The 54481-nt window shown below is 63.8% G+C and carries 57 protein-coding genes (2 of these 57 only partly in view); 26 read left to right on the forward strand and 31 right to left on the reverse strand.

Features of this window, described 5'->3' with window-relative positions:
- Positions 1 to 536, reverse strand: partial view of a dihydroorotase gene (pyrC, locus tag PCLY_RS23610; protein WP_061242931.1) — the 5' portion only. Its footprint begins 511 nt before the window's first position; 536 of the gene's 1047 nt are visible here — the first part of the coding sequence; it begins with the start codon at positions 534 to 536; its stop codon lies beyond the left edge, outside the window.
- A gap of 153 nt (positions 537 to 689) precedes the next feature.
- Here pyrC and PCLY_RS23615 point away from each other — a divergent pair, with 153 nt between their 5' ends.
- From PCLY_RS23615 to gloA, 3 genes are all read left to right on the forward strand, one after another.
- Positions 690 to 1637 carry a flagellar protein MotY gene (locus PCLY_RS23615; RefSeq protein ID WP_061242934.1) on the forward strand — a complete coding sequence of 316 codons (948 nt, stop codon included), beginning with the start codon at positions 690 to 692 and terminating at the stop codon, positions 1635 to 1637.
- A gap of 117 nt (positions 1638 to 1754) precedes the next feature.
- Positions 1755 to 2972, forward strand: coding sequence for an argininosuccinate synthase (locus PCLY_RS23620; protein ID WP_061242937.1), 1218 nt, complete (start codon positions 1755 to 1757; stop codon positions 2970 to 2972).
- 70 nt (positions 2973 to 3042) lie between these two features.
- Positions 3043 to 3435, forward strand: coding sequence for a lactoylglutathione lyase (gene gloA / locus PCLY_RS23625; protein ID WP_061242940.1), 393 nt, complete (start codon positions 3043 to 3045; stop codon positions 3433 to 3435).
- 55 nt (positions 3436 to 3490) lie between these two features.
- Here the strand turns inward: gloA and PCLY_RS23630 are convergent, their stop codons facing one another.
- From PCLY_RS23630 to metG, 10 genes are all read right to left on the reverse strand, one after another.
- The gene (locus PCLY_RS23630) at positions 3491 to 3670 is read right to left on the reverse strand and encodes a PA3496 family putative envelope integrity protein (protein ID WP_004423730.1); all 180 of its coding nucleotides are present in this window, start codon (positions 3668 to 3670) and stop codon (positions 3491 to 3493) included.
- A gap of 111 nt (positions 3671 to 3781) precedes the next feature.
- Positions 3782 to 4420, reverse strand: a complete 639-nt coding sequence (gene nth / locus PCLY_RS23635; RefSeq protein WP_061242943.1) for an endonuclease III — start codon at positions 4418 to 4420, stop codon at positions 3782 to 3784.
- The gene (locus PCLY_RS23640) at positions 4417 to 5124 is read right to left on the reverse strand and encodes an electron transport complex subunit E (protein WP_061242947.1); all 708 of its coding nucleotides are present in this window, start codon (positions 5122 to 5124) and stop codon (positions 4417 to 4419) included. Before PCLY_RS23640 ends, nth begins: the two co-directional genes overlap by 4 nt.
- Positions 5121 to 5756 carry an electron transport complex subunit RsxG gene (gene rsxG / locus PCLY_RS23645; protein WP_061242950.1) on the reverse strand — a complete coding sequence of 212 codons (636 nt, stop codon included), beginning with the start codon at positions 5754 to 5756 and terminating at the stop codon, positions 5121 to 5123. The genes PCLY_RS23640 and rsxG overlap by 4 nt, the downstream gene beginning before the upstream one ends.
- 2 nt (positions 5757 to 5758) lie before the next feature.
- Complete coding sequence (locus PCLY_RS23650; RefSeq protein WP_061242953.1) at positions 5759 to 6790, reverse strand: RnfABCDGE type electron transport complex subunit D; 1032 nt, start codon at positions 6788 to 6790, stop codon at positions 5759 to 5761.
- Positions 6791 to 6932: 142 nt separating this feature from the next.
- Complete coding sequence (rsxC, locus tag PCLY_RS23655; protein ID WP_231740212.1) at positions 6933 to 9413, reverse strand: electron transport complex subunit RsxC; 2481 nt, start codon at positions 9411 to 9413, stop codon at positions 6933 to 6935.
- A gap of 5 nt (positions 9414 to 9418) precedes the next feature.
- A complete protein-coding gene (rsxB, locus tag PCLY_RS23660; protein WP_061242956.1) occupies positions 9419 to 9994 on the reverse strand; it encodes an electron transport complex subunit RsxB in 576 nt (191 codons plus the stop codon).
- Positions 9991 to 10575: an electron transport complex subunit RsxA gene (rsxA, locus tag PCLY_RS23665; protein WP_061242958.1), complete on the reverse strand. Its 585-nt coding sequence runs from the start codon at positions 10573 to 10575 to the stop codon at positions 9991 to 9993. Before rsxA ends, rsxB begins: the two co-directional genes overlap by 4 nt.
- 124 nt (positions 10576 to 10699) lie before the next feature.
- Positions 10700 to 11467, reverse strand: coding sequence for a DUF4349 domain-containing protein (locus PCLY_RS23670; protein ID WP_061242961.1), 768 nt, complete (start codon positions 11465 to 11467; stop codon positions 10700 to 10702).
- Positions 11468 to 11488: 21 nt separating this feature from the next.
- Entirely contained in the window at positions 11489 to 13525 is a 2037-nt protein-coding gene (metG, locus tag PCLY_RS23675) for a methionine--tRNA ligase (protein ID WP_061242963.1), read from the reverse strand.
- Between the two features lie 161 nt (positions 13526 to 13686).
- Between metG and apbC the strand changes: the two genes are divergently transcribed.
- Positions 13687 to 14775, forward strand: a complete 1089-nt coding sequence (gene apbC / locus PCLY_RS23680) for an iron-sulfur cluster carrier protein ApbC (RefSeq protein WP_061242966.1) — start codon at positions 13687 to 13689, stop codon at positions 14773 to 14775.
- 410 nt (positions 14776 to 15185) lie between these two features.
- Here apbC and PCLY_RS23685 read toward each other — a convergent pair whose 3' ends face one another.
- The gene (locus PCLY_RS23685; protein ID WP_013714598.1) at positions 15186 to 15395 is read right to left on the reverse strand and encodes a cold-shock protein; all 210 of its coding nucleotides are present in this window, start codon (positions 15393 to 15395) and stop codon (positions 15186 to 15188) included.
- 300 nt (positions 15396 to 15695) lie between these two features.
- On the opposite strand from PCLY_RS23685, the gene dcd reads away from it, so the two are divergent.
- The gene (gene dcd / locus PCLY_RS23690; RefSeq protein ID WP_061242969.1) at positions 15696 to 16262 is read left to right on the forward strand and encodes a dCTP deaminase; all 567 of its coding nucleotides are present in this window, start codon (positions 15696 to 15698) and stop codon (positions 16260 to 16262) included.
- 55 nt (positions 16263 to 16317) lie between these two features.
- On the opposite strand, the gene nadE is transcribed toward dcd, so the two are convergent.
- From nadE to PCLY_RS23705, 3 genes are read right to left on the reverse strand one after another with little or no spacing between them, the layout of a single operon-like run.
- The gene (gene nadE, locus PCLY_RS23695; protein WP_061242971.1) at positions 16318 to 17145 is read right to left on the reverse strand and encodes an ammonia-dependent NAD(+) synthetase; all 828 of its coding nucleotides are present in this window, start codon (positions 17143 to 17145) and stop codon (positions 16318 to 16320) included.
- Positions 17146 to 17155: 10 nt separating this feature from the next.
- Positions 17156 to 18355: a nicotinate phosphoribosyltransferase gene (gene pncB / locus PCLY_RS23700; RefSeq protein WP_061242974.1), complete on the reverse strand. Its 1200-nt coding sequence runs from the start codon at positions 18353 to 18355 to the stop codon at positions 17156 to 17158.
- Positions 18352 to 18996: a nicotinamidase gene (locus PCLY_RS23705; protein ID WP_061242977.1), complete on the reverse strand. Its 645-nt coding sequence runs from the start codon at positions 18994 to 18996 to the stop codon at positions 18352 to 18354. Before PCLY_RS23705 ends, pncB begins: the two co-directional genes overlap by 4 nt.
- A gap of 141 nt (positions 18997 to 19137) precedes the next feature.
- On the opposite strand from PCLY_RS23705, the gene PCLY_RS23710 reads away from it, so the two are divergent.
- Positions 19138 to 19830: an NUDIX domain-containing protein gene (locus PCLY_RS23710; RefSeq protein ID WP_061242980.1), complete on the forward strand. Its 693-nt coding sequence runs from the start codon at positions 19138 to 19140 to the stop codon at positions 19828 to 19830.
- Positions 19831 to 20077: 247 nt separating this feature from the next.
- Here the strand turns inward: PCLY_RS23710 and PCLY_RS23715 are convergent, their stop codons facing one another.
- The 4 genes from PCLY_RS23715 to PCLY_RS23730 form a co-directional block, all read right to left on the reverse strand.
- The gene (locus tag PCLY_RS23715) at positions 20078 to 22591 is read right to left on the reverse strand and encodes a penicillin acylase family protein (RefSeq protein ID WP_061242983.1); all 2514 of its coding nucleotides are present in this window, start codon (positions 22589 to 22591) and stop codon (positions 20078 to 20080) included.
- 98 nt (positions 22592 to 22689) lie between these two features.
- Positions 22690 to 23154 (reverse strand): DUF2489 domain-containing protein, encoded by a 465-nt coding sequence (locus tag PCLY_RS23720; protein ID WP_061242986.1) that lies wholly within the window; start codon positions 23152 to 23154, stop codon positions 22690 to 22692.
- A gap of 7 nt (positions 23155 to 23161) precedes the next feature.
- On the reverse strand, positions 23162 to 23356 hold the full coding sequence (locus tag PCLY_RS23725) for an SEC-C metal-binding domain-containing protein (protein ID WP_037049080.1): 195 nt from the start codon (positions 23354 to 23356) through the stop codon (positions 23162 to 23164).
- 4 nt (positions 23357 to 23360) lie between these two features.
- The gene (locus tag PCLY_RS23730; RefSeq protein WP_197432236.1) at positions 23361 to 23858 is read right to left on the reverse strand and encodes an LEA/WHy family protein; all 498 of its coding nucleotides are present in this window, start codon (positions 23856 to 23858) and stop codon (positions 23361 to 23363) included.
- Between the two features lie 189 nt (positions 23859 to 24047).
- Between PCLY_RS23730 and PCLY_RS23735 the strand changes: the two genes are divergently transcribed.
- Positions 24048 to 24602 carry a hypothetical protein gene (locus tag PCLY_RS23735; RefSeq protein ID WP_061242992.1) on the forward strand — a complete coding sequence of 185 codons (555 nt, stop codon included), beginning with the start codon at positions 24048 to 24050 and terminating at the stop codon, positions 24600 to 24602.
- A 69-nt stretch (positions 24603 to 24671) separates the two neighbouring features.
- On the opposite strand, the gene PCLY_RS23740 is transcribed toward PCLY_RS23735, so the two are convergent.
- The 3 genes from PCLY_RS23740 to PCLY_RS23750 form a co-directional block, all read right to left on the reverse strand.
- Positions 24672 to 25787 carry a hypothetical protein gene (locus PCLY_RS23740; protein WP_061242995.1) on the reverse strand — a complete coding sequence of 372 codons (1116 nt, stop codon included), beginning with the start codon at positions 25785 to 25787 and terminating at the stop codon, positions 24672 to 24674.
- 66 nt (positions 25788 to 25853) lie between these two features.
- Positions 25854 to 26336: a YchJ family protein gene (locus tag PCLY_RS23745; RefSeq protein WP_061242998.1), complete on the reverse strand. Its 483-nt coding sequence runs from the start codon at positions 26334 to 26336 to the stop codon at positions 25854 to 25856.
- 4 nt (positions 26337 to 26340) lie between these two features.
- Positions 26341 to 26838, reverse strand: a complete 498-nt coding sequence (locus PCLY_RS23750; RefSeq protein ID WP_061243001.1) for a DUF6231 family protein — start codon at positions 26836 to 26838, stop codon at positions 26341 to 26343.
- A 163-nt stretch (positions 26839 to 27001) separates the two neighbouring features.
- Between PCLY_RS23750 and PCLY_RS25450 the strand changes: the two genes are divergently transcribed.
- The 4 genes from PCLY_RS25450 (at position 27002) to PCLY_RS23770 (ending at position 29712) form a co-directional block, all read left to right on the forward strand.
- Positions 27002 to 27628, forward strand: a complete 627-nt coding sequence (locus PCLY_RS25450) for an OmpA family protein (RefSeq protein ID WP_061243004.1) — start codon at positions 27002 to 27004, stop codon at positions 27626 to 27628.
- A gap of 141 nt (positions 27629 to 27769) precedes the next feature.
- The gene (locus PCLY_RS23760; protein ID WP_061243007.1) at positions 27770 to 28501 is read left to right on the forward strand and encodes a PA1041 family peptidoglycan-binding anchor lipoprotein; all 732 of its coding nucleotides are present in this window, start codon (positions 27770 to 27772) and stop codon (positions 28499 to 28501) included.
- Between the two features lie 151 nt (positions 28502 to 28652).
- On the forward strand, positions 28653 to 28958 hold the full coding sequence (locus PCLY_RS23765; protein WP_061243010.1) for a DUF1145 domain-containing protein: 306 nt from the start codon (positions 28653 to 28655) through the stop codon (positions 28956 to 28958).
- Entirely contained in the window at positions 28951 to 29712 is a 762-nt protein-coding gene (locus PCLY_RS23770; RefSeq protein ID WP_061243013.1) for a hypothetical protein, read from the forward strand. The genes PCLY_RS23765 and PCLY_RS23770 overlap by 8 nt, the downstream gene beginning before the upstream one ends.
- Before the next feature lie 49 nt (positions 29713 to 29761).
- On the opposite strand, the gene PCLY_RS23775 is transcribed toward PCLY_RS23770, so the two are convergent.
- Positions 29762 to 30226 (reverse strand): CopD family protein, encoded by a 465-nt coding sequence (locus tag PCLY_RS23775; RefSeq protein WP_061243018.1) that lies wholly within the window; start codon positions 30224 to 30226, stop codon positions 29762 to 29764.
- A gap of 139 nt (positions 30227 to 30365) precedes the next feature.
- Here PCLY_RS23775 and dinG point away from each other — a divergent pair, with 139 nt between their 5' ends.
- Positions 30366 to 32510 (forward strand): ATP-dependent DNA helicase DinG, encoded by a 2145-nt coding sequence (gene dinG, locus PCLY_RS23780; RefSeq protein ID WP_061243021.1) that lies wholly within the window; start codon positions 30366 to 30368, stop codon positions 32508 to 32510.
- A 3-nt stretch (positions 32511 to 32513) separates the two neighbouring features.
- On the opposite strand, the gene mnhG is transcribed toward dinG, so the two are convergent.
- The 6 genes from mnhG to mbhE are packed head-to-tail and all read right to left on the reverse strand — an operon-like array spanning position 32514 to position 38274.
- Positions 32514 to 32855, reverse strand: a complete 342-nt coding sequence (gene mnhG, locus PCLY_RS23785; protein ID WP_061243024.1) for a monovalent cation/H(+) antiporter subunit G — start codon at positions 32853 to 32855, stop codon at positions 32514 to 32516.
- Positions 32852 to 33163 carry a monovalent cation/H+ antiporter complex subunit F gene (locus PCLY_RS23790; protein WP_061243027.1) on the reverse strand — a complete coding sequence of 104 codons (312 nt, stop codon included), beginning with the start codon at positions 33161 to 33163 and terminating at the stop codon, positions 32852 to 32854. The genes mnhG and PCLY_RS23790 overlap by 4 nt, the downstream gene beginning before the upstream one ends.
- A complete protein-coding gene (locus tag PCLY_RS23795; protein WP_061243030.1) occupies positions 33160 to 33657 on the reverse strand; it encodes a Na+/H+ antiporter subunit E in 498 nt (165 codons plus the stop codon). The genes PCLY_RS23790 and PCLY_RS23795 overlap by 4 nt, the downstream gene beginning before the upstream one ends.
- Positions 33657 to 35153 (reverse strand): proton-conducting transporter transmembrane domain-containing protein, encoded by a 1497-nt coding sequence (locus PCLY_RS23800; protein ID WP_061243033.1) that lies wholly within the window; start codon positions 35151 to 35153, stop codon positions 33657 to 33659. Before PCLY_RS23800 ends, PCLY_RS23795 begins: the two co-directional genes overlap by 1 nt.
- Positions 35150 to 35554 (reverse strand): sodium:proton antiporter, encoded by a 405-nt coding sequence (locus tag PCLY_RS23805; protein WP_061243036.1) that lies wholly within the window; start codon positions 35552 to 35554, stop codon positions 35150 to 35152. Before PCLY_RS23805 ends, PCLY_RS23800 begins: the two co-directional genes overlap by 4 nt.
- The gene (mbhE, locus tag PCLY_RS23810; RefSeq protein ID WP_061243039.1) at positions 35554 to 38274 is read right to left on the reverse strand and encodes a hydrogen gas-evolving membrane-bound hydrogenase subunit E; all 2721 of its coding nucleotides are present in this window, start codon (positions 38272 to 38274) and stop codon (positions 35554 to 35556) included. The genes PCLY_RS23805 and mbhE overlap by 1 nt, the downstream gene beginning before the upstream one ends.
- A gap of 239 nt (positions 38275 to 38513) precedes the next feature.
- Here mbhE and PCLY_RS23815 point away from each other — a divergent pair, with 239 nt between their 5' ends.
- From PCLY_RS23815 to PCLY_RS23880, 14 genes are all read left to right on the forward strand, one after another.
- Positions 38514 to 39659 (forward strand): serine hydrolase domain-containing protein, encoded by a 1146-nt coding sequence (locus PCLY_RS23815; protein ID WP_061243042.1) that lies wholly within the window; start codon positions 38514 to 38516, stop codon positions 39657 to 39659.
- 82 nt (positions 39660 to 39741) lie between these two features.
- On the forward strand, positions 39742 to 40392 hold the full coding sequence (locus PCLY_RS23820; protein ID WP_061243045.1) for an OmpA family protein: 651 nt from the start codon (positions 39742 to 39744) through the stop codon (positions 40390 to 40392).
- Between the two features lie 96 nt (positions 40393 to 40488).
- Complete coding sequence (gene pdxH, locus PCLY_RS23825; RefSeq protein ID WP_061243048.1) at positions 40489 to 41136, forward strand: pyridoxamine 5'-phosphate oxidase; 648 nt, start codon at positions 40489 to 40491, stop codon at positions 41134 to 41136.
- A 77-nt stretch (positions 41137 to 41213) separates the two neighbouring features.
- Positions 41214 to 42341, forward strand: a complete 1128-nt coding sequence (locus PCLY_RS23830; protein ID WP_061243051.1) for a sugar diacid recognition domain-containing protein — start codon at positions 41214 to 41216, stop codon at positions 42339 to 42341.
- A gap of 186 nt (positions 42342 to 42527) precedes the next feature.
- A complete protein-coding gene (locus PCLY_RS23835; RefSeq protein ID WP_061243054.1) occupies positions 42528 to 43895 on the forward strand; it encodes a GntP family permease in 1368 nt (455 codons plus the stop codon).
- 55 nt (positions 43896 to 43950) lie between these two features.
- Positions 43951 to 45084 (forward strand): glycerate kinase, encoded by a 1134-nt coding sequence (locus tag PCLY_RS23840; protein ID WP_061243058.1) that lies wholly within the window; start codon positions 43951 to 43953, stop codon positions 45082 to 45084.
- Positions 45085 to 45197: 113 nt separating this feature from the next.
- Positions 45198 to 45659 carry an outer membrane lipoprotein gene (locus tag PCLY_RS23845; RefSeq protein ID WP_061243061.1) on the forward strand — a complete coding sequence of 154 codons (462 nt, stop codon included), beginning with the start codon at positions 45198 to 45200 and terminating at the stop codon, positions 45657 to 45659.
- 296 nt (positions 45660 to 45955) lie between these two features.
- On the forward strand, positions 45956 to 48748 hold the full coding sequence (locus PCLY_RS23850) for a monovalent cation/H+ antiporter subunit A (protein ID WP_061243064.1): 2793 nt from the start codon (positions 45956 to 45958) through the stop codon (positions 48746 to 48748).
- 1 nt (position 48749) lies between these two features.
- Complete coding sequence (locus PCLY_RS23855) at positions 48750 to 49079, forward strand: Na+/H+ antiporter subunit C (protein ID WP_061243067.1); 330 nt, start codon at positions 48750 to 48752, stop codon at positions 49077 to 49079.
- Positions 49076 to 50587, forward strand: coding sequence for a monovalent cation/H+ antiporter subunit D (locus PCLY_RS23860; protein WP_061243070.1), 1512 nt, complete (start codon positions 49076 to 49078; stop codon positions 50585 to 50587). The genes PCLY_RS23855 and PCLY_RS23860 overlap by 4 nt, the downstream gene beginning before the upstream one ends.
- On the forward strand, positions 50584 to 51081 hold the full coding sequence (locus tag PCLY_RS23865; RefSeq protein WP_061243073.1) for a Na+/H+ antiporter subunit E: 498 nt from the start codon (positions 50584 to 50586) through the stop codon (positions 51079 to 51081). Before PCLY_RS23860 ends, PCLY_RS23865 begins: the two co-directional genes overlap by 4 nt.
- The gene (locus tag PCLY_RS23870) at positions 51066 to 51335 is read left to right on the forward strand and encodes a K+/H+ antiporter subunit F (RefSeq protein WP_061243076.1); all 270 of its coding nucleotides are present in this window, start codon (positions 51066 to 51068) and stop codon (positions 51333 to 51335) included. Before PCLY_RS23865 ends, PCLY_RS23870 begins: the two co-directional genes overlap by 16 nt.
- A 12-nt stretch (positions 51336 to 51347) precedes the next feature.
- Positions 51348 to 51686, forward strand: a complete 339-nt coding sequence (locus tag PCLY_RS23875; protein ID WP_061243297.1) for a Na+/H+ antiporter subunit G — start codon at positions 51348 to 51350, stop codon at positions 51684 to 51686.
- A 109-nt stretch (positions 51687 to 51795) separates the two neighbouring features.
- The gene (locus PCLY_RS23880; RefSeq protein WP_061243079.1) at positions 51796 to 52305 is read left to right on the forward strand and encodes a GNAT family N-acetyltransferase; all 510 of its coding nucleotides are present in this window, start codon (positions 51796 to 51798) and stop codon (positions 52303 to 52305) included.
- Positions 52306 to 52402: 97 nt separating this feature from the next.
- Here the strand turns inward: PCLY_RS23880 and PCLY_RS23885 are convergent, their stop codons facing one another.
- Positions 52403 to 54016, reverse strand: a complete 1614-nt coding sequence (locus tag PCLY_RS23885) for an NAD(P)/FAD-dependent oxidoreductase (RefSeq protein ID WP_061243082.1) — start codon at positions 54014 to 54016, stop codon at positions 52403 to 52405.
- Between the two features lie 95 nt (positions 54017 to 54111).
- Positions 54112 to 54481: the final stretch of an MFS transporter gene (locus PCLY_RS23890; RefSeq protein ID WP_061243085.1), read on the reverse strand. 830 nt of this gene lie beyond the right edge of the window; 370 of the gene's 1200 nt are visible here — the last part of the coding sequence; its start codon lies off the right edge, out of view; the stop codon is at positions 54112 to 54114.

Here is a 54481-nt window from a genome sequence, read left to right on the forward strand (position 1 = left end):
CGGGTGGTGATGTGCTCGAACACCACCTTGAGCGTCGGGAAGCGTTCGACCACGCGGGTCAGGTGTTCGTCGATGAAGGCCTTCTCGCGATCGAACACGTCGATCTCGGCGCGGGTCACTTCACCGTGTACCAGCAGCAGCATGCCGACTTCAGCCATGGCTTCGAGGGCCGGGAAGATCTTGTCGATGCTGGTCACGCCCGAGTCGGAGTTGGTGGTGGCGCCGGCCGGGTAGAGCTTGGCGGCATGCACGAAGCCGCTAGCCTTGGCCGCCCGCACGTCCTCGGGGCTGGTGTTGTCGGTGAGGTAGAGCACCATCAGCGGTTCGAAGCGGCTGCCGGCCGGGCGCGCCGCGAGGATGCGCTGGCGATAGGCGTCGGCTTCGGCGGCATTGCGCACCGGCGGAACCAGGTTGGGCATGATGATGGCGCGGCCGAAAGTGCGCGCGGCATCGCCGACTGTGTGTGGCAGCACTGCGCCGTCGCGCAGGTGAATGTGCCAGTCATCGGGACGCAGAAGAGTCAGGCGGTCGGACATGGAGGCTTCCAGGCGGGTAAAACGTGGCCGCATGGTAACTGAAAAGCGCCTGTTCGCGCTCGCGCCGACGCGACAATCGAACGCAGGGGGTCAAGTTTCCGCGCGCCTGACCGATACCCCTTGGGAATGCCGTGAACCGCCGTGGAGTCGACCGTGCGTGTGCCCAATTTGCTTCTGATCAGCCTGCTGGCTGGCATGCCGCTGTGTATGCCAGCACATGCCATCAGCTTCCAGACGCGGCTGGAAAAGGTGGAGTGGACCGTCGAGGGTGATCGGTTCGAATGCCGCCTGAGTCAGACGATCAGCAATTTCGGCAGTGGCGAGTTCGTGCGCCGGGCCGGGGAGCAGGTCACCTTTCGCCTCAAGGCACGTGAGCGCTGGATGGGCGCCGGTTCGGCTACCTTGCTGGCAGCGGCGGCGCCCTGGCAGCCTGGTCGCGGCGACATCAACCTGGGTGTGGTCAGTGTCGGCAATGGCGAGGTGCCGTTCAACAGCTCCCAGGAGCAGGGCGCGCGCCTGCTTACCGGCTTGCTCGAAGGGCGCAGCCCGCTGGTGCGCCACCGCACCCTCAACGGCAGCGAGAATCTGGAGGTGCGGCTGCTGCCGGTGAAGTTTCACAAAGCCTATGACGACTACCAGGCCTGTACCGCGAAGCTGTTGCCAGTCAATTTCGACCAGATTCGCCAGGCGCAGATCGGCTTTCCCGGTGGCGGCATCGACCTCGATCCGATGGCCAAGGCCAAGCTCGATATCATCCTCGACTTCGTCAAGGCCGACCCGAGCATCAACAGTTTCCAGATCGACGGCCATGCCGACAACACCGGCAATCGCCTGACCAATCGCGACCTGTCACGCCGCCGTGCCCTGGCCGTGCAGGAGTATCTGGTGGCCGGTGGCATACCGGTGGAGCAGATCACCATGCGCTTTCATGGCGAGCGTTACCCGCTGGTGCCGAACAACAGCGAAGCCAATCGCGCCAAGAACCGCCGCGCGACCTTGCGCCTCGATCGGGTGCCCGCAGCGCAAGCCCCGTCTCAGAGCGCGCCGCAGACCGCTCCCTCGAGTACACCGGTCGACCCGGCGGGAAGTGCGCCCTCCTGAGCAAAAAAAGCGGGTTGTCGCCGTCGCTTCGTCGTCACAAGCTGTCGCGCCCCTGTAAATTGAGGCGCGAGGCCAGTAGAATCACGGGTTTTACCGTACAACCCGTGGAGTGATGGCATGGCGGACGTCAAAAAGGTAGTTCTGGCCTATTCCGGTGGCCTGGACACCTCGGTGATCCTCAAGTGGCTGCAAGATACCTATAACTGTGAAGTGGTGACCTTCACCGCCGACCTCGGTCAGGGTGAGGAGGTCGAGCCGGCCCGCGCCAAGGCTCAGGCCATGGGCGTCAAGGAAATCTACATCGACGATCTGCGCGAAGAGTTCGTGCGTGATTTCGTCTACCCGATGTTCCGCGCCAACACCGTTTACGAAGGCGAGTACCTGCTGGGTACTTCCATCGCCCGTCCGCTGATCGCCAAGCGCCTGATCGAAATCGCCAACGAGACTGGCGCCGACGCCATCTCCCACGGCGCCACCGGCAAGGGCAACGACCAGGTGCGTTTCGAGCTGGGCGCCTACGCGCTCAAGCCGGGTGTGAAAGTCATCGCTCCGTGGCGCGAGTGGGATCTGCTGTCGCGCGAGAAGCTGATGGACTACGCCGAGAAGCACGCCATCCCGATCGAGCGCCACGGCAAGAAGAAGTCGCCGTACTCCATGGACGCCAACCTGCTGCACATCTCCTATGAAGGTGGCGTGCTGGAAGACACCTGGACCGAGCACGAAGAAGACATGTGGAAGTGGACTGTCTCCCCTGAGGCAGCACCGGACGCACCGACTTATATCGAGCTGAGCTACAAGGCCGGTGACATCGTCGCCATCGACGGCAAGGCCATGACCCCGGCTCAGGTGCTGGCCGAACTGAACCGCATCGGCGGCGAGAATGGCATCGGCCGTCTGGATATCGTCGAGAACCGTTTCGTCGGCATGAAGTCCCGTGGCTGCTACGAGACCCCCGGCGGCACCATCATGCTCAAGGCCCACCGCGCCATCGAGTCGATCACCCTCGACCGCGAAGTGGCTCACCTGAAAGACGAGCTGATGCCGAAATACGCCAGCCTGATCTACAACGGTTTCTGGTGGAGCCCGGAGCGTCTGATGCTGCAACAGATGATCGACGCCTCGCAGGCCAACGTGAACGGTGTGGTGCGCCTGAAGCTGTACAAGGGCAACGTCATCGTCACCGGCCGCAAGTCCGACGATTCGCTGTTCGACGCCAACATCGCGACCTTCGAGGAAGATGGCGGCGCCTACAATCAGCAGGACGCGGCGGGCTTCATCAAGCTCAACGCCCTGCGCATGCGCATCGCCGCTGGCAAGGGCCGCAAGCTGGTCTAAGCTGAGCGACCTGCGCCACAAGAGCCCCGGCCATGTGCCGGGGTTCTGCTTTCTAGAGGAGTGAAACCCGATGAGGCTACTGCACACCATGCTGCGCGTCGGCGATCTGGACACATCTATCGCCTTCTACACCGAAGTGCTGGGCATGACCCTGCTGCGCCGCAAGGATTACCCGGACGGCCAGTTCACCCTGGCATTCGTCGGTTATGGCGACGAGGCGCACAACAGCGTGATCGAGTTGACCCATAACTGGGGCGTCACTGACTACGAGCTCGGTACCGGCTACGGGCATATCGCGCTGGAAGTCGAGAATGTCTACAAGGCCTGCGAGGACATCCGTGGCCGTGGTGGCAAGATCACCCGCGAGCCCGGCCCGATGAAGCATGGCACCAGCATCCTGGCCTTCGTCGAGGACCCGGACGGCTACAAGATCGAGTTGCTCTCGCCCTCTCGCCGTGACTGAACGAGAGATACGAAAAGCCCCGCATCAGCGGGGCTTTTTCTTGCAGCGTCCGACTTCAGATATCGAAGTCGTATTCAGCCAATTGCTTATGCAGGCGACGTTCTTCGAGGAAGTTGTCGATGATGCGGCGCTTGGTCAGGTTGGTCTTGGCAACTTCCACCGCAGGCTCGGCATCGTCTGCATCGTCCGCGACAAAGTCTTCGTCCAGCTCGAGGTCTTCTTTGTCAGTGCTCATCTATTCCACTCCAGGCCAGTTACTGAGGCCATTTGCGCACCTTATAGCGGCAAAAATTGAGCGGGTAAAAAAGATTTTTTCAATCAGGAGATCGTCGGATTCTATAGACGATCAATCGTCGGAAGTCTTGGCCTTGTACTCGCACAGGTCTTCGATGCGGCAGGCGCCGCAGCGGGGTTTGCGCGCGGTGCAGACGTAGCGTCCGTGCAGGATCAGCCAGTGGTGGGCGTCGAGCAGATAATCCCTGGGCACGAACTTGAGCAGCTTTTTCTCCACCTCGACCACATTCTTGCCCGGCGCGATGCCGGTGCGGTTGCTGACGCGGAAGATATGCGTGTCCACGGCCATGGCCAGCTGGCGAAAGGCGGTGTTGAGCACCACGTTGGCGGTCTTGCGACCGACACCGGGAAGCGCTTCGAGATCCTCGCGGTTGTCCGGCACCTGACTGCCGTGCTTCTCGATGAGGAGGCGGCAGGCCTCGATGACGTTCTTCGCCTTGCTGTTGTACAGGCCGATGGTCTTGATGTACTCGGAAAGTCCCTCGACGCCGAGGGCGTAGATGGCTTCGGGTGTATTGGCTACCGGAAACAGCTTGGCTGTGGCCTTGTTGACGCTGACGTCGGTGGCCTGGGCCGATAGCGTCACCGCTACCAGCAGCTCGAAGGGCGTGCTGTAGGCCAGCTCGGTCTTCGGCTCGGGGTTGTCCTCGTGCAGGCGGCGGAAGATTTCCAGGCGTTTGGCGGCGTTCATTCGATCACCCCGGTGACGCGAACGCGACGACTTTGCGCAGGCAGCTCAGGCGCAGCGGCCTGGGCCCGTTCGGCGGCGATCTGGTCGATGCGGTTCTTGCCGGCGATCAGCAGGCCGAGGACGATGAAGGCTCCCGGCGGCAGGATGGCCAGCAGGAAGCCGCGGTAGTCCTGTACCAGGGTGAGTTTCCAGTCGGCGGCCATGGGGCCGAACAGCAGATGCATGTTGGCGAACAGCGCGCCGGTGCCGAGCAGTTCGCGAATGGCGCCGATCAGCACCAGCACCGTGCCGAAGCCCAGGCCCATCATCAGGCCGTCATAGGCGGCGCGGGCCGGGTCGTGCTTGGCGGCGAAGCCGTCGGCGCGGCCGAGGATCACGCAGTTGGTGGTGATCAGCGGGATGAAGATGCCGAGGATCTGGTACAGCTCGTAAGTGTAGGCCTGCATCAGCAGTTCGATGCAGGTGGTCAGCGCGGCGATGATCATGACGAAGGCCGGCAGGCGCACGGCGGTGTTGACCACGCCGCGCACCAGCGACACGGCGGTGTTGGAGCAGATCAGCACCACGGCGCTGGCCAGGGCCAGGCCCAGGGCATTGACTGTGGAGTTGCTCACCCCCAGCAGCGGGCAGAGGCCGAGCAGTTGCACCAGCGCCGGGTTGTTCTTCCACAGGCCGTTGAGGCTGATTTCGCGGTAGCTGGTCATTGCTCGTCCTCTACCAGGCCCAGCAACTGGGCGCGGTGCGTGTCGAAGTAGCGCAGGGCGCCGTGCACGGCCTTGACCACCGCGCGCGGGGTGATGGTGGCACCGGCGAACTGGTCGAAGTCGCCACGGTCCTTCTTCACCGCCCAGCCTTCCTCGGCGGGATCGCTCAGGGACTTACCGGCGAAGCCGAGTATCCAGTCGCTCTTGGCCAGCTCGATCTTGTCGCCCAGGCCTGGGGTTTCCTTGTGACTGAGCACGCGCACGCCGGCCAGACGGCCGTCGGCGTAGATGCCCACCAGCAGATGAATGGCGCCGCTGTAGCCGTCCGGCGCGGTCACCGGCAGGATCAGCGCGCTGGGCTGGCCGGCCTTGAGTGCCAGGTAGGCGGACTGTGGGCTGCGGTGGCCCAACTCGGGGGCGTTGAGTTCGATGCGGTTGTCCAGCAGGTGATTGTCGTAGCTGCCGGCCGGCAGGATTTCGGCCAGGGCGCGTACCTGCGCTTCGCGTTCGGCGGCGGCGATACGCTCGGCCGTACCCTGCTGCAGCAGGGCGACGCTGCCGACTGTGCCGATGGCGAACAGGCCAAGCACCAGGGCATTTTTCAGCATCGAGCGGCTGATTTCCGGCAGCATGCTCATTCTCCCAGCTTGAAGCCGCTATTGGGCTTGCGGTGGCCGTAGCTGCGCGGCCGCGTGTAGTAGTCGATGGTCGGTGCCGCCAGGTTCATCAACAGCACAGCGAAGGCCACCGCGTCCGGGTAGCCGCCCCAGGTGCGGATCACATAGACCAGCACGCCGACACCGATGCCGAACACCAGGCGCCCGCGATTGCTGGTCGCGCCGGACACCGGGTCGGTGACGATGAAGAAGGCGCCGAGCATAGTGGCGCCCGTCAGCAGGTGGAACAGCGGCGAGCCGTTGGAGTCCGAGCCGCTGCCGTTCCAGAACAGCAGGCTCATGACGAACAGCGCGGCGAGCATGCCCACCGGTGCGTGCCAGGTGAACAGGCGCTTGTGCAGCAGGTACAGGCCACCGGCGAGGAAGGCCAGGTTGACCGCTTCGCTGCCGGCGCCGCCGAAATGGCCGAAGGCCGGGTTGCTGGCGTGCAGTTCGTCGATGGTCAGGCTCTTGTTGACCTTCAGTGCGTCCAGCGCGGTGGCCTGGGCCCAGCCATCCGGCAGGTTGGCGATGCCGAGAATGTGCTGGATGCCGTCGAGTGCTGCGACGCCATGCGGCGCCGGCCAACTGGTCATGTCGACGGGGAAGGAAATCAGCACCACCACGTAGCCGACCATGGCCGGGTTGAACGGGTTCTGCCCGAGGCCTCCATAGAGTTGCTTGCCGAAGCCGATGGCAAAACCGCAGGCGATCAGCGTCAACCACCAGGGCGAGTAGGGTGGCAGTGCCAGGGCCAGCAACACGGCGGTGACCAGGGCGCTGTAGTCCTTGAGGAAGAACGCCAGCGGGCGCTTGCGTGCAGCCAACAGGGCGGCCTCGAAGCCCAGTGCGCAGAGGCTGGCCCAGACCAGGTTGAACAGGGTGCCGATGCCGAACAGCCAGGTCAGGGCAAGAATGCCGGGCACCGTGGCCAGCAGCACCTGCAGCATGACCTGCTGGGTACGGTTGCTGCCCGTGGCATGGGGCGATGTGATGCGGGGCAGGGCCATCGGCGCTCCTGTTACTGCGTTCGTATTGACCGCAGTGGTGTTCATTCCCCGGATTGCATCCGGGCTACGGTTGTCTGTGCCGCCCGGATGATCCGGCGCGACGGGGTATCTTTTGTAGCCCGGATGCAATCCGGGAAAGTTGTCAGGCTTGGTATTCCGCCAGCTTGCGTTCGGCTTCGGCCAGACGCGTGCGGGCCTGCTCCAGCGCATCGCCGGCGGCGTTGTCGTCACGCTCCAGCTTGCGCAGGTCGGCGCGGGCGAAGGCGACTTCGGTCTTCAGGGCTTTCAGCTCGGCATCCACGCCAGGCCGTTCGGTGCGCACCAGCTCCGGGGCTGGCTTGCCCGAGGCTGCCTCGGCGGTGTGCAGGGCTTGTTCAGCGGCGGCCAGGGCATCGCGTAGCGGCTGCAAGGAGGCTTCATCGGCGCCGGCCTTCTCGGCCTTCTTCAGTTCGGCGCGTTTCATCGCCAGTTCGATCTTGGCTTTCTTCAGCGCTTCGTCGCCGGCGGGTTTGGCAGCGGCAGCGGGCTTTTGGCTGTCCAGCTCGGCCAGCGCTTTCTCGGCGGCATCCAGCTGCTGGCGCACACGGGCGATTTCGGCCTGCTGCTCCTCGTCCGGGGTCTCGAGCTTCTCCAGCTTGCGCAGCTGGGCCTTGAGCATGGCGGCTTCGATCTTGGCCTTCTTCAGTGCCTCGTCGCCGGCGGGTTTGGCAGCGGCAGCGGGTTTCTCGCTGTCCAGTTCAGCCAGGGCCTTTTCGGCGGCTTCCAGCTGCTGGCGCACACGGGCGATCTCGGCCTGCTGTTCGTCGTCCGGGCTGTCGAGCTTCTCCAGCTTGCGCAGCTGGGCCTTGAGCATGGCGGCTTCGATCTTGGCCTTCTTCAGCGCCTCGTCGCCGGCGGGTTTCGGTGCTGGCACGGGTGCCGCTGCCTGGGCGTTGGCCAGCGCCTTTTGTGCGGTTTCGGCTGCAGCACGCAGTTCGGCGACCTGGGCTTGCAGCTCCGGCGTGTCGTGGGCGGCCAGTTGCTTTTCCGCCTTCTTCAGCGCGACTTGGGCCATGCTGGCTTCGATCTTGAGTTTTTTCAGCGCTTCGTCCGCCGGTGAAGCCGCCGCTACCGGAGGGGCTTCGGCTTGTGCGGCCTTGGCGCGGGCGGCTTTCTCGGCACGCGCCTTGCGTTCGGCTTCCTTCTGCTCTTCGGCGCGGCGCAGGCGTTCCTGGCGTTGCTCGAAACGCTGCTTGGAGTGTTCGGCCTTGAGTTGTTTCTGTTCCAACTCGCGGATTTCCGCCTTGGCCACGCGGTAGTACTGCACCAGCGGAATGCTCGATGGGCAGACATAGGCGCAGGCGCCGCACTCGATGCAGTCGAACAGGTTGTGCGCCTTGAGCTGCTCGTGTTCCTGGCCCAGGGCGAAGAAATGCAGCTGCTGCGGCAGCAGGCTGGCCGGGCAGGCCTCGGCGCATTCGCCGCAGCGGATGCAGGGCATGGCTGGCGGTGGTGGCGGCAGCTCGGCGGCGGTGCTGGCCAGCAGGCAGTTGCTGGTCTTGATCAGCGGTACGTCCAGCGAGGGCAGGGTGAAGCCCATCATCGGTCCGCCCATGATCAGGCGATTGAGCTTGCCCTGATCGAGCCCGGCAAAACTCAGCAGTTCGCCCACGGGCGTACCGATCAGCGCCTCGACGTTGCCGGGCCGCGCCAGCGCTTCGCCGGTCAGGGTGGTGATGCGCGAGATCAGTGGCTTGCCCAGCAGCACGGCATCGTGGATGGCCACGCAGGTGCCGACGTTCTGGCAGAGGATGCCGATATCGGCGGGCAGGCCGCCGCTGGGCACTTCGACGCCGGTGAGAATCTGGATCAGCTGCTTCTCGCCACCGGACGGGTACTTGGTCGGGAACCCCCGTACCTGATAGTCGCGCCCGGCACAGGCGGCTTGCACGGCGGCGATGGCTTCGGGTTTGTTGTCCTCGATGCCGATCAGCACCTGCTGTGGCTGGATCAGGTGGGTGAGCACGTCGATACCGGCCACCAGTTCGGCGGCACGTTCACGCATCAGCAGATCATCGGCGGTGATGTAGGGCTCGCACTCGGTGCCGTTGATGATCAGTGTGTGGATCTTCTGCGTCGGCCGTGCGGTGAGTTTGACCGCTGTGGGAAAGCCTGCGCCACCCAGGCCGTTGATGCCGGCCTCGCGGATCAGCGTCAGCAGTTCGGCCGGCTCCAGGCTGCGGTAATCGGCGGGTGGCGCCAGCTCGATCCACTCATCCAGACCGTCGCTGTCGATGACGATGGCCGGCGCCAGCATGCCGGAGGCATGGGGGTAGGGCTGCTCACCGATCAAGGCGATGGTGCCGGAGGTCGGTGCGTGCAACGGCACGCTGACAACACCGTTAGCATTGGCGATTTTCTCGCCCTTGCGCACGCGCTGACCAACCACCACGCAGGGCTCCGCAGCCGCGCCGATATGCTGGCCGAGCGGCAACACCAGGCGCCTGGGCAGTGGCGCCGGCTGGATCGGCGTGCGGTTGGACAGCTCCTTGCGCTCGGCCGGATGAATACCGCCTGGAATGTCCCAGATCTTCATGGCGTCAGCGTGGCTTGCCCGCGCTGCGCCCATGTCGTCTTTTGACATGACGCTCATGCTGCCTGCTCCCGGTCACTGGCGATCAGTTGGCCGGGCGTCAGCGGCTTGTCCCACTTCCAGCTTTGCACGCTGCTACCGACTTCGAGCATGTCGATGCAGTCCACCGGGCAGGGTTCGACGCACAGGTCGCAGCCGGTGCATTCGCTGACGATGACCGTGTGCATCTGCCGCGCCGCACCGACGATGGCATCCACCGGGCAGGCCTGAATGCATTTGGTGCAGCCGATGCACTCGGCTTCGCGGATGAAGGCGACCATCTGCGGCTTCTCGCCTTCCACCGCATCCAGCGGCTCGGCCTCGACGTCGAGCAGGTCGGCCAGTGCAGCAATGGTGGCCTCGCCGCCAGGCGGGCACTTGTTGATCTTGTCGCCGCCGGCAATGGCCTCGGCGTAGGGTTTGCAGCCGGGGTAGCCGCACTGGCCGCATTGGGTCTGCGGCAGCAGGGCGTTGATCTGCTCGGCGATGGGGTCGCCCTCGACCTTGAAGCGCACGGCGGCAAAGCCGAGGATGGCGCCGGCGATCAGGCACAGCGCGAGCAGGGCGAGTACGGCGACCAGAACCAGGCTCATAGCTTGATCAGCCCGGAGAAGCCCATGAACGCCAGCGACATCAGTCCGGCGGTGATCATGCCGATGGCCGCGCCCTGGAAGGATTTCGGCACGTCGGCGATGGCGATACGTTCACGCATGGCAGCGAACAGCACCAGCACCAGAGAGAAGCCCAGACCGGCGGCGAAACCGTTGACGGTGGCGGTGATGAAGGTGAACTCGGCCTTGTTGGCGTTGAGCAGGGCCACGCCTAGTACGATGCAGTTGGTGGTGATCAGCGGCAGGAAGATGCCCAGCACGCGGTACAGCAGCGGGCTGGTCTTGTTCACCACCATCTCGGTGAATTGCACGGTCACGGCAATTACCAGGATGAAGCTGATGGTACGCAGAAATTCGAGGTCCAGCGGTTTGAGTACGTACTGCTGCACCAGGTAGCTGCACATGGCCGCCAGGGTCAGCACGAAGGTGGTGGCCAGCGACAGGCCGATGGCGGTTTCGATCTTCTTCGACACGCCCATGAACGGGCACAGGCCGAGGAACTGTACCAGTACGAAGTTATTGACCAGGATGGCGCTGACCATGATCAGGACGAGTTCGGTCATCGGGTTGCCGTCGAGTGCACAAAGGCCATAGGAAAAGGGCGCCTATTATCGGGAAGCAGCCCTGGCCATACAAGCCGGATGCGGCGAATCGCCTGCACTTGGCGACCATTCGTCACAGCTCGATTCACTGGCGGGTGAGGCGTCGCCACAGTTTGCGCAGGCCGAGGGCCACGGGAAACAGCACGATGAGGAAGGGCAGACTGTAGCCGATGAACTCGATCAGGTTGGCGGTGCCTTCGGCGAGGTTGTCCTGCAGGCGCGAGAACGCCTCGCCAATGCGGCCCAGGGGGGAGCGCTCGTAAGGGCTGCTGAAGCTCAGGGTCAGCAGGTTGGTATCCAGACGCAGCTGCTGCTGGGCGGCTTCCTGCGCTATGGCCTGCAGCTGTACCTCCAGTGCTGCCTGCTCGCGGGCCAGGGCCAGCAGATCGGCCACGGCGAGGTCATCGCGTTGCTCGAACTGTTGCAAGGTTCGTTGCTGGTGCAGCAGTTGCTCGTGTTGACGACGGTTGTCGCTGACGGCCTGGGCCAGGTCCTCGGCGCGAGTGCTGCGGCTGACCAGCTCGCCGCCTTCGCTGGCCAGCGCGGTGATCGGCTCGACCCCCTCAGGCACTATGCGTAGGGTGAGGTCGCCACGTGGCGCCTGGCCGCTGCTTTGCTGCGCGGAGATCAGGCTGCAGGTGCCGAAACGCTCGCTCAGGCAGGCTTCGCGGGTGGCGGCGATATGCTCACCAATGCGCTCGGCGGGCAGCTCGATGGCTACATGGTGTTCATAGGCCAGGTAGCTGCCGGCCTTGTTGCGTTCACCTTGCAGGGCGCCGCCAGGTGGAGCCCCCGATTGCTCGGAGCACCCGGCCAATGCGGCCAGCAGCGCCACTACCATCCATGGCTTCATCCTTGCCTCCTGGCGTGTGCCTTACTTGACGCGCTGGCCTGGCTTGGCGCCGCTGTCCGGGCTGAGCAGGTAGATCTCTTCGCCGCCGGGGCCGGCGGCCAGAACCATGCCTTCGCTGACGCCGAACTTCATCTTGCGCGGCGCCAGGTTGGCGACGTACAGGGTCAGGCGGCCTTCCAGTTTGCTCGGGTCCGGGTAGGCGGACTTGATGCCGGAGAACACGTTGCGCTTCTCGTCGCCGATATCCAGCGACAGGCGCAACAGCTTGTCGGCGCCCTCGACGAACTCGCACTTCTCGATCAGGGCGATACGCAGGTCGACGGCAGCGAAGGCATCGAAGTTGATCTCGGCAGCCAGCGGGTCTTTGCTCAGCTCGCCGTTACCCTGTGGTTTCGGCGCTTCGGCGGCCAGGTCTTCCTTGGAGGCTGCGATCATGGCTTCGATCTTCGCTGGCTCGATGCGGGTCAGCAGCGGGTTGAAGGGATTCAGCTGATGGTTGGCCAGCGGCAGCGCCAGTTCGGACCAGGTTTGCGGCTTCACGTTGAGGAAGGCTTCGGCCTCGGCGGCCAGCTTTGGCAGCACCGGTTTGAGCATGATCACCAACTGGCGGAACAGGTTGATACCCAGGGCGCAGATTTCCTGCACCTCGGCCTGCTTGCCTTCGACCTTATTCAGGGCCCAGGGCGCCTTGTCGGCGATCCAGGCGTTGGCGCGGTCGGCCAGTGCCATGATCTCGCGCATGGCGCGGGAGAAGTCACGCGCCTCGTAGGCTTCGGCGATGCTCGGTGCGGCAGCCTGAAAGGCTTCCCACAGTTCGGGCTCGGGGTTGGCGGCAACCAGCAGGCCGGCATTGCCCTTGTGAATGAAGCCGGCGCAGCGGCTGGCGATGTTGACCACCTTGCCGACCAGGTCCGAGTTGACCTTCTGCACGAAGTCTTCGAGGTTCAGGTCGAGGTCATCAACGCCGCGGCTCAGCTTGGACGCGTAGTAGTAACGCAGGTATTCCGGGTTCAGATGGTCCAGGTAGGTGCGCGCCTTGATGAAGGTGCCGCGCGACTTGGACATCTTCTGACCGTTGACCGTCAGGTAGCCGTGTACGTTGACTGCGGTCGGCTTGCGGTAGCCCGCGCCTTCGAGCATGGCCGGCCAGAACAGGGCGTGGAAGTTGACGATGTCCTTGCCGATGAAGTGGTACAGCTCGGCGCTCGAATCCTTGCCCCAGAAGGCGTCGAAATCCAGTTCCGGGCGTTTGCTGCAGAGGTTCTTGAAGCTGGCCATGTAGCCGATCGGCGCGTCCAGCCAGACGTAGAAGTACTTGCCCGGCTCGTCGGGGATCTCGAAACCGAAGTAGGGCGCATCGCGGCTGATGTCCCACTCCTGCAGGCCGCTATCGAGCCATTCGGCGATCTTGTTGGCGACCGCTTCCTGCAGCGCGCCGGAGCGCGTCCACTGCTTGAGCATGGCCTCGAAGTCCGGCAGTTTGAAGAAGAAGTGCTGCGACTCCTTGAGCACCGGCACCGCGCCGGAGATGGCCGAACGCGGGTTCTTCAGCTCGGTCGGCGAATAGGTCGCGCCGCATTTCTCGCAGTTGTCACCGTACTGATCCTCGGTGCCGCACTTCGGGCAGGTGCCCTTGATGAAGCGGTCGGCGAGGAACATGCCTTTTTCGGGATCGAAATACTGGGTCACCGCGCGGGTGGCGATGTGGCCTTTGTCGCGCAGCGCCAGGTAGATGGATGCCGACAGCTCGCGGTTTTCGTCCGAGTGGGTCGAGTGGTAGTTGTCGAAGTCCACGCCGAAATCGGCGAAATCGGCCATGTGCTCGGCACGCACGCCGTCGATCAATTGTTCGGGCGTGATGCCTTCTTTCTCGGCGCGCAGCATGATGGCCGAGCCGTGGGCGTCGTCGGCGCAGACGTAGATCGCCTGGTTGCCGCGCAGCTTCTGGTAGCGCACCCACATGTCGGTCTGCACGTACTCGAGCATATGGCCGAGGTGGATGGAGCCGTTGGCGTAGGGTAGGGCGCTGGTAACGAGAATCTTGCGGGCTTCGGTCATGGTGATCGGCTGCACTGGTAAAACGAGGGAAGTCGACAACTATAAGGGAAGCGACAAGCTTCAAGCTACCTGCGGCAAGGAAAAGCCCGTGCTGCATTGCACCGGAAGGCTGCTGTTATGATGACGGCCTGATTTTTCTGCCTGCCTTCTGGAGTTCTTGCATGAGTGCCGTCACCCGCGAAGCGGTCGAAGCTTGTCTGCGTCAGTTCACCGACCCCCATCTCGATCAGGACCCGGTCAGTGCCGGTTGTCTGCGTGAAGTCGACATTCAGGGCGCGCGCGTATCCGTGCGTTTGGAACTCGGTTATGCCGCCGGGTTGTTCAAGAATGGCTGGGCGCAGATGTTGCAAATGGCGCTGGAGAACCTCGAAGGTGTCGACAGCGCCCAGGTGCAGGTCGATTGTGTGATCGACTCGCACCAGGGCCAGGCTCAGGTGCCGGCACTGGCCGGGGTGAAGAACGTGATCGCCGTGGCCTCCGGCAAGGGCGGTGTAGGAAAGTCCACCACCGCCGCCAACCTGGCGCTGGCCCTGGCGCGTGAAGGGGCGCGGGTGGGCATTCTCGATGCCGATATCTATGGTCCGAGCCAGGGCATCATGTTCGGCATCGCCGAGGGCACGCGACCGGAAGTGCGTGAGCAGAAGTGGTTCGTGCCGCTCGAGGCTCATGGCGTGCAGGTGATGTCCATGGCCTTTCTCACCGACGACAACACGCCGATGGTGTGGCGCGGGCCGATGGTCAGTGGTGCGTTGCTGCAGCTGATCACCCAGACGGCCTGGAACGATCTCGATTATCTGGTGGTGGACATGCCGCCGGGCACCGGCGACATCCAGCTGACCCTGGCGCAGAAGGTGCCGGTGGCTGGCAGCGTGATCGTCACCACCCCGCAGGACCTGGCCTTGCTCGATGCCCGCAAAGGCGTGGAGATGTTCCGCAAGGTGCACATCCCGGTGCTTGGCGTGGTGGAGAACATGGCGGTGCACATCTGCTCCAACTGCGGCCATGCCGAGCACCTGTTCGGCGAAGGTGGCGGCGAAAAGCTCGCCGCGCAGTACGGTGTCGAATTGCTGGCCTCGCTGCCGCTGTCGATGGCCATTCGTATGCAGGCCGACGATGGCAAGCCGACCACCATTGCCGATCCGGAAAGCCAGATCGCCATGATCTATCAGGACCTGGCGCGCAAGGTCGGCGCGCGTATCGCTATGGCGGGCAAGCCGGTCATGCCGAATATCGAGATCAGCGAGGACTGAAAGCAGCCGCGTAGCGGCATCTGATGACCCTCTCCCATTTATGGGGCGAAGAGGCGCGTTTTGGAAGCATCGCTTCCTGCGCCTATGAGCGCCTGATCGCGAAGCGATCAGGCCGGGGCGCGGAGCGGGGTGCCCGAAGGGCGGGAGAGGGTAGGCAGGCGACTCGTTTTTGGCTTGGCGAATCTCCAATTGCCCTGTGGCGTGGGCAAGCTGCAGCGTTCCACCTCTCTGTTAAAGCACTTGGTACCGAAGTGCGGCGACAGCGTTAAGTAATCGATGCACCGATCCCCTCTTTTTGTAGGAGCGGCTTCAGCCGCGAATCGCGGATAAATCCGCTCCTGCAGGGCGTGCGAACAGGCATAAAAAAACCCCGCACTAGGCGAGGTTTTTTTCAAGCGGGGTAGTGCAGGTTAGATAACCTGAACTTCCTCAGCCTGCATGCCTTTCTGGCCACGGGTAGCCACGAAGGAGACCTGCTGGCCTTCCTTCAGGGTCTTGAAACCGTCGCTCTGGATGGCTTTGAAGTGTACGAACAGGTCGTCACCGGATTGCGGAGTGATGAAGCCGTAGCCTTTCTCATCGTTGAACCACTTAACGGTGCCAGTCTGACGATTGGACATGTGATGTCTCCTAACAAAAGTAATAACAGCCCTGGAAAAGCCCAGGCCGGGACTGAGTGCAACGAGTACTAGGAGTCGGACGATGTTTGGATCGAGATCTAGGCATCTAGTAGCGATTCGCGGTGACACATGCAGCACAGTGGGGACACCATACGTGTTTTTATCGCCAAGTGCGAATAGTCGATGCAGCTTTTTTGCAAATAATGGCTTGAGGGCGCGCCGGCAATCTTTGAAGCGTGGCCTCTGCATCGGTAAGATGCGCTCACTTTTCTCGTAACCGCCCACTCAGGACACCTCGCCATGAGCATCAAATCGGACAAGTGGATTCGCCGCATGGCCCAGGAACACGGCATGATCGAGCCGTTCGTAGAGCGCCAGGTGCGTGGCGCCGACGCCAGTCGGGTGATCTCCTACGGTGTATCCAGCTACGGCTACGACGTGCGCTGCGCCGATGAATTCAAAGTGTTCACCAACATCCACTCGGCCATCGTCGATCCGAAGAATTTCGATGAGAAGAGCTTCGTCGACATCAAGAGCGACGTCTGCATCATTCCGCCGAACTCCTTCGCCCTGGCCCGTACCGTCGAATATTTCCGTATTCCTCGCGATGTACTGACCATCTGCCTGGGCAAGAGCACCTACGCGCGCTGCGGCATCATCGTCAACGTCACGCCGCTGGAGCCCGAGTGGGAAGGGCACGTGACCCTGGAGTTCTCCAACACCACCAACCTGCCGGCGAAGATCTACGCCAACGAAGGCGTGGCGCAGATGCTGTTCCTGCAGTCCGACGAGGCTTGTGAGGTGTCGTACCGTGATCGCGGCGGCAAGTATCAGGGCCAGACCGGCGTAACCCTGCCCAAGGCCTGATTTACTCGAACGCACAAAAAAGCCGGGCAATGCCCGGCTTTTTTGTGCCCGCTGTTCAGGGCACTAGCGGCAGTTCGCGTTTGTGGCGGGTGTTGTCGTAGGTGCGCACGATGGTGGCGTAGGCTTCGTCGCTGACGTTCTCGCCATGCAGGAAGGCGTCGATTTCGGCGTAGGTGACGCCATGCGCCTCCTCATCAGGTTTGCCTGGGCGCAGCTCTTCCAGGTCAGCGGTCGGTGTTTTCATCACCAGGTGCTGCGGCGCGCCAAGATGCTTGGCTATGGCGCGCACCTGATTCTTCACCAGGCCGGACAGGGGGGCGAGGTCGCAGGCGCCGTCGCCGAACTTGGTGAAGAAGCCCATCACCGCCTCGGCAGCGTGGTCAGTGCCGATCACCAGGCCATTGTTGGCGTTGGCGATGGCGAACTGGGCGACCATGCGGATACGCGCCTTGATATTGCCGACGACGAAATCGCGGCGGGCGTCGGCCAGTTTCTGCAGATGCGTGACCTGCTCGCCGAGACCGCTGACGCTGGCGGCGATATTGACCGTGTCTTCTTCATCCGCGCGGATGAATTGCAGCGAATCCTGGGCGTCGTGTTCGTCGTGCTGGGCGTTGTGCGGCAGGCGCACGGCGATGAAGCGGTAGCCGGTGTCAGCCGTTTCGGCGCGCAGTTCCTCGACCGACAACTGGGCCAGACGCCCGGCCGTCAGCGAGTCGACGCCGCCGCTGATGCCCAGCACCAGCACTTTGAGGCCGGACTGCTTGAGGGTGTTCTTGATGAAGTGCTTGCGGCGCTCGATCTCTGCGCTCAGTGCTGCCTCATCGGCGAACGGTGGCACCACGTCGAGGGCGGCGGCGATTTCGGCTTGGCGATTGCTCATGTCTGGGTCCTCACTGGTTCACGCGAAAGACGTGTTTCAGGTAACTGACGAAATTCTCGTCGCGGCATTGGGTCTTGCCGGGCGTGTCGGAAATCTTCGCCACTGGCTGACCGTTGCAGGCGACCATCTTGATCACGATGTTCATGGGGGTGACGCCGGGGATGTCGCAGGTCAGGTTGGTGCCGATGCCGAAGCTTACGTGGATTCGCTCGGAAAGTGCACGGTAGAGCTGTAGCGACTTGGGCAGGTCGAGCCCGTCGGAGAACACCAGGGTTTTGCTCATCGGGTCGATGCCGAGTTTCTCGTAGTGGGCGATGGCTTTTTCTGCCCAGATCAGCGGGTCGCCGGAATCATGGCGCAGGCCGTCGAAGAGCTTGGCGAAGTACAGGTCGAAATCGGCCAGGAAGGCATCCATGGTGATGCAGTCGGTCAGCGCGATGCCGAGCAGGCCGCGGTACTCGCGCACCCAGCAGTCGAGCGCGGCGATCTGGCTGTCGATCAGGCGCGGGCCAAGCTGCTGGTGTGCCATCAGCCATTCGTGGGCCATGGTGCCGATGGGCTTGAGGTCGAGCTCACGGGCCAGGTGCACGTTACTGGTGCCGACGAAACGCCCAGGAAAGTCGCGCTTGAGAATGTGCACGGCTTGCTCCTGCGTACGGTAGGAGAAGCGCCTGCGGGTGCCGAAGTCGGCCAGTTGGAAACCGGCCAGCTCGCTCGGCGAGGCTTCGGCCTTGAGCCAGTCGAGCTTCTCGTACAGTCGCTCGGCGGCCTGCTCGAGCAGCACTTCGCGGTAGCGATAGCGGTTGCGCACTTCGCTGACGATGGCCAGCAGCGGCACTTCGAAGAGAATCACGTGCAACCAGGGACCGCGCAGGCGGATGTTCAACTGGCCGTCTTCGATGCTGGTGTGTACGTAGCGCAGGTTGAAGCGGAACAGGCTGAGGAAGCGAATGAAGTCCGGTTTGATGAAGGGGATGCGCTCGAGGAACGCCAGCTGATCGACGCTCAGGCTCAGCTCGCTGAGGCGTTCGATCTGGTAGCGGATCTCGGCCAGGTAGGGCGTCAGGTCCTCGCTGCTGCGGCAGCGGAATTCCCATTCCACTTCGGCGTTGGGGTAGTTATGCAGCACCGCCTGCATCATGGTCAGCTTGTACAGGTCGGTGTCCAGCAGGTTCTGCACGGTGCGGTCGGCGAAGATACTCTCGCTCATCGCAGATTCTCCTTGGCGAGGGTGCCATCCAGGTGTTCCAGGCTGGCGGCAAGTGTAATGCCCTGTTCGCGCATGGCGATGCAGGCGGTTTCGGCTGTTTCGCCGGCGATCGCGCGGCAGGCTGGCAGGTAGACGATGACTTCGAAGCCGGCGCGGCGCAGCTGCAGGGCGGTGGTCTTGACGCAGTAATCCAGGGCCAGGCCGCCGACCAGTACGAGGCTGACGTCATTGTGCCGGAGAAACTCGATCACACCCGTGCTGCGCTTCTCGGCCAGATCGTGGTAGCAGGCGCCATAGGGGTGCAGGTCAGGCTCCACGCCTTTCCACACGAAGTAATCGTAATCCAGCGGCGCCGGCAGCTCGTCGAGCAGCTCGAAACCCGGCGTGCCCGGCACGCAGTGGCTGACCCAGGTCAGGTCGGCATTCGCCAGCGGCAGGGGGCGCAGCATCTCATCGTGGCTGTCGACGACCCAGGACGCCTGCGGGCTGTGCGCGTCCTTGCTGCCGATACGCAACTGGGCGCGTGCGGCCAGCTGATTCAGCGCCGGGGCGATGGTGTCGCCCCCGGGTACCGGCAGTTCGTTGGGGCACAGCGGGGTGAAGCCTTTCTGGGCGTCGACATCGAAGCTGGCAATCTTCATGGTGCGCCTCCTTCTCTTGGGTGAGTGACTACATATTTCACCTGATGAAATATGTAGTCAAGCGTTTTTACCAATTCCTGCGTGAAAAGTGAGGAGTTATTGGTCAAGATGAAATAAGTACATGAAGGAACAGGGGGCAGGATGAGTGCAGTGGAGGTTCTGGCCGGGGTGGATATCGTCGCCCTGCGTCTGAGCGAGGAGGGTGCGCTTCAGGTGCTCCTGTTGCGTCGTCAGCGCGAACCCTACGCCGGGCAATGGGCGCTGCCGGGAGTGTTGATCAACGGCCGATGCGCCGATGCCAGCCTGGATGCAGCAGCAGCTCGGGCGCTGGAGGACAAGGCGCGCCTGCAGCCGCACTATCTGGAGCAGGTGGCGACGGTCGGAAATGGTGTGCGCGACCCTCGCGGCTGGTCGTTGAGCACGTGCTATCTGGCGTTACTTGCGCCCGATGCCGAGCCGCAGGATGACAATCTGCGATTCGTCGAATTGTCCGGCCTTACCGCCGGTGCGCAGGCATTGCCATTCGATCACACGCAGCTGGTGCGTCTGGCGGTCGAGCGGCTACGGGGCAAGTCGGTCTACAGTTCGCTGCCGCTCTACTTGCTGGCGCCGCGATTTACCGTGACCGAGGCGCTGACGGCGTTTCAGGCCTGTCTGGGTGAGCCGGTGCAGCACACCACCTTGCGCGGAAGGCTGGAGCGGATGAAGGCGCAGGGCTGGATCAGCGACACCGGGCAGAAGAACTACCCGAAGATGGGGCGGCCACAGAATCTGCTGGAGCATGGCCCGCACACGGGCGAGGCCTTTATTTTCGACCGCAGCCTTCTGGCTTAGCAGGCGTTCGCTGAATTGCAGGCAAAAAAATAGGCGCCAGAGGCGCCAGGGGAGCATTTCAATCGATGCATAGTCTCTGAGCCTGCCTGCGTCGAGAAGTTCCATCTGATGATGGAGAAAAGCCATCATTTTTCTGCAGGCAAAAGAAAAGGCGCCAGGGGCGCCTTAAACGATGATCTATGGAGTAAGTCGATCATTCAGAGTGAGACGCTGGCGCAAAGGTTCAGCGCTACCCGACGAACGGTCGCTACTTCGCCGGCATCAGCAGCAGTCGCTGGTTGCCGTAGACCTTGTCCAGATTCTCCGCCTTGAACGGGAAGCTCATGTAGCCGCCCTTGAGCCATGACTCGATGCCGTCGGCATAGTGCGGGCTGGCGGGGTTGCCGGACTGGCCCGAGCTGTTGACGCCGACCAGCGGTTCGTCGGCGGCGAAGTCCACCACGATGCGCATGGCGGGAATCAGGAAGGTGTCGAAGTCCTGACCCCAGGCATAGGCCGCAACGTTCAGCGTGCTGTGATCGCCGCCGGCCGGATAGGGGCCGCGATCCAGGTAGCCTTTGAGCGCATTGATGCTGCTGCGCTGACTGGCGCTCATATAGGGCGCCATGCGTGTGGTGTCCGTTACCCACTCGTAGGTGTGCAGCTTGCCCCACTGCCAGTTGTGGCGCTGCGTGCCCAGTCGGCTCTCCAGCAACTCGATGCTGGCCGCCAGGCTGCGGGCCAGGATGGTCGGCTTGTCTTCCTGCTGCGGCGTGCGGATGTCGTTCCAGAATGGGCTGTCAGCGCGGCCAAGCAGATGATCAGCCTGTGCGGAGTAGGAGGTGTTGGCGGTTTCCACCAGCGCCTTCCACGCCGGGCTGTCTTCCGGACCCAGCTCATCGAGGAAGATCTGTCGCGCGCTCTCATGCAGGAAGGCGCCATAGATGGCGGCGTCGGCTGAGCTGGCGGCGAGTTTGCCGTCGAACGCCAGCAAACGTGTCAGCGCCTCGTCGGCACGTGCGCGCTGGCCTTCGGGCAGGGCGGCGATGGCCTGGCGCAGCGAGTCGTGCATGAGCGGGTCGTTGAACATGGCCTGCAGCTTGGCGACGAAGGGCGAGGTCTGGTCGTACTGCATGGCGATCATGCTGCGGCCATCGTGGCGGCCATTGCCGGCCAGTTCGGCGATGCGCTCGGCGCGCTCCGGGTAGTACCAGGAACTGGACAGCTGCATGCCGTAACCGGGCGGTACGCTGCGTTCGTTGGCCGTGCCCAGCCAGCCCTGTGGCGGGTCCTGGTCGTAGGGGTGCAGCATCGGGTCGGCGAAACCATCCCAGGCGTAGCGGTCGTCCCAGCCGGGTGATGGCAGCAGCCCGCGACCTTCGCGGCGATTCGGGTAGCGACCGCTGACCTGCCAGCCAATGTGCTGGGCGTCGGCGAAGACGATGTTCAGCGGCATGGCGCGGATTTCTCGCGCCGCTTCGAAGGCCTGCTCGACCGACTGCGCGCGCGACAGGTCGAAGAAGGCGTCGAGGCTCTTGTCACGTTCGAACTGGGTGGTTTTCAGTGCCAGGCCATAGCCGCTCTGCAGTGGCAGGGGCTGCAGTAGGTGCTTACGTTCGCCGAGTACCGTGTTGAGCAGCGGACCGTTGCGGGTCTCGTAGAGCGTTTCGCGAATCGGACGCTGGCCGCGGATGAAGAAGGTCTCCTGGCGCTCGCTGACCGGCAGCCACTTGCCGTCGGCCTGGTACATCAGGCGACTGCCCTCGCGTTTGATGCGTTCGAGGAAGATGTCTTGATTGTCGCCCATGACCATGGTCATGCCCCAGGCCAGCTTGCCGTTGTAGCCGGATACCACTGCCGGCACGCCCGCCAGGGAGATGCCCGCCGCCTGATATTTGGGCGAGCGGATCTGCACGAAATTCCACAGCGACGGCATGCTCAATGGCAGGTGGGTGTCATTGGCCAGCAGGCTTTTGCCGCCACGGCTGCGCTCGGGCGCGATGGCCCAGTTGTTCGAGGCTGCGACGCCGAGCATATGTCGTTCGGCGATCTGCGCTGCGGTGCGGGAAATCGCCTGCAGGCCCGGCAACTGACCGTTGAGGTCGAGACCGGCGAGTTTTTCTGCTTCGGCGAAGGGTAGCGGCTCGTCCGGGTAGATCGGCAGCAGCCAGGGCAGTTTGTCGGCGCCCACGCGCTGGGCCATGGTCAGTGCGGCGATCTCTTCCTGCAGGTTCACCGCCAGGCCGAAATTGAGCAGGCAGAACAGCAGCACCGAGTCCTCGGGCTTCCAGTACTCGGGGCGGTAGCCGGATTCGGCGAGATCCATCGGCAGGCGATCACGGTAGCGGAACAGGTAGGCGTTGACGCCGCGTGAATAGACTTCGAAGAAGCGCTTCAGGCGCGGAGAGGCGTCGGCATAGAGAATTTCCGCACTCTTCTTGAGGTTGACCGCACGCATGAAACGGTCCATTTCCAGCGCGCCGGGGCCGGCCATCTCGGCCAGTCGGCCTTGAGCCAGCAGGCGCATGCCGACCATCTGGCTGAGGCGGTCGCCGGCATGCACGTAGCCCAGGGTAAACAGAGCATCGTGGAAGGTGCTCGACTCGATCAGCGGCATGCCGAGCGCGTTGCGTCGTACCGATGCACTTTCCGCCACGCCCTGAATGCGCTCGACGCCACGGGTGGGCGGCACGCTGTCGGCATAACGGCTGTTGAGCAGAGACTGGCAGCCGGTAAGGCTGGCCAGTGAGGCGGCGAGAGTCAGGCAGGCCAGCGGGCGCATGGCGAATTTCCTTGGTGTGGGTCGGTCGCGGCCGGTCCTGCACTGACCGGCCACAAAGGCGCCAAGGTAATGAGGCCGGTGATGCCTGGCAAGAGGCCTCAGGCGTTTGCCGGAGACCTCTTCAGCCCTTCGTCCAGCAACCAGCGTGCGGCAATTCGTGCCGCGGCCTTGTGTTGCAGTTCCAGCTCGTTGAAGCGCTTTTCGAAACGGCGCCGTTCGGCTTTGTCCAACGCTTTCCAGTCCGCATGGGTGGGCACGTCGTGAGTGGCGTCGAAGAGCAGGTGAGACACCTGGCAGCGACTGTCATTGCTCAGGGCGCTGTCGTAGTTGTCGAGCAACACCTTGATGCGAATGGCGCCTTCGATCAGCGGCAGTTGCTCGTCGAGCAGGCTGCTGGCGAGGATGTTCAGGTCGCCGCCGAGGCGTTGCTGGCGCTCCTGCTGCGCTTGCTGGTGGGCGCGCTGGTTCGCCCATACGCGGCGCCACAGGTGCCAGGCATAGGCGGCCAGGGCGGCGATCAGCAGCAGGCCGGTCAGTAGCAGGATGAGGGTCAGAGCATTCATGCGCGGCTCAGGCGCCGTGGCATTTCTTGAACTTCTTCTGGCTGCCGCACGGGCAGGGATCGTTGCGGCCGACGTCCTTCAGCGCGTTGCGCACCGGCTCCTGGTGGCCGTGGTTGCAGTGCGGACCGTGCACATGACCATGGTCGTGATGATCGTGGTCATGGTTGCAGTCTGGGCCGTGGACGTGGGGTTGGTTGCTCATGGTGTTACTCCGGTATGAAATCGCCGGGAATTATCTCGCCATTGCGCGCCATGTGCACGCTGCGGCCGAACAACATGCCGGTTTTTACTTCGCCCTTGAGGCTGTAACGAATCGGCACGTCCGGTTTTTCCAGCGCCTTGACGATCTGTCGGACATGCCGCCAGAGGTTGGTGCGTACCGGTATCTCGAAGGTGTGATGGCCATGAGCGGGAACGGTGAACCACTCATTGGAGTAGCCCGTGGCCAGCTGGATGCCGTTGAGATGGACGTCGTAGTCCAGTCCGCGTACCGGCAGGCTGACGCCATTGGGGTTGTCGATTCGAAAGCGCAGGCGGAACTGCTGTTCGAGCAGCCTGGCTTTGACCACATCAACTTTGATGAGTTGGACATCCGGGTCCTTGAAGCCGCCTGTCATCCAGGTGGAACATCCTGTCAGGCCCGTAAGCAGGCCGAGAAACATCAATAGGCTGGTAATTCTTATCATTTGCGCCTGAGAAAACATTTCATACCCCCATTGCCGCCAGTGTAACAAGCAAGTGCACGGCTGCAACGGGGGCATCACCATTTTCAATGCGATAGCGTGAAGTTCTCGAGGGCGTTGGTGATCGCGATGGCATGGATGAGAAGCCTGCAGTGTCAGGGCAAAGGAACCTGCGCCATACTGAGCGGCGAATAGGACAGGAGTGTGACCATGAGTCGCTATGAGATCGCCTTCTCCGGGCAACTGGTGCCGGGCGCCCAGCCGGAGCTGGTCAAGGCCAACCTGGCCAAGCTGTTCCAGGCCGATGCGCAGCGCATTGCCCAGTTGTTCTCCGGGCGCCGCATCGTGATCAAGAACAATCTCGATGCCGCAGCTGCGGAGAAATACCGCGTGACTCTCGAACGCGCCGGTGCGCGGGTCGAAGTCGTCGACATGGACATGCTGGTCGAGGAGGTCGAGCTGGCGCCCCCACCGCCGGCCGAGCCGGTTGCGGCTCCGGCTGCTGCGCCGGTAGCGGCCACGCCGGGGCGCTTGCAGGTTGCGCCGCGTGATGAATACATGGCCGCATTCAGTGATGTGGATGCACCGGATTTCGGTATCGCTCCGGTGGGCAGCGACCTGCAGGACGCCAGACCAGAGGCCCAGGCACCGAGGGTCGACCTGTCGCAATTCAGTTTGGCGCCCGTGGGCAGTGATATGGGGCAGGCCAAATCCACTGCCCCAGCGCCTGCGCCGGATACATCGCATCTGAAGCTGCAGGACTGAGCATTCAGTCGCCTCACTGCAAACGCCGTGACTGCCTGGGCAGTCACGGCGTTTTTCTGCCTGGGGTGGCTAACCTGCCTTGCACTTGGCCGCCGCCGCCTCAGGCTTGAGGTTGCGCACGCTGGTGAAGAACAGCTCGCAGGTTTGCACTTTTTCCGCCACCTGCCATTTCGTCGTACAGGCATTGAGTGTCTGCGCCGGATCAGCGGTCGGCTGCTGGCCCATGCCGGCCTGCCAGCAGGCGGCGCTCAGGTCCTGCGCCATCACCTTTAGCCCGGCCGCATTGGCGGCATCTTCGCTGCCGTGATTGTTGGCCGGGTCGGCGGCGTACCAGATGTAGCTGGGGTGATTGGCGCCGAGCACGGAGACCTGTCGCCCAGGCGCAGCATCGATTTGACCAAGGCCAAGCACCGGTAGGGGCACGCCATATTGTTGCTGGATCCAGCTGCGCACCGGGCTGCCGAAGGCGACCATGGGCAGGCTGGCATTGGCTGGGCCGGCACTGAGTTCGCTGACCATCTGCCGTTGATACGTGTTGAAGTAGCCGTACACGCCTTCCAGTGTGCTGCCGGCGCTGGCTGGAGCGGCGATGGGGGCGATATCGACGATGGTCTGGTAGCCAGGGGTATGTTCAGGCCTGATGCCGTTGTAGCTGAGCAGTGCGGCCCAGCGGTCGGTGGTGCTCGAACGCAGGTAGTCCTGGGCCTGAGTCAGCGAGTAGTCCGGTGGGAAGTGCAGCAGCTCGACGCTCTTGCGGTTGTCCAGAGCCATGCCCAGGGGCAGGAAGAAGTACCAGTTGTATTGCCATTTGCCGTCACGATTCAGCTGGCTGGCGCCCTGATAGGCGAGATCGCCTGCATCGAGCAATTGCAGCAGCGGCTGGCCGTAGTCCGCAGGCGTGCCTGCGAAGTGCGCACGTATGCGTTCCCCCTCGCGAGTGACCTGTACGCGGGCCTCTGGGTAGCCGTCGCGAGTCAGGCTTTGCTGCAGGTAGTGTTCGACCGTCTGCTCCAGGGTCCAGTCGCGATAGCAGATCACGCTGCAGTTGTTCGGGTAGGCGAACAGGCGGCTGACGCGCTGGCTGTCACCCAGATCCAGACCTTCCCCTTGCAGCCCGCCGGGTTGATTGGCGCAGCCTGCCAGCAAGCTGGCAAGGATAAGAGCGATACCACTTTTCTTGTGCATGGCTTTCTCCTTGTTGAGTGTCCTCCGGGACGCTTCAACTCAAGCAGAAAACAGCGTTAGCGCCAGTCAGTTGCTCAGGAAGGAGGCACAGCACTTCTTGAATTTCTGTCCGCCCTGGCAGGGGCAAGGGTCGTTGCGACTGGCCTTGAGCGGGACTGTCGGATCGAGGAAGAACCAGCGTCGGTCCACCTGAACGAAAGCGGAGCATTCGCGGTGGCAATGCTCACCCTGCTCGTCATGCCAGCGAGCGACGAACGTGACCTGGGCGTGCTCCGGCTTGCCGCCGAACACTTCGCTGCCCTCGACGTGCAGGCCGAGCCAGGTGCTCTGGGCGCTCCAGGCTGCCATTGCGTCACGGTCGAGTGCCTGTTGCTGGGCGGGAAGTGTGGTGGCGATCAGATAATCCACCAGGCCCAGTACATAAGCGGTATAACGGGAGCGCATCAGCAACTCGGCACTGGGTGCAGGGGTGCCGGCGTGATAGTGACCGCAGCACTGGCTCAACGGCTTGCCAGTTCCACAGGGGCAGTTGGGATCGACAGGGTTCATCGCTCTACCACCAGTATTTCCCGAAGTTTTGTGGATTAGCCCAGAATTTTGCGTTTAACCAGTCGGGAACTTGCTTGTAATCAAGCAGATCATAGGTGAACAGATGCAGGGTCTGTCCCTCGCGCTGGAACTGTTCACTGGCTTGCAGGGCCAGGGCGAAAAAGTCGGTTTCCTGCCAATCACATGCCTTCAGGTCGACCAGTACCGCGACCCGGCTGGCGTTGAGATTGCGGATACCACCCAGTAGTTGCAGTCCATCGCGTTTGGGTAAGTGCTCCAGACAGTCGACCAGAATTGCCAGGTCGAATCGCTGTGCGGCCAGTTCGGACGCCAGGGGAGCAGCAGGTGCGGTGGTGACCTGACACTGCGGGTGGGCGCCGTGAAAGGCGCTGACTGCGGGTAGTTCGCTGGCCCCGAGTAACAGCAGTTTCTCGGGGGTATAGCGGGCAAGCAGTGCCGCAATGGCCTGCTGTGGAGTACGGGTGCTAAGGCTGGCGGTCATCGAACTTCCTCGAAAAGTCTGCAAAGACTAACGTGGTGTCGGTATCAGGCCTAGAGTGAGAGAAAATTATCCGCAGAAGCTGCTATAGCTGGCGGATTGTACAACTCCTGTCTTTACTACTATTGAGTCGGTTATGGGCCGATGAACATTGGAGACCTAAAGTATGAGTATCACAAGGAACGCAGTACCCCTGATTCTGGCTAGTACCCTGCTGACCGGCTGTGCCGGCCTGCAGAAAACCGACTGGCCCACCTGTGCCGCTGTAGGTGGCGTGGGTGGTGCTGCGCTCGGGGCAATCGAAAGCTCCACCTGGGCGGGTGGCGGCGCGGTGGTAGGTGCTGGTATGGCCGCCGCCTACTGCTGGGTACATGGTGCCGAGGCGCAGCAGGTTGCCGTCGTTGAAGAAGAGGTCATGGTCGAAGAGGTTATGGAGCCGGTCGAAGCCGTACGCGTCGAACTGGATGTCAAGTTCGACTTCGACAAGGCTCAGGTCAAGCAGGAAAGCTACGGCGACATCAAAGCCCTGGCCGACTTCATGAAACAGTACCCACAGACCAGTACCGTGGTTGAAGGCCACACTGACTCCGTGGGCAGCGATGCCTATAACCAGGGCCTGTCCGAGCGCCGCGCCACTGCCGTTCGCGACGTTCTGGTCAACCAGTACGGCGTCGAATCCGGTCGTGTGCAGGCTGTAGGCTACGGCGAGAGCCGTCCGGTCGCTGACAACGCCACTGCCGAAGGTCGTGCCATCAACCGTCGCGTGGAGGCCGAGGTTGAAGCCCAGCCGTAAGGCGCATTGCTAGCTGCTCAAGGCGTTACCCGCAAAGGCCCGGCCGATTTCCATCGGTCGGGCCTTTGCTTGTGTGGAGTCCTGCCGCCGTCTTTACTTCTGTGATACCGGCAACATGCCGGTATCACAGGAGACACCGCCATGAGAATCGAGCTTTCGAGGGTTTTACCCTTTCTCCTGGTCAGCAGTGTTCTTACCGGTTGTGCCACGACTTCCAGTACGGGAGACGCGCCGCTCAACCAGGGGAACTGGCCCCTGTGCAGTGCGATTGGAGCCCTGGCCGGTGGCGGCCTCGGAGCAATCGAGAGTTCTACCTGGGCTGCAGGCGGCGCCGTCGCTGGCGCTGTGCTGGGCACCATCATCTGTTACGTGCAGGACGGCGATGAGGACAACGACGGTGTGTTCGATCGTCGTGACCGCTGTCCGGGTACACCCGCGGGCACTGCTGTCGGGCATAACGGCTGTCCGTTGCCGCAGTACCCCGCCAGTGCGACTGCCGAACCCGCTGTGCAGCCCACTCAGGATGAGGTCATCGTTCTCAGCGATCTGGGAAATGTGTTGTTCGCCTTCGACTCTGCCGAGTTGACCAGCGAGGCGCAGCGCCTGCTCGCCGATGTCGGCACGCGACTGACCGGTGCCAATCTGGTCTCGGTCAGGGTCGTCGGGCATACCGACAGCGTGGGCTCCGATGCCTACAACCAGGCGCTATCCGAGCGTCGGGCCCGCAGTGTCGCTGACTTCCTGGTCACTCGAGGCGTGCCTGCCGGCAAACTCAGTACTGAAGGACGTGGCGAGAGCCAGCCGGTAGCGGACAACGCCTCGGATGTCGGACGTGCAGAGAATCGCCGTGTGGAGTTGCACGTTTCCCGCTGATAGCGCGCCGTGCTCCCGGCGGTTCCGCCGGGAGCATTGGGCGGCAGCCGGGAGGCACAGGGCCATGAAAAACATCCGCCGCTCTGGTGGTCCGCGTTGCGAGCGGTTAACGTGCAGCGCTATTAGAAAGTAGCTGCACGAGAGGGCGGGGATGAAAGCGATGTTGAGTGTGGGCAAGGCACTGGCCTTGACCTTCTGGCTGGTGTTCGGGGCGGCGCTGGCCAAGCGCGTCGGCGCTCCGTTCGAACACCTGATCTACCTGCTGGCTGGTTTTCTTGCGCTGCTGCATGGCGCGCAACTGTGGCTGTTCTCCGACCTTCTGTCAGCACGTCGCAGCCCCTGGCTGGATCGTGCGCAGGTGCTGCTGTTCGGTATTTTTCATCTGTACCCGCTCAAGGCTGAGCAACCGAGCGGCGCCGATGCTGTGGCCGTGAACGAGGGGGCAGCTCATGCGTAGCCTCGCGTTGGTGCTCTGTCTGTTTGCCGGCACGTCGGTGGCTGCGACGCAGATCACGGTGGCGCCCAATACCCTGATGCGCTTGCCCGTCGCCAGCAGCAGTCTGCAGCTCGAGCGTCTGGAAGTGGCGGACCATGCGACCCTGATGGTTCCGGCAAGCGTGACCGAATTGCGTATCGGTGAATTGCTGATGGGCCGTGATGCGCGCATCGGTGTGGCGCCGGGTGAACAGCCACTGCAGCTCGTCATCGAGGATGCCGATATCGGTGCAGGCGCCTGGATCAGCGCCAAGGGCGCGGCCGGGACTTATACGCGGCCGGCTACCCCGGGGCGCGAGATCAACCTCAAGCTGCACAAGCTGACGTTCGAGTCATTGACGGTGGATGTGCGAGGGGGACAAGGCAGACCAGGGTATGCCGGCCTGGATGGCGCGCACGGCCGACCGGGCGGTTGCGCCTGGGGGCAGGCCAGTGCTGGCTACGATGGTCAGGATGGCACCGATGGCCATGCCGGCGCTGCTGGCGGCAAGGTGACGCTCGAGGTGCCGCACTATGTCGAGGTCGAGCGCATGCAGGTGCTGCTCGACGGCGGCGCCGGTGGTGCTGCAGGTTCGGCGGGCCGCCCCGGCCGTGGTGGCGCCGCCAAGGGCTGCCTGGTCTATGGGGTCGAGGGTGCGGCAGATGGCAAGCCTGGTCAGCCCGGGCGAGAAGGCGCCGCAGGTCAAAGTGGCTCAGTGCAGGTGTTTCGTTTCTAACCCGCTGCAGCCCTCGCTCGCCCATGGCCAGCGAGGGCTGCGTGGTCGATCAGAATGACGGGCGCATGGCCACCAGCGTCATCAGCGCCAGGCCGATCAGCAGGTTGCTGCCTACGACCCTGCGAATGCGCCCCAGCACCTCGCCGCCTGCCGGCCAGTTCTCGCTCTCCACGGCACGCCGCAGTTCCGGCAGTTGCAGGGCCTGAACACGCAGGAACAGCGCGAGCATGACCAGGTACAAGCCCATCATGATGTGCACATAGCGCGGCGCCGCATCGAAGCCGCTGTAACTCATGTGCAGCATGCCCATGCCGGTCACCGGCAAGACCAGCACGGCCAGCCAGACCCAGACGAAGAAACGCTTGAATACGCTCAGCCACAGGCGCAGCCGCGCGGGAGGCTCCAGGGTCTCGACCGCCGCAGGGCGCAGGATCATCCAGGCGAAGAACATGCCGCCGACCCAGATCACGGCGGCCAGCAGGTGTAGTGCGTAGAGCGGGGCGTAGGGCGTCACGGGGAATCTCCATTGGTCCGTTTGGCAGCTAATTTCATTCGATTGGCACACGGGTCAGCGCCAGATCGGCGGGCGCGTTATGATAGCTGCCGCTCCGCGAATACTGAAAATTTATCCAGCCTTTTTCGTTTCAGAATCCATGCTCAGTACCGAACTCAAGTCCCAGATTCAGGGCGCCTATTCGCGCTTCCTCGAGGCCAAGTCGCTCAAGCCCCGCTATGGTCAGCGCCTGATGATCGCCGAGATCGCCAAGGTGCTCGGCACCATCAGGAGCGACGACGAGGGCAAGCGCCTGGGCGACCCGGCCGTGGTGGCGGTGGAAGCGGGGACGGGTACCGGCAAGACGGTGGCCTACAGCCTGGCCACCATTCCCACCGCCAAGGCGGCAGGTAAGCGCCTGGTAATCGCCACCGCCACCGTGGCGCTGCAAGAGCAGATCGTGCACAAGGATCTGCCCGACCTGCTGCGCAACAGCGGCCTGAATTTCAGTTTCGCCCTGGCCAAGGGGCGCGGGCGTTACCTGTGCCTGTCCAAACTCGATCACCTGCTGCAGGACGGCGCCGCGCAGAGCGCCACCGCGCAATTGTTCGAGGAAGAAGGATTTCGCATCGACGTCGATGAGCAGGGCCAGAAACTGTTCACCGCGATGATCGAGAAGCTCGCCGGCAACAAATGGGACGGTGACCGTGACAGTTGGCCCGAAGAGCTGGAAGACAGCCGCTGGGCGCAGTTGACCACCGACCATAGCCAGTGCACCAACCGCCATTGTCCGAATTTCCAGCAATGCGCTTTTTACAAGGCGCGCGAGGGCATGGGCAAGGTCGACGTGATCGTCACCAACCACGATATGGTGCTGGCCGACCTTGCACTCGGCGGCGGGGCGGTACTGCCCGACCCGCGCGAAACCATCTACGTCTTCGACGAAGGCCATCACCTGCCGGACAAGGCCATCGGTCACTTCGCCCACTTCACCCGCCTGCGTTCCACGGCCGACTGGCTGACCCAGATCGACAAGAACCTGACCAAACTGCTGGCGCAGAACCCCTTGCCGGGCGATCTCGGCCGCCTGATCGAGCAGGTGCCGGAGCTGACGCGCGAGCTGAAGACCCAGCAGCAGTTCATGTTCGCTGCCTGCGAGCAGGTCGCCGACTTCAAGGCCGGCGAGGATATGGAAGGTCGTGAGCGTCCGCGTCACCGCTTCGTTGGCGGCGTGGTACCGGAGCATCTGACCGAGCTCGGGCTGGAGTTGAAGAAGGGCTTCTCCAAGCTCAATGACCTGTTCACTGGCGTCACCGAGTTGCTCAAGGAGGCCATGGACGGCGAGGGTGCTGTGGGCATTGCCAGTCACCAGGCCGAGGAATGGTATCCGCTGTTCGGCAGCCTGATGGCGCGCGCCAAGGGCAACTGGGAACTGTGGCTGGCGTTCACCGCCGAAGACCCGGAGGAAAGCCCGCCGATGGCGCGCTGGCTGACCCTGGCCGAGAGCGGTGCGCTGTTCGACATCGAGGTCAACGCCAGCCCGATCCTGGCGGCCGAGACCTTGCGTCGCAACCTGTGGAACGTCGCCCACGGCTGCCTGGTGACTTCCGCGACGCTCACCGCGCTGGGCACCTTCGACCGTTACCGCATGCGCGCCGGCCTGCCCAAGGTGGCGGTGACTGCCGTCGTGCCGAGCCCCTTCCATCATGCCGACGCCGGCGTGCTGCGGGTGCCGGATCTGAAGGCTGACCCGCGTGAGGCGGCCGTGCATACCGCCGCCATCGTGCGTGAATTGCCGGCGCTGGTTGCTGGTAGCCGCGGCACGCTGGTGCTGTTTTCCTCACGCAAGCAGATGCAGGACGTGTTCGACGGGCTGGAGCGCGACTGGCGCAAGCGCGTGTTCATCCAGGGCAACCTGTCCAAGCAGGAAACCCTCAACAAGCACAAGGCGCGCGTCGACTCGGGCGAGGAGAGCGTATTGTTCGGCCTGGCCAGCTTCGCCGAAGGCGTCGACCTGCCTGGCGCCTATTGCGAGCATGTGGTGATCGCCAAGATTCCCTTTGCCGTACCGGACGACCCGGTGGAAGCGGCGCTGGCTGAATGGATCGAAGCGCGCGGCGGTAACCCGTTCATGGAGATCGCCGTGCCGGACGCCTCCTTGCGTCTGGTACAGGCCTGCGGTCGCCTGCTGCGCACCGAGGCGGACCGCGGCACCATCACCTTGCTCGACCGGCGCGTGGTCACCCAGCGCTATGGCAAGGCGATTCTCAATGCTCTGCCGCCGTTTCGCCGGCAGATCGACTGAGACTTACTCGCCGCCCTTGTTACGTTGCTCCAGCTCATCGCCCAAGCGGCCCAGCACAGGCCGGATACCGGCGCGATGAGCGGCGCGGGCGATGGCGTGAGCCGCCAGCGGGGCGCTGGCCAGCAGAATCAGCAGGCCGACAAAGGCTTCCAGCGCCAGTTCGCCGCTACTGGCCAGGGCCACTGCGCCGAGTAGCAGGACCGCGCCAAGAACGCCGGCCTTGCTCGCTGCATGCATGCGGCTGTAGCTATCGGGCAGGCGCAGCACGCCAATGGCGCCGAGCAGGGAAATCAGTGCGCCGCTGAGTACCAGCAACGAGGCCAGCCAGGCTTGCACTTCGTTCATGGGCGATCCTCGCGTTTCTCCGGCAGCCGGCTGTGGGCTTCATCGAACAGGAAGGCAAAGGCAGCGGTGCCGAGAAACGACACCAGCGCCAGCAGCACGGCGACGTCGAGGAACAGCGCCTCGCCGCGTATCAGGCAGAGCAAGGCCATGGCGGCGACTGCCAGCAGGGTAAGGGCGTCGATGGCGACTGCGCGATCCGGACGGCTTGGCCCGCGTAACAGGCGATACAGCGTGATCAGGCCGCTCAAGGCGAGCAGGGTGGCAGCCAGGGGCAATACCCAGGCAGCGCCAGCCAGGTGCAGGGTCATGGCGATACTCCTTCGGCTTTGCCGGCATCGAGCCAGGCCAGCAGGCGGCGTTCCAGCTCGACCAGGGTGTCGGTCACGTCCTCGCGGCGTCGTGCATCGAGGGCGTGGATATAGAGCAGTCCTTGCGCCTGGTCATAGTCCAGCGCCAGGGTGCCGGGGGTCAGGGTCAGCAGCGTGCCGAGCAGGGTCACCTTGTCCATCTCGCGGCGGGCCACCGGGTAAGCCAGTATCGCGGGCTCCACGTCGACCCGACGTGCCAGTACCAACCTGGCGACCTGGTAGGTGGCGAGAAACACCTGGGCGATGAACCACAGGCCAAAGCTGATGCCATGCTCCAGGCTGCGTGAATAACGGCGCAGGCGCGCAATTACCAGTCCGAGCGCGCGGGCCAACAGGTAGAGCAGGGCGAACGCCAGCAGGCCACCGCCCAGATGCCCGGCGCCGAGGCTCCAGGCTAGGGCTGCACTGGTCAGCAGATGGATGAGAAACGACATCAGGCACCTCCTGCGCCAGCGAAGGGTTGCAGATAGGCCTGCGGATCGGTGAGCTGCGCTGCGGCAGCCACGGCGTAGTCGATCAGCGGGCCGGCGCCGAGGCCGATCAGTACGGTCAGCAGCGCCAGTACGCCCATGCCCAGCCAGGCCGCGCGCATGCCGCCAAGCGGTTGCAGCGCCTCTTCACCCTGCGGGTGCGGCTTGAGGAATGCCTCGTTCCAGATCTTGTTCATCGACAGCAGGGTGAACACGCCGGTCAGCAGCGCGATACCGGCTGCCCACCAGGCCGCAGCGTCGAGGCTGGCCTTGACCAGCAGGAACTTGGCCCAGAAGCCGGACAGCGGCGGAATGCCAGCCAGCGACAGCGCCGGAATGGCGAACAGCAGCGCCAGCCAGGGCATGCGCTTATACAGTCCGCCCATGTCGGCCAGACGTTCGGAGCCGCAGATGCGCGCTGCCACGCCGCCGATGAAGAACAGGTTGGCTTTCACCACGATGTGGTGAATCAGGTAGAACACCGCTCCGGCCAGCGCCAGGGGTGTGGCCAGGGCCAGGCCGAGGATCATGTAGCCGACCTGGCTGACGATATGGAACGACAGGATGCGCCGTACCTCGGTCTGTGCCGCCGCGCCAAGTACCCCCACCAGCATGGTGGCGCAGGCGACCCACAGCAGCAGTTGATGGGGCAGGCCATGTTCAGGCCAGAGCAGCGTCACCAGGCGGATCAGCGCGTACACCCCGACCTTGGTCAGGAGCCCTGCGAACATCGCTGACACCGCGGTGAGGGCGACGTGATAGGTGGCCGGCAGCCAGCCGAACACCGGGAACAGCGCGGCCTTGATGGCGAACGACAGCAGCATCAGCAGCAGCGCCGGTGTTACGCCGGGCGCTGCCTCGCCGCTGCGCATGATCACCGCCAGCTCGCCCATGTTCAGTGTGCCGCTGGCGCCGTAGACGAGGCCGGCGGCGAGCAGGAAGATCAGCGTGGCGAACAGGTTCAGGGCCACGTAGGTCATGCTGCCGGCCAGCCGGCGGCTGCCACCGCCGAGCGCCATCAGGGCGAAGGAGGCGATCAGCAGCACTTCGAACCAGACGTAGAGGTTGAAGATGTCGGCGGTGATGAAGGCGCCGCAGATACCTGTCAGCAGACCCTGGATGAACAGGTGGAAGTCGCGGCCGACCTTGGTGTCGTTGTCCTTGGCGACGCCATAGAGCAGGGTGACCAGCGCCACCAGGGCGCTGATGGCGATCATCACCGCCGAAAGTCGGTCGATCACCAGGCTGATGCCGAACGGCGCCTGCCAGCCGCCGACCTGCCCGCTGAGCACCACGCCCTGAGCGGCCTGCCAGACCAGCGCCAGGCCCACCGCCAGCAGCGCGGCGGTACCGCTCAGGCTGAGCACGCGCACGGCCAGCAGGTGACGGCGCAGGATGATCGCCAGCAGCAGGCTGCACAGGGGCACGAGGATCGGTGCGACGAGTAACGCGTGGTTCATCGGCGAGCCTCCGTGGTGTTGGCGTCGCCTTCATGCTCGCTGTCGTGCCAGTCCGGCGCCGGTTGCTCGGTGATCGAGCTGAGCGAGTCGGTGGTCTTGTCGCCATGCAGTTCGCGGGTGCGCTTGAGCAGCGCCAGGGCGAAGATGAACAGGCTGAAGCCGATGACGATCGCCGTCAGCACCAGCGCCTGCGGCAGTGGGTTGGCCGTGCTGGCCGTATTGCCGGCCTCGACGAAGGCCGGGCGTTCACCGAAGAAGCGCCCGGCGGTGAGTACTCCCAGGTTGATCGCATTGCCCAGTACCACGACACCCAGCACGACGCGCTTGAGGTTGCGATCCAGAAGCATCCACAGGCCCAGGCCTGCCAGGCATCCAGTGGTGATTGCGGCTAGCCATTCCATCAGTGGCGAACTCCCGTCAGCTTGTCGATCATGTGCAGCGCGGAGCCGAACACGGTGAGGAACACGCCTATATCGAAGAGCAGGGGCGTGCCCAGCGGCAGCCCGCCAGGGAAGGTCCAGAGACCGCTGAGAAAGGCGTGACCGGCGAGCAGGCCGAGGATGCCGGCGCCCGCCGCGCAGCCCAGGCCGATGCCGATCAGTTGCGCGGGCGCCACCGGTAGCACGCGGCGAATCTGCCCATGGCCATAGGTCAGCACCAGCAGTATCAGGCCGCAGGCCGCCACCAGTCCGCCGATGAAGCCGCCGCCCGGTAGGTTGTGGCCACGCCAGAGCAGCAACAGCGAGGCGGCCAGCATCAGCCAGGCCAGCGGGCGCAGGCCCTGGCGCAACAGGCCTGAGGTGAAGGCATCTTCACCACCGTGTTCGCTGCCGACGCGCCAGCCGCTGCCCAACAGGCTGGCTGCGGCCAGGGCAGAGAGTGCGACCACGAGGATTTCACCGAGGGTATCGAAGGCACGGAAGTCCACCAGGATGACGTTGACCACGTTGTGTCCGTGGCCTCCCGGCAGGCTGTTGGCCTGATACCACTGGGCGATATCGCCCGGCAGCGGCAGGCTGACCGCCGCTAGCAGAGCTCCCGTCACGCAGAGGCCAAAGAGGATCGCCACGCCGGCATGCAGGCGGCGCTTCCAGGGGGTGCGTGCGCCGCTGGCCGGAACCCTGGGCATCTTGCGAAACACCAGGGCGAGGAAGATCAGGCTGAGGGTTTCCACCATCAATTGAGTCATCGCCACGTCCGGTGCGTTGACCGAGACGAACACCAGTGCCAGGCCCAGGCCGCAGGCGCCCAGCGCGGCCAGCAAGGTCAGGCGGCCGGGCAGGAAGGCGGCCGCCACGCCACCGGCCAGGGCCAGCAGGCAGCCGGCCAGGCCCAGCGGCGAAATGGGGCTGTAGCTGCCCTGTAGCAATTGCGGCAGTGTCGGTAGCAGGCCGACGGCGAGCAGGCCACCGACTGCCAGGGCCAGCAGCACCAGGTGCTGGCGCAACGAACCATGCTGGAAGCGTGCGGCGAGCAGACCGGCGAAGTGAAATACCCGCTTGAGCAGACGATCCCAGATCAGGTCTCCGCTGACGTTCCAGGCCGCATTGGCGCGATCGAGCAGGCGCCTGACTCGCTCACGCATCAGGTAGAACAACACTCCCAGCGACAGGGTCAGCAGGCTGGCCAGCAGCGCCGGTGTGATGCCGCCCCAGAGATAGAGGTTCACATCCACCGGGCCGCGTGCCACGGCTTGCACCGCATTGTTCACCAGCCAGGTTTCCGGCCAGGCATTCCAGGCGCCGAGCAGGAAGCCACCGACGGCCAGCAGCATTGGCCCCAGCCACATCGGCAGACCGACCTCATGCGGCGTGCGCGGGTAGTCGCCGCGCTTGCCGAGGAAAGTCTGCACGAACACCAGTCCGGCGGCGGCGAACAGCAGGGCATTGGTGAGGATCATCACCAGCGTCACCGCCCAACCGATATGCCCCATCTCGATCAGGCCCGTGTACTTGAACTCCTTGGCGATGAAACCGAAGAACGGGGGCAGGCCCGCGTTGGAGAATGCTGCCAGAGCCACGGCGGCGCCGGTCAGCGGCATGAAGCGGATCAGCCCGCCCAGGCGCGCCAGTTCACGGGTGCCGGTGGCGTGGTCGATGGCGCCGACGGCCATGAACAGCGAGCCCTTGTACAGCGAGTGCGCCACCAGGTAGAGCACGAACGCCTGCAGGCCGTAGCTGGTGTTGGTGCCGATCAGCATGGTCAGCTGACCCAGGACGGTGACCGTGGTGTAGGCCAGCAGGCGTTTGAGGTCGGTCTGACGGAAGGCGAGGAATGCGCCAAGCACTGCAGTCGCTGCGCCGAAGGTGATCAACAGCGTTCCCCAGCCGACCGAGCCGCCGAGCACCGGGTTGAGGCGGGCCAGCAGGTAGATGCCGGCCTTGACCATGGTCGCCGAGTGCAGATAGGCCGATACGGGCGTCGGTGCGTTCATCGCGTTGGGCAGCCACAGGTGGAAGGGCACCTGTGCTGACTTGGTAAAGCAGCCCAGCAGCACCAGTGCGATGATTGCAGGCAGCAGTACGTGACCTTCTATCTGCTCGGCACTGAGATCGGAAAACTGCCAGTTGCCGGTGGCGCCGCCTAGCAGGATCAAACCGGCCAGCAGCGCCAGGCCACCACCGCCGGTGATCAGCAATGCCTGCAGGGCGGCGCGGCGAGACACGGCTTTCTCGTGCTGAAAGCTGATCAGCAAGAACGAGGCGATGCTGGTCAGTTCCCAGAACACGAACATCGCCACCAGGTCGTCGGCTAGCACCAGGCCGAGCATCGCCAGCATGAACACCAGCAAGTAAGCGTGGAAGCGACCGAGGTGGGCATGGCTGGACAGGTAGCTGCCGGCATACAGCACGATGAGGCTGCCGATACCGCTGATCAGCAGCGCGAATAGCAACGAGAGACCGTCCAGGCGCAAGCTCAGGTTGATACCCAGCGCAGGAATCCAGCTCACGCTTTGCATGAGCGCATCGCCGCCGGCGATCAGCGGAACCTGCAGCACGAACCAGATGAAGGCTGCCAGTGGGGCCAGCATCAGCAGCCAGCCCGTGCGTGCACCCAACAGACGCGTCAGACCGGGCGCTGTGATGGCGGCCAGGGCGATCAGGGACAGTAGGTAAAGCACTCGTTTCTCCTGTGCCGTGCATCGGATCCAGGGCTGCCGATAGACCTTGTGCTCAGCTACAGCTGGCGTATGCCAGGCTGAAACGCGATGCATGGCGTATTGGTCATATCAGGCCGCACTTTTCCAGCATAGAAAAAACCAATCGAAGACCGCTATTTTATGAAGTTTCAGAACATTGCATGATAGGCGGCTGCCAGCATGGGGCAGCATTCGGTCACGCAGCGAAACGGGAGAACAACGTGCAGATTCAGGGCTATTTCGACTTGCGCTTCGAGGCGGTAAGAGACGCGTTCGCTGCATTGTTCGACGATACGCAGGAGCGCGGCGCGGCCCTGTGCGTCAAGGTCGGTGGTGAGACCGTGGTCGACCTGTGGGCCGGGGTGATGGACAAGGACGGCCAGCAAGCCTGGCACAGCGACACCATCGCCAATTTGTTCTCCTGCACCAAGCCTTTCGCTGCTGTCGTGGCTTTGCAGTTGGTGGGCGAGGGCAAGCTCGATCTGGATGCGCCGGTGGCGCGCTACTGGCCCGAGTTCGCCGCGGCCGGCAAGGAGCGCATCAGCGTGCGCCACCTGCTCTGTCACCAGGCCGGCTTGCCGGCGCTGCGTCAGGCGCTTCCCGCCGAGGCGCTGTACGACTGGCAGGCCATGACCGATGCGCTGGCAGCCGAAGAGCCCTGGTGGGCGCTGGGCGAAGGCCACGGCTATGCGCCCATTACCTATGGCTGGCTGATCGGTGAGCTGATTCGCCGCATCGAGGGGCGCGGCCCCGGTGACAGCATCGCTGCACGTATCGCCAAACCCCTGGACCTGGATTTCCATGTTGGCCTGGCCGATAGCGAATTCGACCGCGTTGCCCACATCGCGCGCGGCAAGGGCAATCTCGGCGATGCTGCCGCGCAGCGCCTGCTCAAGGTGATGATGAGCGACGCCAGTGCCATGAGCACGCGTTCGTTCACCAACCCGCCGTCGATCATGACCAGCACCAACAAGCCACAGTGGCGGCGCATGCAGCAGCCGGCGGCCAACGGGCACGGCAATGCACGCAGCCTGGCGGGCTTCTACGCAGGCCTGCTCGATGGCAGCTTGCTCGATGCCGAGCTGCTCGGCGAAATGACGCGTGAGCACAGCGTGGGTGATGACAAGACTTTGCTGACCCGCACGCGTTTCGGTCTGGGTTGCATGCTCGATCAATCCGATGTGGCCAACGCCACCTACGGCATGGGGGGCAAAGCCTTCGGTCATCCCGGTGCCGGTGGTTCCAGTGGTTTCGCCGATCCGGAGCGCGACCTGGCTTTCGGCTTCGTTACCAACAATCTAGGACCGTTCGTCTTGATGGACCCTCGCGCGCAGAAACTTGCGCGCCAGATTGCGGACTGTACCTGATTGAAACGGCTAAACTCGCGCCAGCCGTTCGGTATCAACGATAACGAACCGACCATTAGATCTGTGTGACCCCGGGGGCTACATGCGTGCCAACAAGATTTTTGCCTTTACCTGCTGTCTGCTGATTGCGGGCTGTGCCGGCTCGGAAAAGAAGGAGGTCAAGCCGGCTGTCATGCCTGCGCCCGAGGTGACCCGCGCCTGGCTCGACGAGTACGAGCCGAAGCTGCGTGAAGCCGTCAAGGGTAGCCATTTCGAACTCGAGCGCCGCGAGAATCTGCTGGTCGTGACTGCGCCGGTGCAGGGCTCCTTCAATCCGGATCGCCCACAGATGTTGCTGCCGGTGAGCCTGGGCCCGATCAGTCGTGTGGCCAAACTGCTGGAAACCGACCAGGACATCGCCGTGGTCGTGCTCGGCCATGCCGACTCTAGCGGTGACGATGCGAAAAACCGCGAACTGAGTCAGCAGCGCGCACGCGCCGTGACCTCGATTTTCCGTCTCAGCGGCCTCAAGCAGAACCGCCTGCAGGTCATGGGCCTTGGCTCCGACGCCCCGCGTGCCGCCAACGACAGCGCTGCTGGTCGTGCCCTCAACCGCCGCGTGGAAATTCTCCTGACCTCGCGTGACACCATGCAGGGGCTGATCGCCAAGTACAGTCAGCCGGCCAAGGCGCAGCTCAAGGATGCGCCCAAGGTAGCTGCCGTAGATCAAGGAAAACAGGGCAAGTCGGAGTAAGCTTGGCAGCATCTCCACTCTGTTGAGGGGGCCTCCGAAAAACCATGCGAGACAGTCGGCGCAGTTGGTTTTGTGGAGGTTCCCAGAGGAACTGCCATGACCCAGACCCTGGCCGATATGCGCCGCGACTACACCCGCGACGGCCTGAGCGAGACTCAGGCCCCGCTGGAACCCTTTGCCCTGTTTCGTCAGTGGTTCGATGATGCGGTCAAGACCGAGCAACTGCCGGTCGAGCCCAATGCCATGACCCTGGCGACCGTCGATGAGCAGGGCCGCCCGCACTGCCGAGTACTGTTGCTCAAGGGCCTCGATGAGCGCGGTTTCACCTTCTTCAGCAATTACGACAGCGCCAAGGGGCGTCAGATGGCGGCCCGTCCCTTTGCTGCCATGACATTCTTCTGGCCCAGCCTGGAGCGCCAGGTGCGCATCGAAGGTCGCATCGAGCGCGTGACTGCTGGCGAGTCCGACGGTTACTACCAGGTGCGCCCCCTGGGCAGCCGGATCGGCGCCTGGGCTTCGCCGCAGAGCAAGGTGATTCGCGATCGCGCCGAGCTCGAAGGCCTGCTGGCCGAGACCGAGAAACGCTTTCTCAATCAGGCGCCGCACTGCCCGCCGCACTGGGGCGGTTATCGCCTGCTGCCGGATCGCGTCGAGTTCTGGCAAGGGCGCCCGAGTCGTCTGCATGACCGCCTCAACTATCGTCTGCAGGGCGAGGCCTGGCTTCGCGAGCGCCTCGCGCCCTGAACAGGTACTGCGGCGCGGGATCGTGAAGCGCCGCTGATCTGCCTACAATGGCGGCCTCACCCGCGAGGCCGTTCCCGATGCTCGAACTCGACTCCACGTTGGCGCAGCATATCGTCGACCGCGCCATGGCCATCCTGCCGCACAACATCAATGTGATGGATGCGCAGGGCATGATCATCGGCAGCGGCGACCGCAGTCGCCTGCATACTCGTCATGAAGGCGCCCAGTTGGTGCTGGCCAATCGTCGCGTGGTGGAGATCGATGCTCAGGCTGCGGCCTGCCTGCGTGGCGTCAAACCCGGGGTGAATCTGCCGTTGCTGCATGCCGAGCGCCTGATCGGCGTGCTCGGCATCACTGGTGATCCCGAGACCGTGCGTCCCTATGCCGAGTTGGTGCGCATGGCCGCCGAGATGCTGGTCGAGCACCGCGTGTTGCAGGCCGAGCGGCACTGGCAGCGGCATCAGCAAGAGGCCTGGTTGCGCCAACTGCTCGATGCGCAGCTGCGCCTGTCCAGTCTCGAGGTCGATGCCGAACGCCTGGGCCTGCAGCTCACCTGGCCGCGGCAGATCTGCCTGCTGCAACTGGACGGGGAGGGCGATCCGTTGCCGCGCCAGGCCCGTCTGCTGGCGGCGCTGGGGGGCAAGAGCGAGCACCTGGTGGCGCCGCTCGGGCGTCACGAACTGCTCTGGTGCAGGCCTTACAGCGCCGCGCGTGATGATCGGACCTGGCTGCAGCAGGCCGACGAGCGTGAGTGGGGCGTGCGCTCATTGGCGCTCAGCGACCCGCTGCATGATCTTGCCGAGTTGCGCCAGGCCAGCCTGGTGCTGCGTGATCTGCAGGCCTATGGCCAGGCGCGTTTTCCCGAGCGGCGTCTGCTGCGCCTGGATGAGTTGCGCTTGCCAACCCTGCTCTATGCCCAGCGCCACAGTTGGCTGCTGCAGGGCTGGCTGGCACCGCTACGCCATGTGCTGGCGCAGGACCCGCAGGGCACGTTGCGTGCGACGCTGGAGGCCTGGTGCGCCCATGACGGCCAGGTGCAGGCCTGCGCCCAGCAGCTGGGCATTCATCGCAATACCCTGCGCTATCGCCTGGAGCGCATCGCCGAACTCAGCGGCCTGGACCTCAACCGTCTGGACCAGCGCCTGCAGCTATCCTTGGGGCTGGGTTTGCTCGAGCCCGACGAGGTGCCGCCGCGCGATCGGTAGGGCGTACCTGGTAGAGCCAGCGGGCTCTTCGGCTTTGTGCGGCTGCACAGCCGGCTGCGTTGGGGTGCGTTCGTTTTTGGTGCTGCCGCACAGGGTGAGGTGCGCCAGGCTGGGCCACAATGTACTGCCTGTCGGCATTCCCATCCGGGCCTTGCGCCCGCCATAACAACAATGAGGAGACTGGTCATGGGCCTGGTCCTGATCCTGGTGGCACTGATTGCATTCATCGTGCTGTCCACTACCCGTTTGAAATTGCACCCCTTCCTGGCATTGCTGGCCGCTGCACTGATTGCCGGCTTCGCCTATCAACTGCCCAGCGGCGAAATCATCAAGACCATGACTGCCGGCTTCGGCGGCATTCTCGGTTACATCGGTATCGTCATCGTTCTTGGCACCATCATCGGCGTCATCCTCGAACGCAGTGGCGCCGCCATTACCATGGCCGAAACCGTCATTCGACTGCTGGGGCAACGTTTCCCCACCCTGACCATGTCGATCATCGGCTATCTGGTATCGATTCCGGTGTTCTGCGATTCCGGTTACGTCATCCTCAACTCGCTGAAAAACGCCCTGGCCGCGCGCATGAAGGTTTCCGTGGTGGCCATGAGCGTGGCGCTGGCGACCGGCCTGTATGCCACCCATACCTTCGTCCCGCCGACTCCGGGGCCGATCGCCGCAGCCGGTAATCTGGGGCTGGAAACTTCCCTTGGTCTGGTGATTCTGGTTGGCCTGCTGGTGGCAGCGGTCACCGCCGTGGCCGGCATGCTCTGGGCCAATCGCTTCCTCAAGCAGAACGATCAGCAGTTGCTGGAAGAGGCGCCGAGCGAACTGTTGGCCGACGACGTCGACTTCGATGCACTGCGTGCCCGCTACGGCAAACTGCCCAGCGCCTGGCAGGCATTTTCGCCGATCTTCGTGCCGATCATCCTGATCTGCCTGGGGTCGGTCGCGGCGTTCCCGAGCAAGCCTTTCGGCACTGGGGCTTTCTTCGATGTGCTGAGTTTCCTCGGCCAGCCGGTCGCCGCTTTGCTGGTAGGCCTGGTCCTGGCGTGCTCGCTGCTCAAGGGTGAGGGCAAGCGTCAGCAGTTCCATGATCATGTGGCTCATGGCCTGAAAGAGGCCGCGCCGATCCTGCTGATCACCGGTGCTGGTGGCGCCTTCGGGGCCATCCTCAAGGCCACCGCACTGACCGGCTACCTGGGCGACACCCTGTCTGTGCTGGGGATTGGCCTGTTCATGCCGTTCCTGGTCGCTGCAGCGCTGAAGAGCGCTCAGGGTTCCTCTACCGTTGCGTTGGTCACCACCTCGGCCATGGTCGCGCCACTGCTGGGCAACCTGGGGCTCGACAGCGAGATGGGCCGCGTACTGACGGTAATGGCCATTGGTGCAGGGGCGATGACCGTGTCTCACGCCAACGACAGCTTCTTCTGGGTCGTGACCCAGTTCAGCCGCATGAAAGTCTCCACGGCGTACCGCGCCCAGACCATGGCGACCCTGATCCAGGGCGTTGCCGGTATGGCCACTGTGTGGCTGCTTAGCCTGGTTTTGCTGTAATCCCGCTTTAGCGGCAGGCGACTGCGGTCGCCTGCCTCCTTTCGAGGTACCTATCATGAAAATCGTCATCGCTCCCGACTCCTTCAAGGAGAGCCTCAGCGCGCCCGATGTAGCCGCCGCCATTGCGCGAGGCTGGCAGCAGGTTTTTCCCGAGGCCGAATGTTTGCTGAGGCCAATGGCAGACGGCGGCGAGGGTACGGTCGACGCACTGCTGGCTGCCGTCGGCGGCGAGCGCCGCGAGTGCGAGGTGCGTGGCCCCATGGGGACGTCGGTCAAAGCGCATTGGGGCTGGCTGGGGCAGGGCACTGCGGTGATCGAGATGGCGGCAGCCAGCGGTCTGCACTGGGTCTTGCGTGAGCAGCGTGATGCGCGTCTGGCCAGTAGCTTTGGCACTGGTGAGCTGATCCGCGAGGCGCTGGACGCGGGGGCCACTCGTATCATCCTGGGGCTGGGCGGCAGCGCTACCAACGACGCTGGCATGGGCCTGCTGCAGGCGCTGGGGATGCGCTTTCTCGACGCGCAGGGCCGTGAGCTGGCGCCAGGTGGCGCGGCGCTGGCCGATCTCGATCAGCTCGATCTGAGCGATCTCGATGCGCGCCTGCTCAAGGTGCAGATCGAGGTCGCTGCTGACGTCGACAACCCCCTGTGTGGGCCGCGCGGTGCCTCTGCGGTGTTCGGACCGCAGAAGGGGGCGACCCCTGAGCATGTCGCGCAGCTCGACACGGCGCTCGGCCGCTTCGCTCGCATCGCGGCGAAGACCCTGGGCGAGGATCACGCCGAGTTTCCAGGGGTTGGCGCAGCCGGTGGCCTTGGGTTCGCGGCTCGCGCTTTCCTCAAGGCGAGTTTCCGTCCGGGCATCGAGTTGGTTGCTGAACTCTCCGGTCTGGCTGCCGCTATCGAGGGCGCCGATTTGGTGATAACCGGGGAGGGACGCATGGATGACCAGACCTTGCATGGCAAGACGCCGGTGGGTGTGGCGCGTGTTGCGCGCGCGGTCGGGGTGCCGGTCATCGCATTATCCGGTAGTCTGGGCGACAACTATCAGGCGCTGTACGAGGCCGGTATCGAGGCTGCATTCAGTCTGGCACCGGGACCTGTGTCGCTGGAACAGGCGATGGCGGGCGCGGCAGGCGAGCTGCAGGCACGTACCACGGATATCGCCCGGCTATGGCGTCTCGCCCGGGCCTGATAGGCGAACCTAGCTGAACTCGGTCTGTCTGAAACTATTATTGTTCAGGCTTGACCGTGACAGTTACTCGCACCCGGCGTCTAATGGATCGAGATACCTCTGGAGGAATTGCTATGCGTAAACCCACTTTGCTCATCACCTCGCTGGCTGCGCTGCTGGCCCTTGGCGGTTGCCAATCCAGCCTGACCGGCGACACCTACAGCCGTGACGAGGCTCGAGCAGTGCAAACGGTGCGCATGGGGACCATCGAATCGCTGCGCCCGGTGAAGATCGAAGGCACCAAGACGCCAATCGGCGCGGGTGCTGGTGCCGTGGTTGGCGGTATCGGTGGCAGTGGCCTCGGTGGTGGTCGCGGCAGCGCGGTCCTGGCCGTGATTGGCGCAGTGGCGGGTGGTTTGCTCGGCGCCGCTGCCGAAGAAGGCCTGACCCGTACTCAGGGCGTGGAAATCACCGTCCGTGAAGACGATGGCACCATGCGTGCCTACGTGCAGGAAGTCGAGCCGAACCAGGTGTTCCGTGTCGGTGAGCGCGTGCGCATCATGACCGTCAACGGTACCAGCCGCGTGGCTCACTGATCGTTGTACACAGGCCGGAGCAGCCCTGGTTGCTCCGGCTTTTTTGTGCCCTCGCCATAGTGAGGGACGGTTGCCGGGCGCACTTCGCGCCCGTGTGCATGTTACCAAGTGTGTTTTACGCTAGTTCAATGCATGACGTTGCGTTGATAGTTATGGATAATCGGCCGTTATGCTTGTGCCGACAACGACTTAGCTGCTCCGTTGTGGTGCATGGAATATCACCGTCAGGGAGTTGCGACTCCAATTCTCGTCGTTGGGTCAGCAAGCTCGACGTACCTGCATAAGGGGTTTTTCCGATGGCGCTTGCGCTGATTGTCGCCTTGCCATTTCTTGGGTTGTTTCTGCCGGTGCTGGCCGACCGGCTCGGACGCTCGGCCTGTGCCGCTGCGGCGGCGGTCGCGCCCATCGTGGCGCTGGTGCTGCTGTTCAACTATCAATCGGCGGTGTTCGCCGGTGAGGTGCTGCGAGTCAAGCTGGAATGGCTGCCGCAGCTGGGGCTGAATCTCAGTCTGCGTCTCGATGGTCTTGGCTTCCTGTTCGCCCTGCTGATTCTCGGCATCGGTTTGCTGGTGATCCTCTACGCCCGTTATTACCTGGCCAAGACCGAGCCGATGGGGCGTTTCTTCGCCTTCCTGCTGCTGTTCATGGGCGCCATGCTCGGTGTGGTGCTGTCGGAAAACCTGCTGCTGATGCTGATGTTCTGGGAGCTCACCAGCCTGTCGTCGTTTCTGTTGATCGGTTTCTGGGGGGCGCGCTCCGATGCCCGGCAGGGCGCGCGCATGGCGCTGGCGATCACCGGTGGCGGCGGTCTGGCGCTGCTCGCGGGCATCCTGCTTATCGGCCACATCGCCGGCAGCTTCGAGTTGTCTCAGGTCCTGGCGGCTGGCTACGCGATCCGCGCGCACGAGCTGTATCCGCTGGCGCTGGTGCTGGTATTGCTTGGCGTATTCACCAAATCGGCGCAGTTCCCGTTCCACTTCTGGCTGCCGCACGCCATGGCGGCTCCGACACCGGTATCGGCCTATCTGCACTCGGCGACCATGGTCAAGGCCGGGGTGTTCCTGCTGGCGCGTCTGTACCCCGCGCTCGCTGGCTCCGAGTGGTGGTTCTACATGGTCAGCCTGACCGGCCTGGCCACTTTGCTGGTGGGGGCGTGCATGGCGCTGTTCCAGCATGACCTCAAGGGCCTGCTGGCCTATTCGACCATCAGTCACCTGGGCCTGATCACCTTGCTGTTCGGCCTGGATACCCAGCTGGCCGCCGTCGCGGCAGTGTTCCACATCATCAACCATGCGACCTTCAAGGCTTCGCTGTTCATGGCCGCAGGGATCATCGACCACGAAACCGGCAGCCGCGACATGCGCCGCATCAACGGGCTGTGGAAGTACATGCCGCACACTGCCGTGCTGGCCATGGTGGCGGCCTCGGCCATGGCTGGTGTGCCCCTGCTCAACGGCTTTTTGAGCAAGGAAATGTTCTTCACCGAAACCCTGCACCAGCATCTGTTGGGCGGTTTCAACTGGGTGATTCCTGCTGCTGCGACCCTGGCCGGGGTTTTCTCGGTGGCCTATTCGCTGCGTTTCATCCACGACGTCTTCTTCAACGGCGAGCCGATCAACCTGCCCAAGTACCCACCGCACGAACCGCCGCGCTACATGAAGGTGCCGGTCGAAGTGCTGGTATTCCTGTGTCTGCTGGTGGGCGTGGTTCCGGCCTATACGGTGGCGCCGCTGCTGGCTGCTGCCGCTTCCTCGACCCTCGGTGGTGAGCTGCCCGAGTACAGCCTGGCAGTGTGGCACGGGCTCAACCTGCCGCTGCTGATGAGTGTCATCGCCCTGTTCGGCGGAATCATCGTCTATGCATGCCGCCAACCCCTGTTCCGCTGGTACGAAGGCTTGCCGAACCTCGATGCGAAGGATGCCTTCGCCAAGGTGGTGGGGTATATGACGCGCCTGTCGGTGCGCATTACCGCGCTGCTCGAGAGTGGCTCGCTGCAGCGTTACCTGGCCTGGATGCTGGGCAGTGCACTGACCCTGGTGGTCATCGCGCTGTCGCCGCTGGAGGAACTGGCCGGTAGCGTGGAGATGACGCCGCTCGATCCGCTGACGACTATCGGCATGCTGATTCTGATGGTCACGGCAGTGCTTACCGTGGTCTTCCATCGCCGTCGCCTGGTCGCGCTGATGATCCTCAGCGGTGCCGGTCTGATGGTGGCGCTGGCCTTCGCCCGCTTCTCCGCTCCTGATCTGGCACTGACCCAGCTTTCGGTCGAGGTGGTGACCATCATCCTGCTGATGCTCACGCTGTATTTCATGACCGACCGCACCCCGGCCGAGTCGAGCAGCCTGCGCGGCCTGCGCGATATGGTCCTGGCGCTGGGCAGCGGCACCATGGTGTCGATGCTGACCTACGCGGTGCTGACGCGTCCCTATGAGAGCATCTCTTCGTTCTTCCTCGAGAACAGTGTCTCCGGGGGCGGCGGTACCAACGTGGTCAACGTGATCCTGGTGGACTTCCGCGGTTTCGATACCCTGGGCGAGATCACCGTGCTGGCGATCGCCGGCATCGGCATCTATGCGCTGCTGCACGGCCTGCACCTGCCACATCCGACCCACGACAAGAACGGTCGCCCGTGGTCCACCGATGCGCACCCGATGATCCTCGACAACCTGGCGCGTGCCATGCTGCCGATGGCGCTGCTGATTTCCGCGTTCATCTTCCTGCGTGGCCACAACCTGCCGGGTGGCGGCTTCATCGCCGGCCTGATCACTTCGGTGGCGCTGATTCTGCAGTACATCTCGCATGGTGTGGCCTGGACTCAGGAGCGCCTCAGGTTCAGCTATCACGCCACCGCCGGTTGGGGTGTGCTGATCGCCGGGCTGACCGGCCTGGGCAGTTGGGCCTTCGGTTCGCCGTTCCTGACGTCGGCCTTCGGTCATTTCCATATTCCGTTGATCGGTGAAATCGAACTGGCTACCGCCATCCTCTTCGATCTCGGGGTGTTCCTGGCCGTGGTCGGCGCCACTCTGTTGATTCTTTCCAACATCGGCCATGTCAGTCAGGACGAGTCGTGCAAGGAGGTCATCTGATATGGAGGCTGTATTCGCAATCACCCTCGGGGTGCTGACCGCCAGCGGGGTTTACCTGGTGCTGCGCGCGCGCATCTTCCCGGTGGTGATGGGGCTGACCCTGATCTCCTATGCGGTCAACCTGTTCATCTTCTCCATGGGCCGCCTCGGGACGGGCGTGCCGGCCGTCATTGGCAAGAGCGCCGAGTACGGTGATCCGCTGCCGCAGGCGCTGGTGCTGACCGCGATCGTCATTGGCTTTGCCATGACGGCGTTCGTGGTGGTGCTGGCGCTGCGTGGCATGGGTGAGCTGAAAACCGATCACGTCGATGGCGAGGAGCCGCGCGCATGAGTCACGCCATCATCCTGCCCATTCTGCTGCCGCTGTTCTTTGGCGCGCTGCTGTTGGTCGGCCACGGCTGGTCGCGTCAGGTCAAGCGCGGTATCTCCCTGGTCGGCTGTCTGGCGTTGCTGCCGGTGTGCATATACCTGGTGCAACTGGCCGGGACAGGGCAGTTGCAGGTCTACGCCCTGGGCAACTGGGCAGCGCCGTTCGGCATCATGCTGCTACTCGACCGCTTCAACGCCGCGTTGCTGCTTCTGACTTCGGTGCTTGCCGGCTTTGCGCTGATCTACGCCTGTCGCGGCGACGACGAGCGTGGGCCGAATTTCCATGGGCTGTTCCAGTTCCAGCTGCTCGGCATCAACGGCGCATTCCTCACCGCAGACCTGTTCAACCTGTTCGTGTTCTTCGAGATCCTGCTGATCTCCTCCTACGCGCTGCTGCTGCATGGCAACCGCGCCAATCAGGTCAAGGCGGGCGTGCATTACGTAGTGCTCAACCTGCTGGGCTCGTCGTTCTTCCTGATCGGCGTCAGCCTGCTGTATGGCCTGACCGGTACCCTGAACATGCCGGACCTGGCTGCGCGCGTGGCCAGCGCCAATGTCGCCGATGCGCCGCTACTCAAGGCCGCTGCTTATCTGCTTTTGATCGTCTTCGGCCTCAAGGCCGCGGTGTTGCCGCTGTGCTTCTGGCTGCCGCGTGCCTATGCCGCTGCACCGGCTTCGGTCGCAGCCTTGTTTGCGATCATGACCAAGGTGGGTTTCTACGCCATCGTCCGAGTGTTCACGCTGGTGTTCGGCGAGCAGGCCGGGCCACTGGCCAATCTTGGTCATGAGCTGCTCTGGTGGTTGGCCTTGCCGACCATTGCCTTCGGTGTGTTCGGTGCGCTGGGTGCGCGTCAGTTGCAGTCGTTGCTGGCGTATCTGGTGGTGGTTTCGGTGGGCACGCTGATGGCCGGCTTCGCCATGGGCACCCCGGCGGCGCTGAGCGGCGCTCTGTATTACATGCTGCACAGCACGTTGATCAGCGCTTCGCTGTTTCTGCTGGCTGGCCTGGTGGTTGCCCAGCGTGACAGCGCCGGCGGCGACCTGCAGCAGGAACGCGCGCTGCGCCAGCCACTGGTGCTGGGCTGCATGTTCTTCTTCGCCTCGATTTCCGTGGCGGGGCTGCCGCCGTTCTCTGGATTCCTCGGCAAGATGATGCTGCTGCGTGCAGCAGAGCCGGGCTGGCAGGCCTGGAGCCTGTGGCCGGTGGTACTGATCGGCGGGCTGCTGACGCTGGTGGCGCTGAGCCGGGCCGGCACCAGCCTGTTCTGGCTGGGCCAGCAAACGGAGGGCAAGACCTCGACCGCCCAGCCTGCTGATCGCGTGAGTCTCCTGGCGGCGCTGGGCCTGTTGCTGGCCAGCCCGCTGCTGATGATCGCTGCCGCCCCGATACTGGCGTACCTGGAAGCTGCCGCTGCGCAGTTGCTCGATCTGCAACCCTATCTGTCGATCATCGCTGGAGGTGCGGCATGAGGCGCTTGTTTCCCCACCCGCGAATGATGCTGCTGTTGGCGGTGCTCTGGCTGCTGCTGGTCAATACCCTGAGCCTTGGCCACATCCTGCTCGGCCTGTTCCTGGGCTGGTCAATCGTGCATCTGTGCGGCGATTTCCTGCTGACGGTGCCGAAGGTGCGCAAACCCCTGGGGCTGCTGCTGTTCATCGGCAAGGTGTTCTACGACATCGTGGTGGCCAACCTGCAGGTGGTCAGGCTGGTGCTGGGGCCGAAGTCGCGCCTCGAGCCTGCATTCGTCGAGGTGCCAGTCGAGATCGAGAACGAATTCATCCTGTCGACCTTGGCCTGCATCATTTCGCTGACGCCTGGCACGGTGTCCGCAGGACTCAGCTCCGACCACAAGACCCTGTTGCTGCACGGGCTCGACGTGCCGGATCACGATGAGCTGATCGCCGCGGTCAAGAGCCGTTACGAAACGCCGCTGCTGGAGATTTTCGAATGCTCGAGAACGTAGTCTTTGTGTGCATGGGCATCGTCACGCTGGCGATGCTGCTCAACGTCGCGCGCCTGGTCGAAGGCCCGAGCATGGTCGACCGTGTCCTGGCACTGGATACCCTGTACATCAACGCATTGGCGCTGATCGTACTGTTCGGCATCTGGCTGGCATCGGATCTGTATTTCGAGGCAGCGCTGCTGATCGCGGTGATGGGCTTCGTCGGTACGGTCGCGGTAGGCAAGCACCTGCTGCACGGCGACATCATCGATTAAGGGAGAATGACCATGCCATTCTGGCTGGAACTGTTGATTTGCGCCTGCCTGATCCTGGGCAGTCTGTTCGCCCTGGTCGGTGCCATCGGCCTGTATCGCCTGCCGGACTTTTTCACCCGGCTGCATGGCCCGACCAAGGCCACGACGCTGGGGGTCGGCGGTACGCTGATCGCCTCCATGCTGTTCTTCGCCCACCATACCGGCAGCCTCAGCCTGCATGAACTGCTGATCACCCTGTTCCTGTTCCTCACTGCGCCGGTCAGCGCGCATATCCTGTCCAAGGCCGCGATGCAGCAGAAGGTGCAGCTGTTCGAGCAGACCCGTGGCCAGCCGTGGGACGATGATCACTGATCGACTGTCAGGTATTTCTCGCGCCTGGCTGTGACTGTCGCCGGGCGCTGGCTCACCCTAGACTGCACCCTTGAATCAAACTATGTACTGGGTCAGGGGAGTCACGAGCATGAGCGAGCCGAGCATTCGTCAGGCCTGTGCCGAGGATATCGAGGCGCTCTGCGCGCTGATTCTCGAGCATGGGCCCAACCCCTGGAATCATCTGCCCGAAGTCGAGGTGCGCGAGCACCTGCAGGGTATTGCGACCAACGCGACGCTGGCCCTGTTGGCCGAGGAGCAGGGGCGGCTTCTGGGGTTCGTCAGTTATCGCCTGACCCGGGGTTTCGCCGTTCACCAACCTGCCGCGCGTGCCAGCCAGTTGCATGGCTACATCTGCGAAGCGGTGGTGCATCGCGACTGCGCCGGTCGCGGAGTTGGCGCTCATCTGCTCACGGAGGCCGTGCAGGACCTCTGGCGGCGGGGCGTGCACGATGTCTATATCGACCGCCATGAAGAGAACGCCGCTTCGGCAGGCATGATGCGCAAGGCCGGCTTCAGCGAGCTGCTGACTTATGCCGACCCGGTCCGGCGTGCCAATGGTTCGGGGCGTTCGACGCTGTGCTGCCTGCGGGCCAGGTAATGATCCAGCGACTGCCTGCCACGGCTTTGCCGGCGGTCGTGCAGATTCGCTTCAGAAGGCCCGGCCAGGTCGCTGACGTCCGGCCGGGCGACGCTGCCTAGCGATTCGACCCGAGCATGTCCTTGGCCACGGCCTCGGCCACGCGAATACCGTCGACCCCGGCTGAAAGAATGCCGCCGGCGTAGCCCGCGCCTTCGCCGGCCGGGTACAGGCCCTTAAGATTCAAACTCTGCAGGTCATCGCCACGGGTGATGCGCACGGGCGAAGAGGTGCGCGTTTCGATGCCGGTGAGCACCGCATCGGCCAGGTCGAACCCCTTGATCTGCTTGCCGAAGGCCGGTAGGGCTTCGCGGATGGCCTCGATGGCGAAATCCGGCAGAGAGGGCGCCAGATCGCCCAGCTTCACGCCCGGCTTGTAGGACGGTTGCACTTCACCCAGCGCAGTGGATGGGGTGCCCTTGATGAAGTCGCCGACCAGTTGCCCGGGCGCCTCGTAGTTACGTCCGCCGAGTACATAGGCATGCGACTCGAGGCGCTCTTGCAGTTCCACACCGGCCAGCGGGCCGCCCGGATAGTCCTGCTCGGGGGTGATGCCGACGACGATGCCGGCGTTGGCATTGCGCTCGTTGCGCGAGTATTGGCTCATGCCGTTGGTTACCACACGCTCCGGCTCGGAGGTGGCGGCGACCACGGTGCCGCCCGGGCACATGCAGAAGCTGTAGACCGAGCGACCGTTGCTGGCGTGGTGCACCAGCTTGTAGTCGGCAGCGCCGAGTTTCGGGTGGCCGGCGTATTTGCCCAGGCGTGCGCGGTCGATCAGCGACTGCGGGTGTTCGATGCGAAAGCCCACCGAGAACGGCTTGGCTTCCAGGTACACGCCACGGGCATGCAGCATGCGGAAGGTGTCACGCGAGCTGTGGCCGAGGGCGAGCACGACATGGCGGCTGAGCAGCTGCTCGCCGTTGTCCAGCACCACACCGGTCAGTTGGCCGTCGTCGATGAGCAGATCGCTGACGCGCTGCTGGAAGCGCACTTCGCCGCCCAGGGCCTTGATCTCCTCGCGCATGGTGGCGACCACGCCGGTCAGGCGGAAGGTGCCGATATGCGGCTTGCTGACGTAGAGAATCTCGTCCGGCGCGCCGGCCTTGACGAACTCTTCCAGCACCTTGCGTCCATGGTGGTTGGGATCCTTGATCTGGCTGTACAGCTTGCCGTCGGAGAAGGTGCCGGCGCCGCCTTCACCGAACTGCACGTTGGAGGTCGGGTCGAGCACGTTCTTGCGCCACAGGCCCCAGGTGTCCTTGGTGCGCTGGCGCACTTCCTTGCCGCGTTCGAGCACGATCGGGCGCAGGCCGGCCTGGGCCAGGATCAGCGCGGCGAAGATGCCGCAGGGGCCGAAACCGACGACGATCGGGCGTTCGTCCAGCGGTGTTTCGGCCTTGCCGACCGGTTTGTAGGTGATATCCGGTGCCGGGCCGACATGCCTGTCGTCTGCCAGGCGGGCGAGCAGCGTGGCTTCGTCTTTCACCTGGCAATCGAGGGTGTAGATGAACGGCATGTCGCCGTACTTCTTGCGCGCATCGTAACTGCGCTTGAACACGCTGAAGGCGATCAGCTCGGCGTCATCGATGCCCAGACGCTGGACGATGGCCGGGCGCAGTGCGTCAGCGGCGTGGTCGAGGGGCAGTTTCAGTTCGGTCAGGCGAAGCATGGGCAGTGTCCTGGTTGGCCGGTGGTGATCCGGCAAGGTGGAGAAGGGCGACGATTGTACGGGATTGGCTGGCCAGAGTGGGCGAACCGGCGGGCTCAGGTTCGCCGGCGTTCAATGGCGCGGCCCTGCACGAGCATCAGCGCCGCACCTGCGCCTGCCGCCATTGCGGCATAGATGATCACGGCCAGCGTATTGAAACTGTCGATGAGCAGGCCGCCGAGAATGGCGCCCGCAGCAATGGCCACCTGGAAGGTCATTGACAGCAGTGCGCCGGCACTTTCGGCGTGATCGGTGGCGGCGCGAGCGTTCCAGATCGAGATCGAAACCGGGAAGGCGCCGAAAGCGAAGCCCCATAGCGCAATCGCCAGCAACGCCACGTCGGCCTGCTTGCCGAACAGGATCAGCGCGAGGGCGACCGTGCTGATCAGGAACGCGCAGCTGCTGACCGCCCAGGCCGGGCTGCGC

It is taken from the genome of Ectopseudomonas composti (assembly GCF_001567565.1).
Taxonomy (GTDB): domain Bacteria; phylum Pseudomonadota; class Gammaproteobacteria; order Pseudomonadales; family Pseudomonadaceae; genus Aquipseudomonas; species Aquipseudomonas composti_A.

What these genes read in the sequence shown, in the direction of transcription:
- PCLY_RS23620 (WP_061242937.1), top strand. Translation starts at nt 1,755, where the DNA reads ATGGCGGACGTCAAAAAGGTAGTTCTGGCCTATTCCGGTGGCCTGGAC.
- gloA (WP_061242940.1), top strand. Translation starts at nt 3,043, where the DNA reads ATGAGGCTACTGCACACCATGCTGCGCGTCGGCGATCTGGACACATCT.
- PCLY_RS23630 (WP_004423730.1), bottom strand. Translation starts at nt 3,670, where the DNA reads ATGAGCACTGACAAAGAAGACCTCGAGCTGGACGAAGACTTTGTCGCG.
- nth (WP_061242943.1), bottom strand. Translation starts at nt 4,420, where the DNA reads ATGAACGCCGCCAAACGCCTGGAAATCTTCCGCCGCCTGCACGAGGAC.
- PCLY_RS23640 (WP_061242947.1), bottom strand. Translation starts at nt 5,124, where the DNA reads ATGACCAGCTACCGCGAAATCAGCCTCAACGGCCTGTGGAAGAACAAC.
- rsxG (WP_061242950.1), bottom strand. Translation starts at nt 5,756, where the DNA reads ATGCTGCCGGAAATCAGCCGCTCGATGCTGAAAAATGCCCTGGTGCTT.
- PCLY_RS23650 (WP_061242953.1), bottom strand. Translation starts at nt 6,790, where the DNA reads ATGGCCCTGCCCCGCATCACATCGCCCCATGCCACGGGCAGCAACCGT.
- rsxC (WP_231740212.1), bottom strand. Translation starts at nt 9,413, where the DNA reads ATGTCAAAAGACGACATGGGCGCAGCGCGGGCAAGCCACGCTGACGCC.
- rsxB (WP_061242956.1), bottom strand. Translation starts at nt 9,994, where the DNA reads ATGAGCCTGGTTCTGGTCGCCGTACTCGCCCTGCTCGCGCTGTGCCTG.
- rsxA (WP_061242958.1), bottom strand. Translation starts at nt 10,575, where the DNA reads ATGACCGAACTCGTCCTGATCATGGTCAGCGCCATCCTGGTCAATAAC.
- PCLY_RS23670 (WP_061242961.1), bottom strand. Translation starts at nt 11,467, where the DNA reads ATGAAGCCATGGATGGTAGTGGCGCTGCTGGCCGCATTGGCCGGGTGC.
- metG (WP_061242963.1), bottom strand. Translation starts at nt 13,525, where the DNA reads ATGACCGAAGCCCGCAAGATTCTCGTTACCAGCGCCCTACCCTACGCC.
- apbC (WP_061242966.1), top strand. Translation starts at nt 13,687, where the DNA reads ATGAGTGCCGTCACCCGCGAAGCGGTCGAAGCTTGTCTGCGTCAGTTC.
- PCLY_RS23685 (WP_013714598.1), bottom strand. Translation starts at nt 15,395, where the DNA reads ATGTCCAATCGTCAGACTGGCACCGTTAAGTGGTTCAACGATGAGAAA.
- dcd (WP_061242969.1), top strand. Translation starts at nt 15,696, where the DNA reads ATGAGCATCAAATCGGACAAGTGGATTCGCCGCATGGCCCAGGAACAC.
- nadE (WP_061242971.1), bottom strand. Translation starts at nt 17,145, where the DNA reads ATGAGCAATCGCCAAGCCGAAATCGCCGCCGCCCTCGACGTGGTGCCA.
- pncB (WP_061242974.1), bottom strand. Translation starts at nt 18,355, where the DNA reads ATGAGCGAGAGTATCTTCGCCGACCGCACCGTGCAGAACCTGCTGGAC.
- PCLY_RS23705 (WP_061242977.1), bottom strand. Translation starts at nt 18,996, where the DNA reads ATGAAGATTGCCAGCTTCGATGTCGACGCCCAGAAAGGCTTCACCCCG.
- PCLY_RS23710 (WP_061242980.1), top strand. Translation starts at nt 19,138, where the DNA reads ATGAGTGCAGTGGAGGTTCTGGCCGGGGTGGATATCGTCGCCCTGCGT.
- PCLY_RS23715 (WP_061242983.1), bottom strand. Translation starts at nt 22,591, where the DNA reads ATGCGCCCGCTGGCCTGCCTGACTCTCGCCGCCTCACTGGCCAGCCTT.
- PCLY_RS23720 (WP_061242986.1), bottom strand. Translation starts at nt 23,154, where the DNA reads ATGAATGCTCTGACCCTCATCCTGCTACTGACCGGCCTGCTGCTGATC.
- PCLY_RS23725 (WP_037049080.1), bottom strand. Translation starts at nt 23,356, where the DNA reads ATGAGCAACCAACCCCACGTCCACGGCCCAGACTGCAACCATGACCAC.
- PCLY_RS23730 (WP_197432236.1), bottom strand. Translation starts at nt 23,858, where the DNA reads ATGTTTTCTCAGGCGCAAATGATAAGAATTACCAGCCTATTGATGTTT.
- PCLY_RS23735 (WP_061242992.1), top strand. Translation starts at nt 24,048, where the DNA reads ATGAGTCGCTATGAGATCGCCTTCTCCGGGCAACTGGTGCCGGGCGCC.
- PCLY_RS23740 (WP_061242995.1), bottom strand. Translation starts at nt 25,787, where the DNA reads ATGCACAAGAAAAGTGGTATCGCTCTTATCCTTGCCAGCTTGCTGGCA.
- PCLY_RS23745 (WP_061242998.1), bottom strand. Translation starts at nt 26,336, where the DNA reads ATGAACCCTGTCGATCCCAACTGCCCCTGTGGAACTGGCAAGCCGTTG.
- PCLY_RS23750 (WP_061243001.1), bottom strand. Translation starts at nt 26,838, where the DNA reads ATGACCGCCAGCCTTAGCACCCGTACTCCACAGCAGGCCATTGCGGCA.
- PCLY_RS25450 (WP_061243004.1), top strand. Translation starts at nt 27,002, where the DNA reads ATGAGTATCACAAGGAACGCAGTACCCCTGATTCTGGCTAGTACCCTG.
- PCLY_RS23760 (WP_061243007.1), top strand. Translation starts at nt 27,770, where the DNA reads ATGAGAATCGAGCTTTCGAGGGTTTTACCCTTTCTCCTGGTCAGCAGT.
- PCLY_RS23765 (WP_061243010.1), top strand. Translation starts at nt 28,653, where the DNA reads ATGAAAGCGATGTTGAGTGTGGGCAAGGCACTGGCCTTGACCTTCTGG.
- PCLY_RS23770 (WP_061243013.1), top strand. Translation starts at nt 28,951, where the DNA reads ATGCGTAGCCTCGCGTTGGTGCTCTGTCTGTTTGCCGGCACGTCGGTG.
- dinG (WP_061243021.1), top strand. Translation starts at nt 30,366, where the DNA reads ATGCTCAGTACCGAACTCAAGTCCCAGATTCAGGGCGCCTATTCGCGC.
- mnhG (WP_061243024.1), bottom strand. Translation starts at nt 32,855, where the DNA reads ATGAACGAAGTGCAAGCCTGGCTGGCCTCGTTGCTGGTACTCAGCGGC.
- PCLY_RS23790 (WP_061243027.1), bottom strand. Translation starts at nt 33,163, where the DNA reads ATGACCCTGCACCTGGCTGGCGCTGCCTGGGTATTGCCCCTGGCTGCC.
- PCLY_RS23795 (WP_061243030.1), bottom strand. Translation starts at nt 33,657, where the DNA reads ATGTCGTTTCTCATCCATCTGCTGACCAGTGCAGCCCTAGCCTGGAGC.
- PCLY_RS23800 (WP_061243033.1), bottom strand. Translation starts at nt 35,153, where the DNA reads ATGAACCACGCGTTACTCGTCGCACCGATCCTCGTGCCCCTGTGCAGC.
- PCLY_RS23805 (WP_061243036.1), bottom strand. Translation starts at nt 35,554, where the DNA reads ATGGAATGGCTAGCCGCAATCACCACTGGATGCCTGGCAGGCCTGGGC.
- PCLY_RS23820 (WP_061243045.1), top strand. Translation starts at nt 39,742, where the DNA reads ATGCGTGCCAACAAGATTTTTGCCTTTACCTGCTGTCTGCTGATTGCG.
- pdxH (WP_061243048.1), top strand. Translation starts at nt 40,489, where the DNA reads ATGACCCAGACCCTGGCCGATATGCGCCGCGACTACACCCGCGACGGC.
- PCLY_RS23830 (WP_061243051.1), top strand. Translation starts at nt 41,214, where the DNA reads ATGCTCGAACTCGACTCCACGTTGGCGCAGCATATCGTCGACCGCGCC.
- PCLY_RS23835 (WP_061243054.1), top strand. Translation starts at nt 42,528, where the DNA reads ATGGGCCTGGTCCTGATCCTGGTGGCACTGATTGCATTCATCGTGCTG.
- PCLY_RS23840 (WP_061243058.1), top strand. Translation starts at nt 43,951, where the DNA reads ATGAAAATCGTCATCGCTCCCGACTCCTTCAAGGAGAGCCTCAGCGCG.
- PCLY_RS23845 (WP_061243061.1), top strand. Translation starts at nt 45,198, where the DNA reads ATGCGTAAACCCACTTTGCTCATCACCTCGCTGGCTGCGCTGCTGGCC.
- PCLY_RS23850 (WP_061243064.1), top strand. Translation starts at nt 45,956, where the DNA reads ATGGCGCTTGCGCTGATTGTCGCCTTGCCATTTCTTGGGTTGTTTCTG.
- PCLY_RS23855 (WP_061243067.1), top strand. Translation starts at nt 48,750, where the DNA reads ATGGAGGCTGTATTCGCAATCACCCTCGGGGTGCTGACCGCCAGCGGG.
- PCLY_RS23860 (WP_061243070.1), top strand. Translation starts at nt 49,076, where the DNA reads ATGAGTCACGCCATCATCCTGCCCATTCTGCTGCCGCTGTTCTTTGGC.
- PCLY_RS23865 (WP_061243073.1), top strand. Translation starts at nt 50,584, where the DNA reads ATGAGGCGCTTGTTTCCCCACCCGCGAATGATGCTGCTGTTGGCGGTG.
- PCLY_RS23870 (WP_061243076.1), top strand. Translation starts at nt 51,066, where the DNA reads ATGCTCGAGAACGTAGTCTTTGTGTGCATGGGCATCGTCACGCTGGCG.
- PCLY_RS23875 (WP_061243297.1), top strand. Translation starts at nt 51,348, where the DNA reads ATGCCATTCTGGCTGGAACTGTTGATTTGCGCCTGCCTGATCCTGGGC.
- PCLY_RS23880 (WP_061243079.1), top strand. Translation starts at nt 51,796, where the DNA reads ATGAGCGAGCCGAGCATTCGTCAGGCCTGTGCCGAGGATATCGAGGCG.
- PCLY_RS23885 (WP_061243082.1), bottom strand. Translation starts at nt 54,016, where the DNA reads ATGCTTCGCCTGACCGAACTGAAACTGCCCCTCGACCACGCCGCTGAC.